The 50,992-nt window shown below is 44.9% G+C and carries 49 protein-coding genes, 12 tRNA genes, 1 riboswitch and 1 other annotated feature (1 of these 63 only partly in view); of the genes, 41 read left to right on the top strand and 20 right to left on the bottom strand.

What is annotated here, in order from left to right; genetic code table 11:
* The first annotated feature begins 25 nt into the window (after positions 1 to 25).
* The 10 genes from DCM90_RS02745 to DCM90_RS02700 all read left to right on the top strand — a co-directional run bounded on the left by DCM90_RS02745 (position 26) and on the right by DCM90_RS02700 (position 1,031).
* Positions 26 to 117 (top strand) — tRNA-Ser (locus DCM90_RS02745).
* Between the two features lie 34 nt (positions 118 to 151).
* A tRNA-Glu gene (locus DCM90_RS02740) sits at positions 152 to 223 on the top strand.
* 4 nt (positions 224 to 227) lie between these two features.
* Positions 228 to 300 (top strand) — tRNA-Val (locus DCM90_RS02735).
* A gap of 28 nt (positions 301 to 328) precedes the next feature.
* Positions 329 to 403 (top strand) — tRNA-Asp (locus DCM90_RS02730).
* 50 nt (positions 404 to 453) lie between these two features.
* Positions 454 to 526, top strand: a tRNA-Phe gene (locus DCM90_RS02725).
* A 5-nt stretch (positions 527 to 531) separates the two neighbouring features.
* Positions 532 to 617: transfer RNA gene (locus tag DCM90_RS02720), tRNA-Tyr, on the top strand.
* A gap of 1 nt (position 618) precedes the next feature.
* Positions 619 to 689, top strand: a tRNA-Trp gene (locus tag DCM90_RS02715).
* 14 nt (positions 690 to 703) lie between these two features.
* A tRNA-His gene (locus DCM90_RS02710) sits at positions 704 to 776 on the top strand.
* Between the two features lie 41 nt (positions 777 to 817).
* Positions 818 to 902, top strand: a tRNA-Leu gene (locus DCM90_RS02705).
* 58 nt (positions 903 to 960) lie between these two features.
* A tRNA-Cys gene (locus DCM90_RS02700) sits at positions 961 to 1,031 on the top strand.
* Between the two features lie 237 nt (positions 1,032 to 1,268).
* Here the strand turns inward: DCM90_RS02700 and DCM90_RS02695 are convergent.
* The 5 genes from DCM90_RS02695 to DCM90_RS02675 form a co-directional block, all read right to left on the bottom strand.
* Positions 1,269 to 1,553: a hypothetical protein gene (locus DCM90_RS02695; protein WP_109249814.1), complete on the bottom strand. Its 285-nt coding sequence runs from the start codon at positions 1,551 to 1,553 to the stop codon at positions 1,269 to 1,271.
* Between the two features lie 94 nt (positions 1,554 to 1,647).
* A complete protein-coding gene (locus DCM90_RS02690; protein WP_109249813.1) occupies positions 1,648 to 1,860 on the bottom strand; it encodes a hypothetical protein in 213 nt (70 codons plus the stop codon).
* 121 nt (positions 1,861 to 1,981) lie between these two features.
* The gene (locus tag DCM90_RS02685; protein ID WP_109249812.1) at positions 1,982 to 2,212 is read right to left on the bottom strand and encodes a hypothetical protein; all 231 of its coding nucleotides are present in this window, start codon (positions 2,210 to 2,212) and stop codon (positions 1,982 to 1,984) included.
* Between the two features lie 28 nt (positions 2,213 to 2,240).
* The gene (locus DCM90_RS09885; RefSeq protein ID WP_133244315.1) at positions 2,241 to 2,918 is read right to left on the bottom strand and encodes a hypothetical protein; all 678 of its coding nucleotides are present in this window, start codon (positions 2,916 to 2,918) and stop codon (positions 2,241 to 2,243) included.
* A 193-nt stretch (positions 2,919 to 3,111) separates the two neighbouring features.
* Positions 3,112 to 3,909, bottom strand: a complete 798-nt coding sequence (locus DCM90_RS02675; protein WP_109249810.1) for a hypothetical protein — start codon at positions 3,907 to 3,909, stop codon at positions 3,112 to 3,114.
* Between the two features lie 366 nt (positions 3,910 to 4,275).
* Here DCM90_RS02675 and DCM90_RS02670 point away from each other — a divergent pair, with 366 nt between their 5' ends.
* Positions 4,276 to 4,743: a hypothetical protein gene (locus DCM90_RS02670; RefSeq protein WP_109249809.1), complete on the top strand. Its 468-nt coding sequence runs from the start codon at positions 4,276 to 4,278 to the stop codon at positions 4,741 to 4,743.
* 44 nt (positions 4,744 to 4,787) lie between these two features.
* Here DCM90_RS02670 and DCM90_RS02665 read toward each other — a convergent pair whose 3' ends face one another.
* A complete protein-coding gene (locus DCM90_RS02665) occupies positions 4,788 to 5,126 on the bottom strand; it encodes a hypothetical protein (RefSeq protein WP_109249808.1) in 339 nt (112 codons plus the stop codon).
* Between the two features lie 162 nt (positions 5,127 to 5,288).
* Positions 5,289 to 5,993, bottom strand: coding sequence for a hypothetical protein (locus DCM90_RS02660; protein WP_109249807.1), 705 nt, complete (start codon positions 5,991 to 5,993; stop codon positions 5,289 to 5,291).
* A 108-nt stretch (positions 5,994 to 6,101) separates the two neighbouring features.
* Positions 6,102 to 6,220: riboswitch (SMK box riboswitch) on the top strand.
* On the opposite strand from DCM90_RS02660, the gene metK reads away from it, so the two are divergent.
* The 3 genes from metK to DCM90_RS02645 all read left to right on the top strand — a co-directional run bounded on the left by metK (position 6,218) and on the right by DCM90_RS02645 (position 9,440).
* Positions 6,218 to 7,414 (top strand): methionine adenosyltransferase, encoded by a 1,197-nt coding sequence (gene metK, locus DCM90_RS02655; protein ID WP_109249806.1) that lies wholly within the window; start codon positions 6,218 to 6,220, stop codon positions 7,412 to 7,414. (Overlaps the previous riboswitch by 3 nt.)
* Before the next feature lie 148 nt (positions 7,415 to 7,562).
* Complete coding sequence (locus tag DCM90_RS02650) at positions 7,563 to 9,032, top strand: MDR family MFS transporter (RefSeq protein WP_109249805.1); 1,470 nt, start codon at positions 7,563 to 7,565, stop codon at positions 9,030 to 9,032.
* A gap of 72 nt (positions 9,033 to 9,104) precedes the next feature.
* Positions 9,105 to 9,440 (top strand): DUF960 domain-containing protein, encoded by a 336-nt coding sequence (locus tag DCM90_RS02645; RefSeq protein ID WP_109249804.1) that lies wholly within the window; start codon positions 9,105 to 9,107, stop codon positions 9,438 to 9,440.
* Positions 9,441 to 9,479: 39 nt separating this feature from the next.
* On the opposite strand, the gene DCM90_RS02640 is transcribed toward DCM90_RS02645, so the two are convergent.
* Complete coding sequence (locus DCM90_RS02640; protein ID WP_109249803.1) at positions 9,480 to 10,127, bottom strand: phosphatase PAP2 family protein; 648 nt, start codon at positions 10,125 to 10,127, stop codon at positions 9,480 to 9,482.
* Between the two features lie 107 nt (positions 10,128 to 10,234).
* Positions 10,235 to 10,438 (top strand) — a binding site (T-box leader).
* A gap of 61 nt (positions 10,439 to 10,499) precedes the next feature.
* Here DCM90_RS02640 and leuS point away from each other — a divergent pair.
* The gene (gene leuS, locus DCM90_RS02635) at positions 10,500 to 12,929 is read left to right on the top strand and encodes a leucine--tRNA ligase (RefSeq protein WP_109249802.1); all 2,430 of its coding nucleotides are present in this window, start codon (positions 10,500 to 10,502) and stop codon (positions 12,927 to 12,929) included.
* 49 nt (positions 12,930 to 12,978) lie between these two features.
* Here leuS and DCM90_RS02630 read toward each other — a convergent pair whose 3' ends face one another.
* On the bottom strand, positions 12,979 to 13,305 hold the full coding sequence (locus DCM90_RS02630) for a hypothetical protein (RefSeq protein WP_109249801.1): 327 nt from the start codon (positions 13,303 to 13,305) through the stop codon (positions 12,979 to 12,981).
* Positions 13,306 to 13,555: 250 nt separating this feature from the next.
* Here DCM90_RS02630 and DCM90_RS02625 point away from each other — a divergent pair, with 250 nt between their 5' ends.
* Entirely contained in the window at positions 13,556 to 15,208 is a 1,653-nt protein-coding gene (locus DCM90_RS02625; protein ID WP_109249800.1) for a putative polysaccharide biosynthesis protein, read from the top strand.
* 8 nt (positions 15,209 to 15,216) lie between these two features.
* Entirely contained in the window at positions 15,217 to 15,894 is a 678-nt protein-coding gene (locus DCM90_RS02620; protein ID WP_109249799.1) for a hypothetical protein, read from the top strand.
* Between the two features lie 113 nt (positions 15,895 to 16,007).
* On the opposite strand, the gene DCM90_RS02615 is transcribed toward DCM90_RS02620, so the two are convergent.
* Positions 16,008 to 16,835 (bottom strand): NAD(P)H-hydrate dehydratase, encoded by an 828-nt coding sequence (locus DCM90_RS02615; protein ID WP_109249798.1) that lies wholly within the window; start codon positions 16,833 to 16,835, stop codon positions 16,008 to 16,010.
* 145 nt (positions 16,836 to 16,980) lie between these two features.
* Between DCM90_RS02615 and pepV the strand changes: the two genes are divergently transcribed.
* Together pepV and DCM90_RS02605 are read left to right on the top strand one after the other, a co-directional pair.
* Entirely contained in the window at positions 16,981 to 18,381 is a 1,401-nt protein-coding gene (gene pepV / locus DCM90_RS02610; RefSeq protein ID WP_109249797.1) for a dipeptidase PepV, read from the top strand.
* Positions 18,382 to 18,414: 33 nt separating this feature from the next.
* Positions 18,415 to 18,918, top strand: coding sequence for a universal stress protein (locus DCM90_RS02605; RefSeq protein ID WP_109249796.1), 504 nt, complete (start codon positions 18,415 to 18,417; stop codon positions 18,916 to 18,918).
* Between the two features lie 163 nt (positions 18,919 to 19,081).
* On the opposite strand, the gene DCM90_RS02600 is transcribed toward DCM90_RS02605, so the two are convergent.
* A complete protein-coding gene (locus DCM90_RS02600) occupies positions 19,082 to 19,852 on the bottom strand; it encodes a Cof-type HAD-IIB family hydrolase (protein WP_109249795.1) in 771 nt (256 codons plus the stop codon).
* Positions 19,853 to 20,049: 197 nt separating this feature from the next.
* Here DCM90_RS02600 and DCM90_RS02595 point away from each other — a divergent pair, with 197 nt between their 5' ends.
* Entirely contained in the window at positions 20,050 to 20,682 is a 633-nt protein-coding gene (locus DCM90_RS02595) for a deoxynucleoside kinase (protein WP_109249794.1), read from the top strand.
* A gap of 188 nt (positions 20,683 to 20,870) precedes the next feature.
* Here the strand turns inward: DCM90_RS02595 and pgmB are convergent, their stop codons facing one another.
* Together pgmB and DCM90_RS02585 are read right to left on the bottom strand one after the other, a co-directional pair.
* Positions 20,871 to 21,542, bottom strand: a complete 672-nt coding sequence (gene pgmB, locus DCM90_RS02590; RefSeq protein ID WP_109249793.1) for a beta-phosphoglucomutase — start codon at positions 21,540 to 21,542, stop codon at positions 20,871 to 20,873.
* A 14-nt stretch (positions 21,543 to 21,556) separates the two neighbouring features.
* Positions 21,557 to 24,274 carry a glycoside hydrolase family 65 protein gene (locus tag DCM90_RS02585; RefSeq protein WP_109249792.1) on the bottom strand — a complete coding sequence of 906 codons (2,718 nt, stop codon included), beginning with the start codon at positions 24,272 to 24,274 and terminating at the stop codon, positions 21,557 to 21,559.
* 287 nt (positions 24,275 to 24,561) lie between these two features.
* On the opposite strand from DCM90_RS02585, the gene mscL reads away from it, so the two are divergent.
* Positions 24,562 to 24,933 carry a large-conductance mechanosensitive channel protein MscL gene (mscL, locus tag DCM90_RS02580; RefSeq protein ID WP_109249791.1) on the top strand — a complete coding sequence of 124 codons (372 nt, stop codon included), beginning with the start codon at positions 24,562 to 24,564 and terminating at the stop codon, positions 24,931 to 24,933.
* A gap of 44 nt (positions 24,934 to 24,977) precedes the next feature.
* Here the strand turns inward: mscL and DCM90_RS02575 are convergent, their stop codons facing one another.
* Positions 24,978 to 25,343 carry a hypothetical protein gene (locus tag DCM90_RS02575; protein ID WP_109249790.1) on the bottom strand — a complete coding sequence of 122 codons (366 nt, stop codon included), beginning with the start codon at positions 25,341 to 25,343 and terminating at the stop codon, positions 24,978 to 24,980.
* 88 nt (positions 25,344 to 25,431) lie between these two features.
* On the opposite strand from DCM90_RS02575, the gene DCM90_RS02570 reads away from it, so the two are divergent.
* Together DCM90_RS02570 and DCM90_RS02565 are read left to right on the top strand one after the other, a co-directional pair.
* Entirely contained in the window at positions 25,432 to 25,623 is a 192-nt protein-coding gene (locus DCM90_RS02570; RefSeq protein WP_109249789.1) for a hypothetical protein, read from the top strand.
* Positions 25,624 to 25,846: 223 nt separating this feature from the next.
* Positions 25,847 to 26,545 carry a CPBP family intramembrane glutamic endopeptidase gene (locus DCM90_RS02565; protein WP_109249788.1) on the top strand — a complete coding sequence of 233 codons (699 nt, stop codon included), beginning with the start codon at positions 25,847 to 25,849 and terminating at the stop codon, positions 26,543 to 26,545.
* Positions 26,546 to 26,551: 6 nt separating this feature from the next.
* Here the strand turns inward: DCM90_RS02565 and DCM90_RS02560 are convergent, their stop codons facing one another.
* Entirely contained in the window at positions 26,552 to 26,941 is a 390-nt protein-coding gene (locus DCM90_RS02560) for an iron-sulfur cluster biosynthesis family protein (protein ID WP_109249787.1), read from the bottom strand.
* 22 nt (positions 26,942 to 26,963) lie between these two features.
* Positions 26,964 to 27,434 carry a MarR family winged helix-turn-helix transcriptional regulator gene (locus DCM90_RS02555; protein WP_109249786.1) on the bottom strand — a complete coding sequence of 157 codons (471 nt, stop codon included), beginning with the start codon at positions 27,432 to 27,434 and terminating at the stop codon, positions 26,964 to 26,966.
* A 193-nt stretch (positions 27,435 to 27,627) separates the two neighbouring features.
* Here DCM90_RS02555 and DCM90_RS02550 point away from each other — a divergent pair, with 193 nt between their 5' ends.
* Positions 27,628 to 27,846: a hypothetical protein gene (locus DCM90_RS02550; protein ID WP_109249785.1), complete on the top strand. Its 219-nt coding sequence runs from the start codon at positions 27,628 to 27,630 to the stop codon at positions 27,844 to 27,846.
* A 201-nt stretch (positions 27,847 to 28,047) separates the two neighbouring features.
* Here the strand turns inward: DCM90_RS02550 and DCM90_RS02545 are convergent.
* From DCM90_RS02545 to DCM90_RS02535, 3 genes are all read right to left on the bottom strand, one after another.
* Positions 28,048 to 28,131, bottom strand: a tRNA-Leu gene (locus DCM90_RS02545).
* A 102-nt stretch (positions 28,132 to 28,233) separates the two neighbouring features.
* Entirely contained in the window at positions 28,234 to 29,190 is a 957-nt protein-coding gene (locus DCM90_RS10070) for an Ltp family lipoprotein (RefSeq protein WP_109249784.1), read from the bottom strand.
* Positions 29,191 to 29,389: 199 nt separating this feature from the next.
* A complete protein-coding gene (locus DCM90_RS02535; RefSeq protein WP_109249783.1) occupies positions 29,390 to 29,644 on the bottom strand; it encodes a hypothetical protein in 255 nt (84 codons plus the stop codon).
* Positions 29,645 to 29,938: 294 nt separating this feature from the next.
* On the opposite strand from DCM90_RS02535, the gene asnB reads away from it, so the two are divergent.
* From asnB to DCM90_RS02490, 9 genes are all read left to right on the top strand, one after another.
* On the top strand, positions 29,939 to 31,828 hold the full coding sequence (gene asnB / locus DCM90_RS02530) for an asparagine synthase (glutamine-hydrolyzing) (RefSeq protein ID WP_109249782.1): 1,890 nt from the start codon (positions 29,939 to 29,941) through the stop codon (positions 31,826 to 31,828).
* Positions 31,829 to 31,978: 150 nt separating this feature from the next.
* Entirely contained in the window at positions 31,979 to 33,514 is a 1,536-nt protein-coding gene (locus tag DCM90_RS02525; RefSeq protein WP_109249781.1) for a UDP-N-acetylmuramoyl-L-alanyl-D-glutamate--2,6-diaminopimelate ligase, read from the top strand.
* 6 nt (positions 33,515 to 33,520) lie between these two features.
* Entirely contained in the window at positions 33,521 to 34,771 is a 1,251-nt protein-coding gene (locus DCM90_RS02520) for a carboxylate--amine ligase (protein ID WP_109249780.1), read from the top strand.
* A 6-nt stretch (positions 34,772 to 34,777) separates the two neighbouring features.
* Entirely contained in the window at positions 34,778 to 35,506 is a 729-nt protein-coding gene (locus tag DCM90_RS02515) for an aspartate/glutamate racemase family protein (RefSeq protein ID WP_109249779.1), read from the top strand.
* A gap of 403 nt (positions 35,507 to 35,909) precedes the next feature.
* A complete protein-coding gene (arcA, locus tag DCM90_RS02510) occupies positions 35,910 to 37,148 on the top strand; it encodes an arginine deiminase (RefSeq protein ID WP_109249778.1) in 1,239 nt (412 codons plus the stop codon).
* Between the two features lie 34 nt (positions 37,149 to 37,182).
* Positions 37,183 to 38,220, top strand: coding sequence for an ornithine carbamoyltransferase (gene argF / locus DCM90_RS02505; RefSeq protein WP_109249777.1), 1,038 nt, complete (start codon positions 37,183 to 37,185; stop codon positions 38,218 to 38,220).
* 81 nt (positions 38,221 to 38,301) lie between these two features.
* A complete protein-coding gene (gene arcC, locus DCM90_RS02500) occupies positions 38,302 to 39,243 on the top strand; it encodes a carbamate kinase (RefSeq protein WP_109249776.1) in 942 nt (313 codons plus the stop codon).
* A 24-nt stretch (positions 39,244 to 39,267) separates the two neighbouring features.
* Positions 39,268 to 40,698, top strand: coding sequence for an arginine-ornithine antiporter (gene arcD, locus DCM90_RS02495; RefSeq protein WP_109249775.1), 1,431 nt, complete (start codon positions 39,268 to 39,270; stop codon positions 40,696 to 40,698).
* A 60-nt stretch (positions 40,699 to 40,758) separates the two neighbouring features.
* Complete coding sequence (locus tag DCM90_RS02490; RefSeq protein WP_165815182.1) at positions 40,759 to 41,439, top strand: Crp/Fnr family transcriptional regulator; 681 nt, start codon at positions 40,759 to 40,761, stop codon at positions 41,437 to 41,439.
* Between the two features lie 97 nt (positions 41,440 to 41,536).
* Here the strand turns inward: DCM90_RS02490 and DCM90_RS02485 are convergent, their stop codons facing one another.
* Positions 41,537 to 41,884 (bottom strand): DUF1516 family protein, encoded by a 348-nt coding sequence (locus tag DCM90_RS02485; RefSeq protein WP_109249773.1) that lies wholly within the window; start codon positions 41,882 to 41,884, stop codon positions 41,537 to 41,539.
* Between the two features lie 180 nt (positions 41,885 to 42,064).
* Here DCM90_RS02485 and DCM90_RS10065 point away from each other — a divergent pair, with 180 nt between their 5' ends.
* The 8 genes from DCM90_RS10065 to DCM90_RS02445 form a co-directional block, all read left to right on the top strand.
* Complete coding sequence (locus DCM90_RS10065) at positions 42,065 to 42,469, top strand: hypothetical protein (RefSeq protein ID WP_225365942.1); 405 nt, start codon at positions 42,065 to 42,067, stop codon at positions 42,467 to 42,469.
* Positions 42,470 to 42,554: 85 nt separating this feature from the next.
* Positions 42,555 to 42,625: transfer RNA gene (locus DCM90_RS02475), tRNA-Gly, on the top strand.
* A 276-nt stretch (positions 42,626 to 42,901) separates the two neighbouring features.
* On the top strand, positions 42,902 to 44,593 hold the full coding sequence (gene argS, locus DCM90_RS02470; protein WP_109249772.1) for an arginine--tRNA ligase: 1,692 nt from the start codon (positions 42,902 to 42,904) through the stop codon (positions 44,591 to 44,593).
* Positions 44,594 to 44,761: 168 nt separating this feature from the next.
* Positions 44,762 to 46,273, top strand: a complete 1,512-nt coding sequence (locus DCM90_RS02465; protein ID WP_109249771.1) for a YfcC family protein — start codon at positions 44,762 to 44,764, stop codon at positions 46,271 to 46,273.
* Between the two features lie 20 nt (positions 46,274 to 46,293).
* On the top strand, positions 46,294 to 47,631 hold the full coding sequence (locus tag DCM90_RS02460; protein ID WP_109249770.1) for a M20 family metallopeptidase: 1,338 nt from the start codon (positions 46,294 to 46,296) through the stop codon (positions 47,629 to 47,631).
* A gap of 158 nt (positions 47,632 to 47,789) precedes the next feature.
* Entirely contained in the window at positions 47,790 to 48,257 is a 468-nt protein-coding gene (argR, locus tag DCM90_RS02455) for an arginine repressor (RefSeq protein WP_109249769.1), read from the top strand.
* A 218-nt stretch (positions 48,258 to 48,475) separates the two neighbouring features.
* Positions 48,476 to 50,575 (top strand): PBP1A family penicillin-binding protein, encoded by a 2,100-nt coding sequence (locus tag DCM90_RS02450; protein WP_109249768.1) that lies wholly within the window; start codon positions 48,476 to 48,478, stop codon positions 50,573 to 50,575.
* A 78-nt stretch (positions 50,576 to 50,653) separates the two neighbouring features.
* Positions 50,654 to 50,992: the 5' portion of a YlbF/YmcA family competence regulator gene (locus DCM90_RS02445; RefSeq protein ID WP_109249767.1), read on the top strand. The gene runs 12 nt beyond the window's last position; 339 of the gene's 351 nt are visible here — the first part of the coding sequence; it begins with the start codon at positions 50,654 to 50,656; its stop codon lies beyond the right edge, outside the window.

Genomic DNA, 50,992 nt, shown 5'->3' with positions numbered 1-50,992 from the left:
TCGAGTCCGCCTGTCGGAGTTAAATGGAGAGTTGTCCGAGCTGGCCGAAGGAGCACCACTGGAAATGGTGTAAACGGGTAAAAGCCTGTTTCAAGGGTTCGAATCCCTTACTCTCCGTTGTATATTAAAGTTATATACTTAGTCTGTATATGACCCGTTGGTCAAGTGGTTAAGACACCGCCCTTTCACGGCGGTAACATGGGTTCAAATCCCGTACGGGTCATTTTGGAGGATTAGCTCAGTTGGGAGAGCATCTGCCTTACAAGCAGAGGGTCACAGGTTCGAGCCCTGTATCCTCCATTGATAACATAACAGCACCAAATTATTTGGTCCGTTGGTCTAGTTGGTTTAGGACGCCTGCCTGTCACGCAGGAGATCACGAGTTCGAGTCTCGTACGGACCGTGGTTATGTTATCTTAATTTAATAGCATAGCATTCACTTCATGGTGAAATGGCTCGGTAGCTCAGTCGGTAGAGCAACGGATTGAAGCTCCGTGTGTCGGCGGTTCGATTCCGTCCCGTGCCATTTATGGAGGGGTAGCGAAGTCTGGCTAAACGCGGCGGACTGTAAATCCGCTCCTTCGGGTTCGGTGGTTCGAATCCACTCCCCTCCACCATAGGGATATAGTTTAAAGGTAGAACTACGGTCTCCAAAACCGTCGGTGTGGGTTCAATTCCTACTATCCCTGTTTGTAATGTTATGGCGGTAGTGGTGAAGTGGTTAACACACCGGATTGTGGTTCCGGCACGCGTGGGTTCGATTCCCATCTACCGCCCTTGAATGGGTAGTTAACATTCACAATTTAATAAGTGTTATGCCGGAGTGGCGGAATTGGCAGACGCGCTGGACTCAAAATCCAGTGAGTGTTGAGCTCGTGTGGGTTCGAACCCCACCTCCGGTACTTTGAGAAAAGGGTCTGCTAATTCGTTACTGGATTGGCAAACCCTTTTATTGTTTATGGCGGTATAGCCAAGTGGTAAGGCAGAGGTCTGCAAAACCTTTATCGTCGGTTCGAATCCGATTACCGCCTCTTGAATACGTAAAAGCCGATTTGGTTTAGAGATGGATTGTTAAAACAATCTATCTCTTTTTTGTCCATTAACAGAAAACGATGATCAAATTTTGGATAAGACGGCGTTTCGAACCTTATTATCTACATGTTTACTTTGCATTAGGATAGGGCATAGGCGTTCGCCTGCGTACCAGCTCTTTGCTAAACAAAAAAGGTGTTGCTGAATTTCTTCATCAACACCAAGTATTGTAATGTCTAACTAATTGCAAAGTGCTCAGGCATTAGTTTAACGCTTGTGATATTAGTTTCTGGTTCATATCCATTAGTCGGGACAAAAATATATCCGGCCTTGGATAGCGTTTTAATGGCATCTAACAGCTGAGATTTACCGTCCAACATTTGACTCATCTCATCAAATAACTGGGGGGTTATGTAGACATTCTGGGCTTCAACGGGCCGCAAACCATTTTGAATTTGTGACCGGTAAACGTCAGTGAAAAATTCAATGAGGGTGTTTTCGTTATTTCCAATTTGACACATCAAACGTCACCTCCTTATACCTAATATTATAACAATTCTAGTTAAAATACGAAATAGTGGATGATAGGGGCTTTAAGCCCCATCATCCACTAAATTACTTGATTTCTACGAAGTACTTTCCGTTAGCATGACCAATCTCAAATTTACGGTCGGGTGCAACTTCTTGGGCAATTGCCATAGCCTTTTCAGCATCTTCATGGGTTTCAAAGCGGCGATTGCCAACTTCTTGTGCATCATCAATTTGGCGGGATGCCACTTTCTTAACTGCATCAATAAATTGTTTTCTATCTTCGCTATTTAATTCCATCTTGATCGCTCCTTTAGTTTACTATAGTTATTATATCGCTTGCTAACCTAGAAGGGATAAAATTAGCTTAGTACTAAAAAATGGTCCAGGTAGTTAATCTGCCTGAACCATTTTAATTAAGTTAATTTTGATGCTTAATAACCGTTAAGTTGAAAAGGTTAGCGGAAATAAAGCGTATGGCTTGAAGTTTCTCACCCATAACCGTTAACTTGATAAATTCCCCAAAGGCTTGGGCATTTAACACTGTATTGCCGCGTTCATCCTTGATATCGAACCGGACATCGGGTTCCTGGTCACGAATTGCTTGAACTTCCTGTTTAAATTGATCGAGCATTTCTTTGGTTTGAGACATTGTTAAGACCTCCTAGAATAAGTTATTCTTAAAAGCGTTGAACGTAGAAACTCCCATTGCTTAAATCAACGTATTTTTTGGACTGCATGGTTTGGTTGGAATCATACGTAAAGAAGGTTGCGTAGTAATCTCCAGTGTTTACAGAGCCTTCTGTACTTTGGGCGCCAACCCCACCATTGTGGACGTCAGTCCCTTTAACGAGCCCCATGTATTGGTTATGGTGCAGTAGGTTAGTAGCGGTTTGATGGGTCGTGTAGTCGGGTAAGTTATACTTCTGCCGCATTTCATCTATAGAATAGAGACTTGGAAAGGCGCCTCCCTTCCAATTAATCGTTGTTTGGTTACTTGAAGCGGAAGTAGCTGGAGTGGAACTGGATGATGACGTAGCGGAGGAACTAGATGTTGCTATAGCCTGACTATCACTTGTAGCCGTTGCAGTTGAGTCGCTGCTTTCACTCGAATTTTTAGATGCTGATGATGAAGACGTGGCTGATGAAGTGTCCTGAGAGGACTGAGAACTTGAAGAGCTGCTGGCTTTGCTGGATGAAGTTGAATGACTGTTTTTGCTGGAAGACGAAGCCTGGGTTGTTTTTTCACTCTTTGAAGAGGATTGGTTAGTAGATGAAGATTGGTTGCCACATGCGGCAAGCGTTAGCGGTAAAACGGCTAGCAGGACAATGCTGCCCATCTTTTTTTTAAGTGTCATAGTGTAAGTACCCCCGAATTTAAATTATGTATGTCACCAGTTAATAAAAAATGTTCTTCACCGTTAGTATAGCAAAACTTAGTGGGGCAATTCGAAAAAAATCGGAATATGTTTAAAATTTAATCTTATTGAAAAAAAGACTAATCAACATCGGTCTATATCGAGAGGTTGATTAGTTCCATTAAAGTTATGATTAGAATTGGTTGAAAAAGTCGGCATGTTGGCTATCCGACTTGACGGTTGTAATCAAGCGTTCTGCATTTGCGCTTGGCCACTGGCCGTTTTCCTTCCAAAGGATTGCCTTTTGGTTAGTAGAGTTGGGGTACGTGACCCAGAAAATTTGAGCCTTCTGATCAGTAGGTTCTGGCTGTGCCTTAAGGGCGGGGAGGACGTTACCAAAGAAATCGTCGCGGCCCGAACTTACGAAAGTGATGTCTGGTTGTAATAATTCCAGAAACTGAACAAATAGTTGATTACCCGGCTTAATAAACTGGTTTTTTAGTTGGATTTGTTCCGGTGATTTTAAGGCCGACCAGTTAGGGTGGGTTGCTAAGGCAGTTCGACAGTCTAAGTGGATCAATTGATTCTTAGGTTGTGACTCCGATTTGAAACCATAGCCATATTGAGATCCTAAAATTGGCTGGACAATGTCATGCTCATAGTCGGTAAAGAAGTGGCCATAGGGGTTAAGACCAAAGTACGTGTTGAAATTTTCTTTATACTCCTGATAATCATTATCAGTGGATGGAGACGTATACTTAAACCTTAAATAGGCATCTGAATTATCGGGCTGTGGATCAAATTCGTGATCGGATGGACTTATGCCAACGGTCACAACTTTATGGTCCGACTTTTCGTAAGCATTCAGATCACCAAACCACATAATGGGAAAGTTCCCGTCAATAATTGTGGATGCCTCAGTCTTCATTTCATCGTTGTAGTTGGCAAGGTAACCCGTCATGATATCCTCAAGTGTTACAGAATGTGCCATAAAAAAACCTCCTTAACATTGACCATGGTATACGTTAAATGTAACCGTATTCTAGCATGAATAAAAGTAAAATGAATCAAAAACGTATTTTTTTTGGTGGGAATTCTGAAAAACTGCGGACTTTAAATATAGACACATAGAAGTTAAGTGTCAGTTTTAAAATTCATAATGGATACTGCCCATTGTTCGTGACAATTATAATTTTATTAATTAATTTAGACGATTTATTCGCTCTATTAATGAATATTGGAACGAAATTAATTTTTAACGTGTAATTGTTCGCCGTTGGTGGTATCCTTCAATTATCCATTGGAATATACCATTGGATAAAGGAGTACCGGTAATTATAGGTGGGGAGGAATAAATATGAGTCTACGTAAGACAACTGATGGAAATGGGGAGTTTTCAAATGCCCATCTGAGTCATGATCGCAGTTTTTATCCAGCTTTACTTTCGCTTGTAGATTTTCGCGAACGCTTTTACCAAACCTATCAACCCTTGTTACAACCGGATGTGCGGTTGGACATTGTGATTGAGGTTTTGGACGCAGTCAGTCATTCAAAAACCAGTTTTGCGAATGATCAACTAAAGCAACTTGAGGGTCTTTCGATTCAAGAAGGTACCGCCATAGAGATTATTCGCTATGACAACGCCTATCAGGTTCGCCGTTGGTTCCATATTCGCACGGGACAGTTTAATCTGTCCCACCGAACTAATGAAATTAGAAACGAACTGTTTGACCAGTACGACTTTCTTGCCTTGTTGCAACGCCATTTGGAAGATCGATCGAGTCGGATTAAAAATGGCATTTGTTTCATTGAGGAACTGACTTAAATCCAATAAAAAAGACTGAATCAAGTGAATGACACAGTCCGTGGTTAGTTAGTGGGGGAGCTTAATTCTGTTCCATCAAGCAATCGATTGATGGTCGGTTGAACCACACCATGCAAAAGCTCATTGTGGGGAATGGGAATAACTGTCAGTTGGTGGGGGTGATTTTCGGTCCATTGGTTTAGAATTTGATCGTCAATGATAAAAATATCCGGTGATGAAGCCGTAGGGTCAAAATCATGTGAGACCACCACTGGCACAGAAACTTGTTTGGCTAATTTCTGACAAAAGTGCCGGAGCAGCCCTTCATCAACAATCGGATTTCCCGTTAATGACGGTTGAAACGGTCCCTGGCGAATATCGCCAACAACTTTAATTTGTAACATTTTAGTTCCTCCCTGGTAAATGAACTCATTGAGTTAGTTTAGCACCGTTTGAATTTTAACGGGGTAGTCTCTTAAAGTTTTAGGAAACTTTTAAATGGGAGATTAACTGGAACGTCAAAAGCTAACATGCCATAGGTTGGGATGTTAGCCTTTTATTTAAGCTTAGTAGAGAATTAGGGTGAAGGCAAGCTGTAACAACGTCGTCATTATAAAGTGATAGCGGTTGGCGACAAAGGGTCGGCCAAACCAAGTGACAATCACTAAAATAATGGCTGTTATACTGCGCCAACTCAGGGGAAGCGAGAGAAGCAAAATTGCAAGAATCAGTGGCGTAATTAGGGTCCACAGCCAGTTCTTGGGACGGGTAATAAATTCCGGCTCGTAAAAGAACCAGTAGCTGGCCATTAATGGCATTAACTCCCAAAGAAACTGAATACTTAAAAACCGATGGGTGGCATAAAAGAAAATGATTGGAAAGGATAGGGCAAAACCCATTCCTAAGATGATAAGCCCGAATTCAGTCTGAAGATCTAGCTTGGGAATGCACATGAGAATTAGAGTGACGCACGGAAAAAGCCCGATTAGTAGTAGAAGGTTCTGATGATGTAGACTAAGCACAATTAGGGCACCTGCGGCCGCAGCTAAAATAGGGCCCACCCGGGAGAGAAAGTGGCGTTTTACCACTAAGTAAGCCGCCGCACCTAGGAAAAGGGAGGCCAAAATAAGTTGACCATTAGTCCCAATGGTGACCGTGGCTGTCCCAACGTGCTGGTGACCAACAATCCACCAAATCAGCGCTTGAACAACGGCACTGATGCTAACCTCTTGAACTAATGGATTTGAAGATAATCGTTTGATGGTGTCCATGTCATTAACTCCAATCTTTGACTTATAACTCATCATTTTAGTTGCTTTTTTTAGTCAGGTCAATGGGGGAAGTTACTTTGCCGAAATCGGCTAGATATGGTATCATTTTAGAGTTATAAGTCAAAATTCCCGATAGGCTCCATGTAGATGGAGGTGCCTTGTAACCGAGGAACGGAAGATTATCGGTCAACTCCGTTCGTTTAATTTTTAGGGGGAATATTCTCGTGCAAGAAAGACATTTATTTACGTCCGAATCTGTCTCAGAGGGACATCCGGATAAGATTGCTGATCAAATCAGTGACGCCATTCTCGACGCTATTTTAACTCAGGATCCTGATGCGCGGGTAGCGTGTGAAACATCCGTAACTACGGGGTTAGTGCTCGTTTTCGGTGAAATTTCGACTTCTGCTTACGTTGATATCCAACGAATTGTTCGTGATACGATCAAGGAAATCGGGTATACTGACGGCCAATACGGTTTTGATGGTGATAACTGTGCCGTCTTAGTTGCAGTTGATGAACAATCGCCTGATATCGCCCAAGGGGTTGATGATTCGTTAGAAACCCGTGATGGCGATACGGATCCGTTAGATCAAATTGGAGCCGGTGACCAAGGGTTAATGTTTGGGTATGCCATTGACGAAACGCCTGAATATATGCCATTACCGATCATGTTATCCCATAAGTTGATGAAACGGATTGCTACCCTTCGGAAGGACGGTTCGATTCCATACTTGCGTCCCGATGCTAAGGCCGAAGTTACCGTTGAATATGATGACGATGGTAAGCCAATGGGGGTTGATACCGTTGTCCTCAGTACACAGCATGATCCAGACGTAACGTTGGATCAAATTCGAAAGGATATTATTGAACAGGTTATTAAGCCAGTTATTCCGGCAGGCCTCTTATCAGATAAGACAACCTACTTAATTAACCCAACCGGTCGATTTGTTATTGGTGGTCCCCAAGGGGATGCTGGATTAACGGGTCGGAAAATTATTGTCGATACCTACGGCGGATTTGCCCACCATGGTGGGGGTGCATTTTCTGGTAAGGATGCAACGAAAGTTGACCGAAGTGCTAGTTATGCGGCCCGCTACATTGCAAAGAATGTGGTGGCTGCCGGGTTAGCTAGCCAGGCTGAGGTTCAAATTGCTTATGCAATCGGGGTGGCAGAACCGGTTTCCGTTTCAGTAAATACGTTTGGAACGAATAAGGTCTCTGAACAAAAATTAGTTGAAGTGATTCGAAACCTGTTTGACCTTCGCCCAGCCGGAATCATTGAAATGCTTGATTTGAAACGACCAATTTATAAACAAACGGCTGCTTACGGTCACTTTGGTCGGACCGACATTGATTTACCGTGGGAACATTTAGATAAAGTGGATGCTTTAAAAGCCGCATTTGCGGACGAGCTTTAACGTTTAAAAGATCGACAAGGGTTGTGCCAGTGAAACTAACCTGGTACAACCCTTGTCTTAGCTAAAAATGAAGTTGGCGGACAATGATGCAATTGATTGTCTAATTACACTAGGATGGCGGGGCCGGTGCACTTTTTCGGAGGAGAAAATGAAGCAGCGACAGACTAACGTTTTGGTGGTTACGATTGCCCTTTTTATTGGTACCTTTATGTGTGCCGTTGAGGGGACCGTGGTAACGACCGCAATGCCAACCATTGTCGGGGATTTACACGGGGTTTCCCTCATGAACTGGGTTTCATCCATTTACTTGCTAGCAAGTGCCGTGGCTACACCTATTTACGGGAAGTTAGCGGATACCTGGGGGCGTAAACCCATTATGATGGCCGGATTAATTATCTTTACCATTGGATCCCTGCTAAGCGGAATTTCGACTAATATGGAGGAACTAATTCTTTGGCGGGCTGTTCAAGGAATTGGGGCGGGGGCCATTATGCCCCTGGCTTACACCATTATTGCGGATATCTATCCCTTTGAAAAACGGGCGCAGGTTATGGGCCTAAATGGGAGTGCCTGGGGAATTGCATCCATAGTTGCCCCCTTAATTGGGGGATTTATTGTGGATCGATTAACTTGGCACTGGGTTTTCTTCATTAACTTACCAATCGGGTTAATAACGTTGTTTATGATTTGGGCCTACTTAAACGATGAGTGGGAACGGCAATCAAAACCGTTAGATTGGCAGGGCTCCCTGTGGTTATCCGTATCTCTTTTAGCTTTAATGTTGGGTTTTCAGTGGCTGGGCGATGTCGTCATTAACTGGTGGTTATTCAGTTGCATGGGAATGATTTTTATACTAGCAGGGGTTTGCTTCATTCGGCGTGAACAACGCGCCCTTGATCCTCTAATTCCGTTAGCCATGTTTTCAAACCGAACCTTTGTATCGCAAAATTTAGTGGCTGCTCTAGTGAGCGGATTTTTAATGGGCTTTGAGTTTTACCTGCCCACTTGGACCCAGGGGCTTTTGGGGTACCCCGCAACCGTTGCTGGATTTGCGATTACCCCGAGCTCATTGATGTGGATTGTCGGTTCGTTCATTGCGGGACGGCTAATTTTAAAGTGGACGCCAAAGCGAATTGTCTATTTTTCATTGACATTTGTACTGACGGGGAGTTTAATAATGGCATTCATTCCACAATCAACGCCATTTGGATGGTTTTTCTTAATTGCGGCAATTTGTGGAACGGGTTTTGGGATCACCATTACGACCACAACCGTGACGGTCCAGGGACAGGTTGCACCAGAACATCTTGGGGTAGCAACCTCCTTTAATACGTTGTCGCGGACACTCGGGCAAACGCTAATGATTTCTGTTTTTGGAATTATTATGAACGTTTCCTTAAACCAAGGGGTTTCCGCACACCATAATATTAATATGGGGATGCTGAACCGATTAATTAACCCGCAAACGGCGGTGACACTGCCCAAACACTTACTCAAGACGTTACACCGGATTTTATATTTGGGACTTCACCATGTCTTTTTGGTTGCGGTACTCCTTGTTGTGGCGGCCTTCGTTGTTAATTCATTTGATAGAAGTCAACCATCAAGTGAACGTTAAACGGATTATTTACGGTCGTGGTCAAAAACGGTTATACTGAATGTAATCTTTACGAGAGTGAGGCGAGTGGTATTGTTTGATAATCACCACGCAAGATATGCAAGCTATGGGACAGTAGCCGTACTTCCTGGCGAAATGATTGATACAGTGTGGTATTTAATTGATCAGGACTTGCAGGGCATGTTTCCGTTAGAAAACGTGCTTACCTTTCACCTAGAGGCAAAGGATGGTAAGGTTGCTTATCGATTCCAGCCAACCGATTTAGACGATGGGATAGAACTCTCGGCAACTTTCGATACGGATTTTCCGTACTCGGGAGATTTACCGGATACGATCTTAGCTTATGATGATGGAGAAAGCCAAATAATTTTATTACCTGCGGAAGCCCGCAACGCCAGTTTCTTTTAAAAAATAAAGTCCCGCCGCAATCATTAATGCGGTGGGACTTTATTTTTGGTATGATAGTTCGGCAAGGTGACCGAAGATGAGCTGAGAAAGGGTCAAACAGACAAATCCAAGGCACCATCCAGCCAGAACGTCACTCGGGTAATGGACGCCAACAAAGACACGGCTGATTCCAACTAATAGAATCCAGCTAGCGCAGAGAATCTGCACGGTGTGCCGGAGCCATGCAGTGGTGATTAGCCAGCCTAATACTAATGCGAGCGATCCCCACAGGAGCATGGCCGTAATGGCATGGCCACTTGGAAAGCTATAGGTTGATTCTTGCAGAAGGCGATCGACGGTTGGCCGAGGCCGCCTAACCAAGTGTTTGATCAGGCTATTAAGGCTACCTGCCCACACAACAACGTTAAAGATAATCATCGCCCCAGACCACGGGTGGTGAAGGACCGCTAAAATAATGGCAATGAGGATGCTGATGACTAAGGTGGGAACGGTATTCCCAGACAGGCTAGTGTCAATCATCCCCTTAGTTATCATGGGATTCTGGGGTTGCCGGATTAAACGAATCCCCATCTCGTCAAATTGGTGAACCCAGGGCTGCTGCAGACTCACCCCGATGAGTAAGGCTAAAAAAACAGCGGCAGCAAGCCCGGTTAACCAAAAGCGCCGGCGAGTAATTGGATGCGGCATGGCGAAACCTCCTAGTAATATTTGAAGTTGATGATACTAATTATAGCGCAAATCTTTGGAGGAGCCTTGCTTTTAGGGTGTGCCTCTGATAAGATAAAACCATTCAAAATGAAACGATGACGAGAAATAGTAGGAAGTTATGATGGATCAGAAACCGAGTGGGGATGCGAACTCGGCCTCATCACTTCCGAACTCATCTCCGAGTTTTTTGACTGAATAAATTAGGTCAAGACGTTTAGCCTCGTTACCGGCCCTTTAAGCGTCCCGTTATGGGAAATTGTAGGTGGTACCGCGGTTAACTCGTCCTGCAGAATGACAACTGTCGTTCTGGAGGCTTTTTTTATTTAGTTCTATAGAAAGGATGACAAAGGCATGGCATATAATCACACAGCCATTGAGAAAAAATGGCAGCATTATTGGGATGAACATGACACGTTTAAGACGGGTGATGATGAGACCAAGAAGAAGTACTATGTTTTAGATATGTTCCCTTACCCATCTGGACAGGGACTACACGTTGGACACCCTGAGGGGTATACCGCAACCGACATTATGGCCCGGATCAAACGGATGCAGGGCTACAATGTTCTTCATCCAATGGGTTGGGATGCCTTTGGACTCCCGGCGGAACAGTACGCCTTAAAAACGGGGCATAACCCAAAGGACTTTACGGACGAAAATATTAAAAACTTCAAGCGGCAGATAAAATCCCTTGGGTTTTCGTATGACTGGAACCGGGAGATTAACACGACAGATCCCAGCTTTTATAAGTGGACGCAGTGGATCTTTGAACAGTTATATAAAAAAGGGTTAGCCTATGAAGACGAAATCATGGTCAACTGGGCGCCGGACTTCATGGGCGGAACGGTTGTCGCAAATGAAGAAGTTATCGACGGAAAAACCGAACGGGGCGGTTACCCCGTTTACCGGGTCCCGATGCGCCAATGGGTCCTCCGGATTACGGAATACGCCGATAAGTTGCTGGAAGATTTAGATACCCTAGACTGGCCCGAAAACATTAAGGAACAACAGCGTAATTGGATTGGCCGTTCAGAGGGGGCCAGTGTGTTCTTTGATATCGACGGGCATGCCGATACCCAAGTTGAGGTTTATACGACTCGTCCAGATACGCTGTTTGGGGCAACCTATTTAACGCTAGCTCCTGAGCATGACCTAGTTAATGCAATTACAACGCCAGCTCAAGCCGACAAAGTGAAGGCGTATCAAGAAGCCATTGAATCGAAATCCGACCTTGAACGAACTGATCTTAATAAGGATAAGACGGGGGTCTTCACGGGGGCATACGCCATTAACCCGGTTAACGGCAAAAAACTGCCCATCTGGATCGGCGACTACGTGCTTTCTTCGTACGGAACGGGGGCAATTATGGCCGTTCCAGGCCACGATGAACGCGACCATGAATTTGCCAAGAAGTTTGACCTGCCAATTGTTGAAGTGATTTCTGGTGGTGAAGATGAGGATGTCCAGGCTCAGGCTTATACGGGCGACGGAATTCTGGTTAATTCTGGCTTCTTAGATGGATTTGATAAGACAACGGCCATCAAAAAGGCCATTGATTGGTTAGAAGAGCATGATGCCGGTCATAAAAAGGTTAACTACCGGCTCCGAGACTGGATCTTTAGCCGGCAGCGTTATTGGGGTGAACCCATTCCAGTGATTCACTGGGACGATGGTGAAACCACGTTGGTGCCTGAAGATGAGTTACCGTTAACGTTACCAGAAACGGATAATTTGGAACCGTCGGGTACGGGTGAAAGTCCACTCGCTAACCTAGACGACTGGATTAACGTTACGGATGAAAATGGGCGTCACGGCAAACGGGAAACGAACACCATGCCACAATGGGCCGGGAGTTCGTGGTACTTCTTACGCTATGTTGACCCAGAAAACGGGGAAATGATTGCCGATCCCGAAAAATTAAAGTACTGGCTTCCCGTTGACTTATACGTTGGTGGTGCCGAACATGCCGTCTTGCACTTGCTTTATGCCCGGTTCTGGCATTTGTTCCTGCATGATATTGGGGTGGTGCCAACGAAGGAACCGTTTGCTAAGCTGGTTAACCAGGGGATGATCTTAGGTTCCAACCACGAAAAGATGTCCAAATCTAAGGGGAATGTTGTTAACCCTGATGATATCGTAGAAGAGTATGGTGCTGATACCTTACGGGTTTACGAAATGTTCATGGGGCCATTAGAGTCGTCTAAGCCATGGACCACCGAAGGAATTGCCGGAGCCTACCGGTGGATTGAACGGGTTTGGCGTCTCATTATTAATGACGAAGACCAGCTGCGGGCATCGGTGGTTGATGAAAACGATGGGTCATTAGATAAGGCCTATAACAAGATGGTCAAGGCCGTCGAAGATGACGACGAGAAGATGCACTTTAACGTCGCAATTTCTGCGATGATGGTCTTTGTTAATGAAGCGTTCAAGGCTAAAACGTTATACAAACCGTACATTGAAGGGTTTGTTCAACTGTTGGCGCCAATTGCGCCCCACATTGCCGAGGAACTTTGGAGTAAGTTAGGGCATCAGGAATCCGTTACCTACGTTCCGTGGCCAACATATGATGAAAGCCAATTGGTTGAATCCCAAGTTGAACTGGCCTTGCAGGTCAACGGTAAGGTTCGGTCACACTTAACGGTCGATAAGTCACTTTCAAAGGCTGAAATTGAAGAATTAGCCCTTGCTGACGCCCACATTCAAGAACAGATTGCGGGTAAGGACGTTAAAAAAGTAATCGTGGTTCCAGAAAAATTAGTTAATATTGTAGCTAAATAAGTCACCACTAAAAAACGCGATTCCCAAAAGTGGGATCGCGTTTTTATATTTATGAAATTAATGTTTGCGATAGGGACATAAAGAAACGTTTAGTCATTTCTTCTTCGAAGCCTTCGGCCGTCCAATCGCTGTGTCCTAGGTCGGTATTAAACCGATTGTAGAAGATGCGGCTCATGGTTTGCAGGTCACTGTCGACTGAGGTGTCGACGTCTTTAAAACTAAGGTAGGTTTCGTATATTAAATCATCGTTTGAAAATGGTTTGAATTCCGGAAAGTTTTGCCGAATGTGGTTAACCATTCGAACAACTTCGGCAGCCCGTTCCTCTGACATTCGCATTTCAGCCGGACGGTTTGGTTCATTGACCGCTTTATCCATGAAAATTCCTCCTTTATCTGACACTTGAAATCTTATGTCCATCGTAGCACGTTTTTAGCGAAGTTCACAGGATAGGGGCTTAAAATAAGACACATGTGTAAATTTGGTCAAAAAGATAATGTTTCGCAAAGCCGGCCCTATAAGCGGTTTTTCTCGTTGCTTACGGGTGTAAATCAGTATAAAATGGATATTATTGAGCTTTAAATGAATTCCTAAATGAAATTTGAGATTGTGAAGGTAGGGTTTTAATATGTCAGAAAGATCCGAGCAGGAAGCCTCGGCAAACATTCAGGATCGGTCATCAAAGGACCAAATGGTTATTGGGTCGGCATGGATGACCGCTGGAAGTATTTTTTCGAGAATTTTAGGTGCCATTTACGTTATTCCGTGGAGTATTTGGTTTGGCAGCTATTTTCTTCAGGGAAATGCCTTATACGGTAAGGGTTACAATATTTACAGCTTTTTCCTCTTAGCAGCCATTGCGGGGGTTCCATCAGCCATTGCCAAGCAGGTGGCTCACTACAATGCCTTAAATGAATACGGGATTGGGGTTCGACTTTATAAGCGGGGATTGGTGCTCGCTGTTATCACGGGGGTCCTGTCCGCTGTAATTCTATATTTTGGGGCGCCGTTGCTAACTGGAGGCGATCCAAACGTCATTCCCGTGCTCCATTCGTTAGCCTGGGCCATCTTAGTCATTCCGGCCATGAGTTTAACGCGGGGGTACTTTCAGGGGTACCAACAGATGGCACCGTCAGCGATTTCTCAGTTCGTGGAACAGGTAGCTCGGGTAATTTATATGCTAGTGACCGCCTTTTTAATTATGCGGGTTTGGCACGGCAGCTGGGTAACCGCGGTTTCGCAGTCAACGTTCGCAGCCTTTATTGGTGCCATAGCCGGCTTCCTGATTTTGGGGGTTTACTACGTTAAACGGCGCTCGGTATTTACGGGTTACATAGAAAATAGTAATAATGACTTAGTGGTTAGTGGTAAAGAACTTTACCGTGAAATTATTTCTCAAGCAGTACCTTTCATTATCTTGGGCGCGGGAATTACCATTTTTCAATTAATTGATCAGTACACGTTCTTCCCGGTCATGAAAATGGCGGGGAGTTATACGATGGCCCGACTAAACGATTTTTATGCGTTATTTGCGGCAAACTCCAATAAGCTGATCATGATTACGGTTTCGTTATCCTCGGCGTTAGCCATTGCTGCGGTTCCGCTACTGTCAGAGGCTTTTACTAGGGGAGACAAACAGGACGTTCGGCGCCAAATTTCTGATGCGCTGTTACTGTTTATGTTTGTGATGCTGCCTAGTGCCTTAGGAATGGCAGCGGTCGCGCGGCCATTAAATATTCTATTTTATGGTCAGGCTGAGGAAGCCCTTGGCTCATCCGTTCTGGCCTTCTCATCTTACGTTTCTATCCTGCTAGGCTTATTCACCGTCATGTCTGCGGTCATGCAGGGTATTTCGCAAAATAAATTAGCGGTTCGCTATTTTGCCATTGGGACGGGAGTGAAACTGCTATTGCAGTGGCCCGCTATTTATTTCCTGGGAACGTTTGGGCCCTTAGCTGCAACCTTAGTGGGACTGGGTGTCACCTGCCTTCTCATTTTACGCTCCCTGCATTTGCAATTTGGGCTATCGTTTAATCCCATTGCCAATAAGGCAAACCAAATTTTGGGGCTGTCGATCGCAACGTTTGTCATTGCCCGATTATTGGTTCTGCTGGTTGGGATTTTTGGTCGCTACGGGCGGATTGCCAGTATGGTGGCGTTAATCATTGCCGTTGCTGGAGCCGCGGGATTCTATATCTATATGGTGCTTAGGACTCGCTTAGCGGATGAGATTATGGGACCTCGGGTTGGTGCATTCCGGCGAATTTTACACATTAAGTAGGTGGTTAAATGAACCTTGAAAGCTATTTATTTATGCACCATCAGGGCACACACTTGCAAATTTTGCGATTATTAATTGAGGGCAACGTTATGGTTAACGGTACCGTCGTTACTTCACCCCGGACCCCAGTCAAAGAGACGGATCAGGTGTTGGTTGAAGGGGTAGATGTGACGCATCGCCAAGCGGTGACATACCTCGTTAATAAGCCGGTGGGGATGGCAAGTTCATTGAGCCGGGACGGTAGTAAAACGGTTGGAAGTGTTTTTAATGAGGTTGATTTACGTCCCGACCTCCAACTCATCCAACCGCTTCCCCGCGAAGCTGCGGGCATCGTTTTAGTGACCTCTAGTCAGGCGTTTGCTCATCACGTTACCGATCAGGAGTGGTCAACAAGTTATGAATTACGGTTTGTTAACCCCTTATCAACTCAATTAGAGCAGCGGTTAAGGGGACAGCTCAATCAACTGACTCCAGAAGTTGAAAGGATTAGGCCGGCGGTAACCTATCAAATCAAGGTTCGAAATCACCAGGAAAGCGCTCTTTATCAGGTGGCTCTTGAATTAGGGCAGCCTGCTACGCTAGCCAGGCGTGAAATTGGGCCGCTTAAGTTGAATTCGGCGCTATCAACGGGACAGTACCGGGCACTAAACGAACGTGAAATTGACCTCTTAGAGGGGAATAACTAATCGGGCTAGATTGACTAACTCGACCGATACGAAAAGTGAGCGCATAACTAATTCGATCAGAGAGATCGAGATTGGTTACGCGCTCTATTTAGTAGACCATCGATTAATCTGAGTTACTTTGCTTCGTGAACCTTCATGAAGGCTGGCAGGTTCTGAATAATTTGGTGGGGGAGCACGACGTATTGATTCTCGGCTAGTTGATCAGCAATTGCGCTGTGAGTATAGACCGCGGCCAAGACGGCGTTTGAATGGTTAGAAAACTGGGCAACAAATCCTCCGACAATCCCCGCTAAGGTATCACCCATGCCACCAGTCGCCTGAGCTGGGGTCCCCGTGGTGTTTTGATAGACGCCGGTTGACGTGTAGACCTCAGTCCGGTGTGACTTGAGCACAACGGTTGCCTTCAAGCGGGAAACCGCAGCTTGATTAGCGGACTCCGTTTGATCTGGAATGGAGATTCCGGAAAGGCGCTGCCACTCCATTTGATGGGGGGTCAAAATAATTTCGGCATCGGGAAATTGGAGCTTTTGTTGAGCGACTAGGGTAATGGCTGATCCGTCAACCACTAGGACCTGACGCGGCTTAACCGTTGTAAATACGGTCTGTACGATTTGTTGGGCTAACGCGTCCGTTCCCAGTCCCGGGCCAAGGACAACCACGTCAGCCGATTCGGTGAGGCGAACAACCTCAGTTTGGTCATGGAAATCAGCAAACATTGCTTCAGGGCACCAGCTATGTAGACTGGATCGGTTAACGGGATCGGTTAAGGTAGAAACTAGGCCAGCCCCACTGTAGACGGCGGCGCTGCTTGCCATAATAATGGCTCCCCCATAATTGACGTTCCCGCCGATTAAAGTGACATGGCCGTAGGTTCCCTTAAAACTATCGGCTGGCCGTTTACGAATGGTATGCAGTAAAATATTTTCACGGATTGGTGTCATTAAAATTCCTCCTAAACCCACACTTTTTCTTTAGTATAGCAGTTCTCTTTAAGAATCAGTAAGGGAACGTTTTTGAAACGCGAGCCACGATGCGCTAGCTATGCTAAAATAAGGGTAATCATTTAACATCAAAGGAGACCTTTACATGACCCTGGATTGGCAAAAACTAGCGGGAAATTACCGCGATCAATATATTGAAGATTTAACAGCACTGGTAGCAATTGATAGTGCGCGCGATGACAGTTTAGCGACACAGGCCGAACCACTTGGGCCAGGCCCCGCAGCGGCGTTGAAAAAGTTCCTGGAAATTGGGCAGCGAGATGGATTTACCGTTAAAAACTTGGACAATTTGGCGGGGTACATTGAGTTTGGAGACGGCGATGAAACACTAGCCGTTTTATCACACGTTGACCAAATGCCAGCGGGTGAAGGTTGGGAGACCGATCCCTATACCCTGACGGAGAAGGATGGCAATCTGTACGGCCGGGGAACTTCCGATGACAAGGGCCCGGGGTTAGCTGCTTACTACGGGTTACGAATGTTAAAGGATAACGGGATTTCACTGGGACGAAAGGTCCGCCTAATTTTAGGAACGGATGAAGAAAGCAATTGGACCGGGATGACCCACTATATGGAAGTGGAACCAGCTCCGACGCTGGGCTTCTCACCGGATGCTGAATTTCCGTTAATTAACGGTGAAAAAGGCAACGTGACGTTTGAGGTTGAATTCAAGGGCGAGAACGCTGGCAATTTAACGTTGGTTAGTTTTCACTCGGGCTTACGCGAAAACATGGTTCCACGGGATGCGGTGGCGGACGTTAAAACAACCGAGGTTAGCCAAATGCAGGCCGAATTTGAAACCTTCTTAGCCGAAGAACCGGTCACCGGCGAGGTGGAGACCAACGCGGATGGATTGCATTTCCACATCATTGGGAAGGCAGCTCATGGAATGGAACCCAAACTCGGGGTGAATGCGGGAACTTACCTAGCGAAGTTCTTGAACCAGTACCCATTTGGTGGCGATGCGGAAGATTTCTTGTCCCTCATTGCGACTAAATTGCATGATGATTCACGGGCTAACCAATTAGAAATTGCCTATACGGATGATGTCATGGGTGATCTCACTATGAACGTTGGGATTATGAACTTTGACGCCAATGCAGGTGGAAAAGTGAACACCAACTTCCGGTATCCTAAGGGAGTGGGGCCAGCGGAAATTCGTGAAGGGTTATCGGCTGCTACCCGTCAGATGGCTGTCACAATTGAAAAGGGCCGGGAAATGAAACCCCACTACGTTGATCCGAGCGATCCCATTGTTTCGACGCTAATGGCGATCTATAAGCGACAGACGGGTGAAACGGATGCTCAACCCGAAGTTGTCGGTGGTGGCACCTACGGACGGTTAATGGAACGGGGGGTGGCCTTTGGGGCACTATTCCCTTGGACGCCAAGTACGATGCATCAAGCCAATGAATATCAGCCAGTGAGTGATCTGTTAAGAGCCATGGCCATTTATGGCGAATCCATTTATGAATTAGCCAAGTAAAGAGAAAGAGGTAAATTAATAGGAGGGATTCCAATGAGCGCAAAACGGTACCAAACAATTTTAGTGGGGGTTGATGGCTCCCGCCAAGCACACAGGGCCTTGCAAAAGGCCGTTGCAATTGCAGTTCGGAATCAGGCCCGGCTCTGCATTGCTACCGTTATGAACGGGGGGCAATTCGTGGGGTTAGGGGCCACCGAAATTGGGTTTGGCTACGTTGACCAAAAGGCAATGGATGAAGTCCGGGCCAACATGGCTACCTTAGTGAGTCGCTACGCTGATCAAGCTCGGGAAGCTGGGGTAACGAAGGTGGAGACATCCGTCCTGTACGGGAGCCCTAAAACAATTTTGGCCCATGATCTACCGGAGGAAAAACAGGCTGACCTCATCATTGTTGGAGCTACCGGTGCTAACGTCGTTGAGCGGATGTTTTTAGGGTCAACGGCAAGTTATATTACGACTCACGCCGTTTCAGACGTTTTAATTGTGCGGACCGGATTGGATAATCGTCCCCTCCACCGGCAACCGGTAACGGATTAGCCGATTCACCCCTTAGTCGCTATTGATGCCAGTTGACACTCTGAGCCGTAGGGTGGTTAATGAAAGATCCATCAGAATAAAATAAGGGGCTCTCCATGGCTGGATTTTAATCCAGCCATGGAGAGCCCCTTTAAAATGTCATTAGACAAGGCCATGATTCTGGTTAACGAATTAAGCCAAAGTGGCGTAGTCCGTTGGCAATTCCGTCATTCTCGTTACTTGTGGTGACGTAAGCTGCTTTTTTCTTGGCCTCTGGATTCCCGTTTTCCATGACGATGGGGACATCTACTTGGTCAAACATTTGGAGGTCATTCAGTTGATCGCCAAAGGCATACGTTTTAATCCCTTCGAGTCCGGCATACTTAATCATTTGTTGAATTCCGGTTTGTTTGGAGACCCCATACTTCATGGTATCTAAACACCGGGGATTATTCCGAACCAGTGAGAATTTGCCCTTGAAGTGGGCGTTATATTGTTCTTCCTTATTGCTGTTGAAGATGTTCAGGAAGTTTACTTCGTGGGTTTTATACCAGTCATCGTCCACGATTGGATTGAGGCGCAGTAACTTATAGTTTTCCTTGGTGACGTCCGTTTGCTGGCTTAATCTAAATTCGTGACTGTTAAAGTAAGCAACGGGATCACCCTGGGCGTTGGCATAGTCGGTAATTTCAGCTAAGTCGGTCTTACTTAATTCCTCGGCGAATAGTTTACTGCCGGCGTAGACCACGTAGCTGCCGTTCGCACTAATAATGGAGTCAATTCCCGTCTCGTTTAAAACATACTGGACCTCAAAAATATTGCGGCCGGTCGAAATAACTGGCAGGATGTTGGTTTCCCGTAATTCATCAATGGCACTCAAACTAGATGGCAATAATTCCTTTTGATTATCAAACAGTGTGCCATCAAGGTCGAAAAAGACAATGGCTTGGTACATATCAAATTCCCCCTATATTTACGATTGTATGTTCAATATTATTATACCGCATTTAATGAAAACCTTACCATTATCCGCATTCCTCCTCATTTTTAAATGTGGGCAAATGTTTTCGCCTTCATTTTCGGTTTCACATGTGGGGGTTTTTATTTTATGGTACACTATATCTTGTTATATTTTGAAAAAGAGGGGCTATTATGGTGATAATCACGGCAGGAATGATTGGCGTTGGTAAGACAACGCTCACTGGCAAAATTGCCGAACATTTAAATACAAAGGCGTTCTTTGAACCAGTTGGTGAAAACCCAGTTTTACCACTGTACTATGAAGATCCCAAACAATACGGTTTCTTACTTCAAATCTACTTTTTAAATAAACGGTTTGGAATGATGAAGCAGGCGCTTGAGGATGATAATAACGTCCTTGACCGGTCGATTTACGAAGATGCTCTTTTTACGCGGGAAAATAATGCGGAGGGGAACATTACGGACACCGAGTTAGGTGTCTATCTCCAGCTTTTAGATAACATGATGAATGAGCTAACGGAATTGCCAAAGAAGGCACCCGATCTGTTAGTTTATGCTGATAGTGACTTTGACACCATCCTCTACCGAATCAAAAAACGGGGCCGGCCCTACGAACAATTTGAAGATAATCCGGGACTAGAATCCTATTACAAACGGATTTGGACGGCTTATCAAGCGTGGTACCGGGAATATGACGCCAGTCCAAAAATTAAAATTGATTTACAACAGTATGATTTATCAGTTCCTGGCAACACTGAATCCGTCCTCAACATGATTGATGAAGCCCTAGTGGATATTCGTTAATATCCTGCTTAAGGGGTTGGGACAGAAGCTGTTTTAACCATACTAAATAGGGATGATAACCGAGTTCGATTTTTTTGATCGAATTTGGTTATCATCCCTATTTTGTTGTAGGTTGGCTCTAGTTAAGCCGCGATGCAACGGTCCTATATTTTGAGCGAAACGGACCGATGATCCCAGTTACTTTAAAGTTATTCCATGTTATCTGCAATGTGGCCCAGTGTTAATTCACGGGAGGTTGCAAAAACCATGTCGGCATCCTTCAAGATGGCTTTATCACCGAGTCCAACGGATGTTTCACCCGCAGCATTGATGGAGTCAATGCCCGCTTCTGCATCTTCAATGCCAATGCAAGCCTCGGGTGGTAATTTTAAAAGTTCAGCGCCCTTAGTGTAAATTTCTGGATCGGGTTTGCCCTTCGTTAAGTCGGCTGGATTAACAATTTTCTTGAAGTAATCCGACAGACCTAACTTATCAAGAACCCGAGGAGCATTCTTGGACGCAGAGGCCAGTGAAATCTGGTAGTGGTTTTCAACGAGGCTGTCTAAGAAGGACTGAATCCCGGGAAGAATATCAGCAGCGGTCATTGCGTCAACGAGTTGAATGTAATAATCGTTTTTTTCGTCCGCCAGTTTTTCTTTTTCCGCCTGAGTGTAATCGTTTTCCTTGTTCCCAGCCGCTAAAATCATGTTTAAGGAATCCATCCGACTAATGCCTTTAAGGCCGTTATCAAGTTCGGTGGTCCAAGTGACCCCAACTTCGTCCGCCGTTTTGTGCCAGGCCTTGCTGTGCAAAGCCGAAGTATCTGTAATCACACCATCTAAATCGAATACAAATCCCTTAATATCAGAAAATTGAACCATGTTTGTCACACTCCTTAGTTATTGTAGGTAATAATCTGTGGTTTGTTTGCGAGGAGGTCGTAGGTTTCGCCGTTTGAAACAACGGAGGTATCCTGATCCGCCGTGACGGAAATTTCGGTGTGAGAAACGATGACCTTATAGTTAATGCCCCGTACTAATTGTTGGAAACTAATCTTCTGCCATTGATCCGGCATGTGGGGGTTAATGGTAATGGTTTGGCCAAACGCATCAAACCCGGCGTAATTCCGAGTTTCCATAAGGGTAACTGCGCCCATGACGCCCAGATGGATTCCTTCGGCCGTTGTACCACCTTGAATATCGTAGTAGTCCGATAGGAGAGCCTGACTGAAGAAGTTCCAGGAAGCATCCATGCTATTATCCATTTCGTCAAGAACCGAGTAAACGATCCGGGATAGGGTGGATCCGTGGGTCGTGCGGGCCAAATAGAACTGCAAGTTTTTGCTGAACGAATTAGCCGGTAAGTCATAACCCATGTCCTTAATAATTTGGCGGACCTCAGGTTCAGTCAGGTTATAGATTGGCATTAAGGTATCAGCCTGTTTGGCCACTTGATAGGCATCTGGCGTCTTTCCCTGGGCCTTTAAAATCCGGTCGATCCGGGATATATCGCCGTATTTACGCCGGTAGTTCTCGAAGTTAAGGGTTTCGAGGTTAAAGTAACCGGCAAACTGGGCAATAATGCCGTTCCGGTTGATTTCAAGGTTAAGGTGATGGGCAACGTCATCCATCGCTTTAACGTCGTTCGATGTAAACCCGCTTTGTTCGTCAGCCTGTTTTAGGGTTTCGGGTTTAGTGTTCTTACGAATCAACGCTAGCTTACGGAAGAGCCAGGCTACCATAATGTTGGTATAGGCGTTGTCCTGGAGTCCCTGACTGTCACTATTGGGGTAGTTTTCGTGAAATTCATCCGGTCCCATAACCCCAGAGATACTGTAACGTCCGGTTTGTTCGTTCTTTTTAGCAATACTGAGCCAGAAACGTGCGATTGATTCCAACATGTCTAACCCGTACTGATTCATGAACTCCTTGTCACCGGAAATGTTGGTGTACATAATCACGTTATAGGCAACCGATAAGGAAACGTGACGTTGGAGATGAGAATTGTCTGGATCCCAAGTATTTGTGAGCGGATTTAAGTGAACCACCTGGGATTGTTCATCACCATCGAGGCCAGACTGCCAGGGGAACATGGCGCCGCTGTATCCCGCAGACTTAGCGTTTTCACGAGCGGCATCTAACCGGCGGTACCGGTACATTAACAGTTGCCGGGCTAGCTTTGGCGCATGCAGGGTGTAGAAGGGAATATCAAACATTTCATCCCAGAAAATATGGCCCCGGTATGCTTCACCGTGTAAACCACGGGAGCCCACTGAAACGTCTAGCTCGCCAGATTCAGCCGCCGCTGCTGTTACGTACATGTGAAAAATGTTGACCCGAGTCAGTTTTTGACTGGTCAGGTCCTGATCAATCACAATGTCGGATCCCGACCAGGTTTTCTTCCAGTAGCTCTTACTGTGATCAGAGACGGTATTAAAGGTTGCCGACCGAAGGTGTTTTTCAACCGCTGGCTCGAGGTCACCCGTCGTTTCCCGGCTGGTGGCCATGGAAACGGCCTTTTCAAACGTATAACAATTGCCCGTCTCCACGTTGACGGTGACCGTTTGTTGGATTTTATCGTCACTCGGAATGATATGGTAGTCAGCATTCTGAGGAATTCCCGATCCCGCCAACTTAGCGGCGACGGCGTACTGAATGTTTGAAGTTAAGGTATGCCCCGTCAGAACAATTTCGTTATCGTGGTTTGACATGCCATCCGTGTGCAAATGATGTTCATTTAGACTGCGGTAACGTTCCACGTTGCTGTTTACTACGCCACCGTCAATGGTAGAGTAAATCTGAATGGCCCCCGAAAAGTTAAGGGGGGTGATTTCATATTTAATGGCGTAGTTATGCCAATCAATCATATCGGCCACCTTAGTGGTAACAACCCGAAGCATTTGACCGGTTGCTAGTTGAATCATCATGTGAATGGTGAGGATTCCCGTACGAAGGTCCAAACTCCGGTAAATATCCTGAATGTTTTCAGGTTTGATTTCAAACCGGTTTTGCCCGTCGATTCCAAATGATAGGGCTTGGGCATTGGGCATGTTAACTAAGTCTTCGTTTTCAACGTCCCGGCCATTAACGTTGGTGATGTTTTTATCGTATACCCCGGCAATGTAGGTCCCGGGATAGTTATCGGTATCCGCGTGAGCTTCCACGTAGGCTCCGCGTAAACCAAAGTAACCATTACCAATGGTTAGCATGGCTTCTTGGCCGTAGTTCCGTTTGGCAGTATACTCGCCGTAGTAGTCGAGGTGCCACTGTAAGTAGTTCCGTTTATCGTTTACGGCCTTTTCAAGCCCGTTTTCTTCCAATGAACGGCGACTGACAGAAGGAATGTTTAGCATGTTGGCAAGCGCCAGCCCAATATCAATCCGTTGATGATTAATCCCCACAATGGTATCAGAAAACTCATAGTCTAATGAGTCTTCAATGATTGCAGCATCAACTGGTAAACCAACCAGTTTTACCCGGATGTTTTCCAAGTTCTCCCCGATTTCTTGCTCGGGGTTATAGGCAATTACAAAGCGGCGCTCTGAATTTTGCGTATCGGTTCTATAGACAATATCCATAGCATCGTCTGTGACTTTGATGTCAATTGTTTTCAAGCTAAACCGCATCCTTTCGTCTTTTTTGAGGCATGAGGCTTCATAATTTCGCTGCTTTCGCCTCTTTCAACTTTTATGGTATGCCATTGATAGCGATTACGCAAACGAGACGCCGTGTAAATTTTGGTACAATGGTCGTTCACCAGCGAGGGAGCTGTAAAATGGGCACGGTGCCTGCTTTTATGAATAACGTCTTAAAAAAGCGGGGGTTTATGAATTCAACTTGCAAATCGTATCTGCCATTGCTTAAAATAGAGGTAAGCTTTATGTCTACAGGAGGGTATCGAATGCTAAAAGAGTTCAAAGAATTTATTGCACGTGGGAACGTGATTGATCTAGCCGTTGGGGTTATCATTGGGGCTGCGTTTACCTCAATTGTTAAATCCCTAACCACCAATCTGATTAATCCGTTAATTGGGTTGTTCATTGGGAAAATTGACCTATCCGGGCTTCAGTTCACGGTGGGTAGTGCACACTTTAAGTACGGTTCATTTTTAGATGCTTGCATTAATTTTATAATTATTGCGTTTGTGGTTTTTCTCTTAACGAAGAGTCTGAACCGATTTATGAAGAAGGATCCGGACGCAGAACCGGCACCAACCAACGAAGAAGTTTACCTAGAACAAATTCGCGATTTACTCAAAGACCAACAAAAATAAAAGGGGAGCTGGACCAAGACTGGTCCAGCTCCTTCGCTATTGGTTTATTCAATTAACCGTTGGGCTTCAGAAAGCGATACGGGATGGGCGTCAAACATCATACCCGTGTCTAAATAGCCTTGTTGATCAGTCGGCGACAGTTTAGTCCAATGTGCCATATCAAGGGGATAATCTAAGAAGGTTCCGTCATGGTTGATATTCCCCACAAAAACAAATTGGCGCCGCCGAAAGTCTAATTCGTCCATAATTAAAATGCGGTAAATTTTTGCAAGGGAGTCATCTTGGTCCGGAAGATGATCCAACTGCGTTAAAATATCACCAGCCTCCTTATCGGATAGGGGCGCCATTAGAAGACTTTCAGTTGTTGCTTGATAAAGTTGTTGGAAGGGTAAGACAGCTTCTTGATTCATGATGAGGACATCCTTTCTGTTGCTTTACCCCGTATTATACTGCTGCTAAATTTAAAACCCACGTGGAATGCTTACAAGGAGGAATGTCATGAGGGCGTTATCGTACTTAATTATCGCGGTTGTTCCGGCACTTATTATTATTGGACTATTTTGGTTAACGAGTGCCATTCACTTTAGTTTTATTGTAGAAATTATTATTTGGGTTGTGGGGTGGGTAGCGGCCACGATTGCGGCCACGTTCTTGTTTTTACTGTTGGTGGGTAATCGGCACCAAAAATGAGACTAAAAAAGCCATCACGGTAAACGTAATGGCCAAAGAGTAAGGTTGTAACACAATTGGGGGTTGTGTTACGAAAATTTCATTTACTTTGGGGGAGTAAAATGAAATTTATCTGTTGATGGGGTATGACATAAATGTAATACCCGCAACCATATGGTAACGCAACCGTTCGCAATTGTCATCATGATTTTTAAATTTTATTAGTGAATTATGGAGGTTAACCATGCAAACATTTCATTCAAAACGACCCTCAACGAAACAGTTTGTCGGTCGGCTGTTCGTTTTATTGGGTATGATTATTTTAATCGAACTGGTTCAGCTACCGTTGGCTTTAATTCGTAAGCTTCAACCGGATCCGACCCAAAGTTTATTATGGGTTGGCCTATACTTTGGGCTATTTGCCGCCCTCGTCTGGTTAGCCGAAAAAGTGTATCACTGGGTTCACCCAGAAAAAACGTCTCGGTTATCCCCGGCGACTTGGAAGCTAATGGGGAAGGCCCTCGTTGTTTTTTACCTAACGGAGTTTCTCTTAAACTTCATTAACGTCCTGGTGTTTGGTCAGACCCAAACGGCAAATAACGAAGCCATTTTAAAGCTAATGAGTTCTAATCATTTTATCCTCGGTGCCATGGCCGTTAGTTCGGTTGTTTTCTCACCGGTGGTGGAGGAATTGATCTTCCGGGGGTTCCTGATGGATGGCTTATTTGGCTCTTCGCAGTTTTGGACGCCGATCATCACGAGTGGAATTCTGTTTTCACTTGCTCATAGTAGTACAACCATTGCCAGCTTCTTACTATATGCCGTTATGGGCGGGATTTTTGCTTACGTTTACCGTCGAACGGAAACCATTACGAGTACCATTTATATGCATGCCTTTAACAACTTTATTGCCATGCTCATGATGGTCATCACCCTACTTTAAAGTTGGCTAACAGCCGCCTGTCTTTTCGATGTGAACAGGCGATGGTTGGGGATGGTAAATGAGACTAACGTTAGAGTCCAAAAGTCCAGATCGGTCGCTTAGCTGAAGGTTATAGTCGGAAGAGACACTAATTTTAGGGTCCTCAGAGAAGAAACTATGCGCGTACCCCTTGACGGACACGGGACCTAACGGAGATTGAAGAACCTGATTATAAATGGTTGAATCGACATGCTCTGTTATCAGAAGTTGATAGTTTGTCTCCAAAGAACAGGTTGCAAACTCCGAGTAGGGGCCAACGCCATCGTCTAAATCCAAGATCAATTGGTTTGACCGATCCATTCCCATTCGTGCGAGAATTTTCTCCTGAGCAAATTCGGTTATTTGAAGGGTCATCATTGCTGTCCACTCCTTTTTAAGGTTAATCTGGAACCGTTGCAATTAAGTGATCGGCATCTACTAAATCAAGTTGGTCACTGATTTTATCGACTGCAACTACTAAGGCTTGGTATTGATCGGTCGTTAACCCCAGTAATTTCTGACAGGAGGTTACCCGATTATAGAGGTCAGCTTGATTTTGCTGAGCCATTTTTGTCAGATCAATGATCATTTGCCGTTCGTCTTCCGTACTTCTAGTTCGGGTTACCCAACCCTGTTTTTCTAGTCGCTTAAGGAGGGGCGTTAATGTCCCACTATCAAGGTTCAGATGGTTGCCCAGTTCCTTTACCGTCATCGGAGCCTGTTCATAAAGCGAGAGCAACGCAATGTATTGGGAGTACGTGAGATTAAAGGGGGCCAAGGCTTCCTGATAGAAATGGTTATACTTTTTATTTGCGGTATACAAGGCAAAGCAAAGTTGTGAATCCAAGGTGATTTGATTTAACTGCGTCATTTTAATCTCTCCAATCATAAGTTTTAATCAGCTAAATTGTACGCAATTTATTCTAAAAAAACAACCGATTGCGCTAGTAAAATTAATTAGAAGGCTTTCATTCGATTCAGTCGGGTGGGGGTCTTTTTTTAGTTTTGGGAGTCCATACTGGTGCTTCAAAATAGTCAATGCCCGAGAAGGGAGGTGAATGACAATGGATCTTAGTCGTTTGACAACTCGAAAATTAAAGGGTCTAGAATGGATGGTCTTCTCGGTACGGTGTGACTCCGAAACCGTATCAGCTTACATTCAGTGGCAAGTCTTTATTCATTCGGATGGTCTAGACGCCTACCTCATTGAAGCCGTCCATGAGGCGCACAATATTGACTATATTAAGGCACTATCCGATGAACTGAAAAAACGTCAGCACTAGGTAGTTTAATGAGTCAAAATCCTCAATTAGTTATTAATTTAAGCAAGATTTAATCATCAGAAGTTTTAACGGTGTGCAAAAAGTGTGCAAACACTTTTGAAAAACTCACCTAATCTTACCCAAACTCAAAAATAGGAACCTCGCTAAACGTTGATTTAGCAAGGTTCCTATTTTTTAAAAACTTTCTATTCCAAACTAATATGCCCCGAGCAGGATTCGAACCTGTACTTGGTTGCCCAAACAGCGACCTGAACGCTGCGCGTCTGCCAATTCCGCCATCGGGGCATCATTGCATTGCAACAGGAACAATTATACACGAATTTGGGCAACTTGCAAATACATTTTAAAAAAATTGCAACACTAGTTAACGGAATTGTGTAGATTAACTTAATCGTCTAAATGGCTAATGGCGTAGTCAGCTTGGGCGTCAGTGAAGTTTTCCCCGTAGGATGAGGTGAGTTGATCCCGAATCTCGTTAACGGACATATCTTGATCTTCCTGGTAGGACTTAGCGGAATTAAGTGCGTTTTGGTTCCAGTCAACCCCGGTTAAGTGCGACATAGCGTAATCGGCTGCTGATTCTGAGAAGTCTTCTCCGTAAGATGAGGTGAGTTGATCACGGACGGCTTGTTCGGACATATCCATGTCAGCATAGTCCTGAGCTGCGTGGAGTGCTGCAGTATTCTGGTTCGGTGACGGTTCAGAATTTGTACCTGATTCATCCGCACTTTCATCTGATTTCTCGGTGTCGAGACTATCTTTTTCGGCATCGTCCTCAATACTGTCAGCGTCGCTCTCAGAGTCAACGTCATTAGCATCAGAGGACGATGAGCTTTCGGAACTATCTTCTTCTGTGGCGTCATCATCCTCGCTTGATGTTTCTGATGATGACTCTGAACTGTCAGATTCATCCGTGGCACTCGTTACCGTAACGGTCTCACGATGACTGGTTTGACCATCTTTGGTTGCCATTACGGTATATGTTGTGTCAGGTTGTAGATTGGCTTCACTAAAGTTACCGTCAAGGTCAGCTTTGACCTTCTCAGTTGCTTCGGAATCTGAAACAAATTTAACGGTTGCTTGGGGAACCGTGGTGCCGGTTAACGATTCAGTATCGTTGACCGTGTGCTTATCTAGGTGCAGCTTTGGCACGGCAGTCGTTTGAGTCACGCTGGACTTTGACTGGGTGTCACTACGGACTTTCCCAGATTGAGAAAAGCCAATCCCAACTATAAGTAAGAGGATGGTTAAGCCCATCCAAAAAGCCCAATTTTTATACCATGGACGCTTTTCTTGGACCACGTAAGTTTTTCCGTCGTCGCCTTTTATGGTCTTCTTGGCCACAAAAATTCCTCCAATATTGTTCTGCCCCTACAGCGAAACAAAGTTAATTTCCCGATACCAGCTTTTTTGTCGTCAGGGTTTGGACGGGGTAAAACGTTTAAAAAGGCTTACATATTATACAATTTTCTTTTAAAAGGACACAAGTCTATTTTAGGGAAATAAAAATACCGTCCTCAACTTGAGTAGGACGGCATCTTAACTAGAAACGTTTTGAAATTTTATATGAGGCTTCGTTATCTTGGCCGGTTGGCAGCTGCTCATTCTTATGGGTTATCTGATCATCCGCTAAAAAAATATCAAACGAAGTGGGGTTTGCCTCAGTTTTTTGAACCACAAGTACGTGGCCGTCATCCTGATTTTTCTCCCGATAGATCTGAGCTGTTTGGACAGCGTCATTGTAATCGTGAAAGTTGCCGATTGAATCACCTGGGTTGAAGAAAATGAGTTCATCCATTGTAAAACCCCCTTGAGTATTAATTGAATTGATTATACCGCAATTTGCTGTAAGCGGATACTCTGGGGCACTGAAAATGATTTGGCTGTTCCCGGATAAATTCTCAAGCTAGGTGAAAAGGTAAAGAAAAATGAAAATTTCAAAAAACTTGATCTGGCGCCTACTGTGACTGGTATTACGGCTAAAAATTTGCTAAGATGTTTATGTTATGTTTGTAGAATTAGGTTTGATAGTTTTGCATAACGTTGAACGATAGAGTTGTTAATCAATGTAAATTAAAAAGGGGAATTTAACATGTGTGGATTTGTTGGTTTTGTTAACCAAAAAGATGTCTCAACTGACACCATCAACACTATGGCCGATCGGATTAAGCACCGTGGGCCAGATGATGAGGCCTACTTTAGCGATGAAAGTGTCACTTTAGGCTTCCGTCGTTTATCAATTATCGATCTTGCGCATGGTAGACAACCGATGGAAAACGACGCCAAGACAAAGGTCCTAACCTTTAATGGTGAAATTTATAACTATCAGGATATTCGGAAAGAATTAGAAGACTTAGGTTACCAGTTCCGTACGGACGTCGACTCAGAAGTCTTGTTACACGGATATGATGCATGGGGTCCTAAGTTACTAGATAAACTGCGGGGAATGTTTGCCTTCATTATCTACGATAAGGAAAACCAACAGGTATTTGGTGCCCGAGATCACTTTGGAATTAAGCCGCTGTATTACTATGATGACGGTCAGACCTTCCTTTGGGCGTCAGAAATTAAGGCCTTCTTAGATCACCCCAATTTTAAAAAAGAATTTAATGAAGCATTACTGCCAGTTCACTTAAGCTTTGAATTTATTCCATCCCGGGATACGATGTTCAAAAACGTCTACAAAGTTTTGCCTGGTCAGTACTTCCTGCACGATATTAAGGGTGGCCAGACCGAAACTCACCACTACTTCAAGTTTAGCTATGATCATATTGATAACAGTCAGACGGTTGAGGAAGATGCTAAGAAGATTCGGAAAATTGTTGACGAATCCGTTAAGGCTCATATGATTGCTGACGTTGAGGTCGGTAGTTTCTTATCCAGCGGAATTGATTCGAGTTACGTCCTAAACGAAGCCGCTAAACTAAAACCAATCCAATCCTTCTCACTTGGGTTTAAGAACTCAAAGTTTTCAGAATTGAGCTGGTCCACGCAGTTTGCGGAAGAAATTCACCAGAAGAACACACCATTGTACATGTCATCCGCTGACTACTTTGATATCCTGCCAACGGTCATGTATTACATGGATGAACCACTCTCCAACCCATCGGCCATGCAGTTGTACTACTTGTCCAAGGGGACCCGGAAGGACGTTAAGGTTGCGCTCTCCGGTGAAGGGGCCGATGAATTCTTTGGTGGTTACAACACCTACCTCGAAGCCTACCCATTTGAACGCTACCAAAAGTGGGTACCTAAGCCAATTCGTAAGGCACTCGGAAAAACCGCCGAGAAGTTCCCTCGGTTCCACGGCCGGCGCTTCCTTGTTCGGGGAGCCCAACCACTTTCGGAACGTTATTACCGGGTTAACTACGTTTACGATTATGAAGACCGGAACAAGATTTTAAAGAACCCTAAGTTAAACGTTGATACGGGAGCTTATACGAAGCATATCTTTGACGATGTTTCAAATCTGGATGAAATGACCCAGATGCAGTACTTCGATATCAATACCTGGTTACCTTACGATATTTTGCATAAGGCGGACCGGATGAGTATGGCAAACTCACTGGAAGTTCGGACGCCATTAGTGGACAAAGAAGTTGCTAAATTTGCGGCAACCATGCCCGTTAAGACGCGGATTAACCAGGAGGAGACCAAAATTTCCTTACGGGCAGCCGCTGAAGCTGAATTACCAGAGCGGGTTGCCAAGAAGGAAAAACTTGGCTTTCCGTCACCCGTTGCTCAGGGAATGACTGAAGAACCATATAAGACTCGGATTATTAATGCATTCCATTCTGATATTGCCCAGAAGTTCTTCAACCCAGATGAATTGATGAAGATTTTTGACGCCCACGTAAACGGCCAATCAAGTATGCAAAAAATCTTTACGGTTTACACGTTTATTATCTGGTATGCGGTTTACTTCCCAGAAGATACGAACGTTGATATGCGCCAGTACGTTCATCGGACCGCAATTGATTAATTAAATAGTAAAAAGTCAATGACGTGAAGTCATGATTAACACAAGGTTGTTAGTGGATGAATCCGTAACAACCTTGTTGTCGTTTTATGAGAAAAAAATAGTGGGGAAGCTAACGGCGCCTCCCACACCAAGTGAAGGGGAGATGACTCGATGATAATTGGGATAGATGAGATCAAAACGGTTTTGGCTGAACACCGGTTATTAGCGCAAGTTATTGATAACGGTTCTGAAAAATTTAGGGCCGTCACGTTTGATTCAAGACGGGTATCTAACGAAACGCTGTTCTTCTGTAAGGGTAATTTTCGGCCTGAATACCTAGCGAGTGCTAAAGCTGCGGGGGCAACCGGATACGTCTCCGAACGAGAATACGAAGAAGGCTCAGAATTAACAGCCATTATTGTAACGGATATCCAAAAGGCAATGGCGTTAATTGGAGCCGCATTTTACGGGTACCCCCAGAATGACTTATTTATCGTTGCCGTGACGGGAACTAAGGGGAAAACAACCACGGCTTACTTCACCCACGGCATCTTTGCGGAAACGACGGATGATAAAACGGCCCTGTTTTCGACGGTGGATCGGATCCTGGGTCCTGCTCCTGAACAACAATTTAAATCGGATTTAACGACTCCGGAATCACTGGATCTTTTTCACGATATGCGAGAAGCAGTGGATAGTGGAATGACCCACTTAGTGATGGAAGTTTCCTCTCAGGCGTATAAACGTAACCGGGTTTATGGGTTAACCTACGATGTGGGAATTTTTCTGAATATTACGCCAGATCACATTGGCCCAAATGAACACCCAACGTTTGAAGACTACTTGCTCTGTAAGGAGCAGGTCCTCGTAAACTCAACCTGTTGCATTATTAACGCTGAAACGGATCATCTAGCGGACGTTTACTACGCAGCCAAAACTTCGAGTCAACCTGAAAATGTGTATCTCTTTGCCCGAAAGGGAGCGGAGATTGCCCTCGACGTTCCCGTTGATTTTTGGTACAACAACGACTCGGAAACGTTACACAAAAGTGAGTTTGACTTAAGAGCGGCCACTAATAAGGCGGCTAAGCTAGATCAAATTAGTGGTCACTATGAAGTTGGCATTGCTGGGAACTATAATGAGGGGAATGCGGTAGCGGCATTAATTGCAAGTGCCCTTGATGGGGTTGACCATGAGAGTGCTTATGATAAGCTAGAGGCGGTTCGAGTACCCGGTCGGATGGAAACGGTCGTGTCCGATAATCATGGAACCATCTATATTGATTACGCGCATAATTACGCTAGCGTCCATGCACTACTAGAATTTCTTAAGGGTCAAACTCATGCTGGCCGCGTTATTATTGTTGTGGGGTCGCCCGGTAATAAGGGTGAATCACGACGAGCTGGTTTTGGCCAAGCCATTAGCGAGGAAGCCGATGTTGCCGTTTTAACAACGGATGACCCGGGTTATGAAGATCCAATGGCCATTGCTAAACAAATTGATGATCATATCGACCATGGGAAAGTGGACGTTATTTTCGAATTAGATCGACCAACCGCCATTAAAAAGGCGATTGAAATGAGCACGGGTGATGACATCGTCGTCTTAGCAGGTAAAGGAGAGGATCCCTACCAGAAGGTTAAAGGGGTCGATACCCCATACCCGACGGATGTCATCATTGCTAAAGAAGTTGTGAAGGGGCTTTAATTAATAATGGAAAATGTACCAGCATTTACCCCGGTACTCCTGGGGAGTGACTTTAACGTTTATGGAATGGCACGGGGGTTTTACGATTTATATCAGAAGCCAGTGAGGGCTTACGCTCAGACCGAGCTAGCTCCAACGCGGTTTTCAAAGATCGTGGATCTAAAAGTGATTGATGGTTTTTCTGAAGATCCCGTTTGGATTGATTCAATGATGACCATTAAAGAGGAGTACGCCCATCACCCGGAACCCGTTATTTTAATCGGCTGTGGGGACGGGTATGCCGAGTTGATTTCAAAGCATAAAGCGGAACTGGACGATGTGTTTATCTGTCCCTATATTGATTATGATTTACTGCGGCAGCTTAATCAGAAGGAAAACTTCTATAAGATGTGCGATAAATATGGGCTTCCATACCCTAAGACTGAAATTATCACACAGGCTGACGCAGAGACTGATCAGTTTAGCAACCCCTTTGGGTACCCGGTAGCGTTAAAACCAGCAAACAGTGTTGAATGGTTAGACGTCCACTTTGAGGGCCGTAAGAAGGCCTTTCGGATTCAGTCCGAAGCTGAATTAAACGATATTGTTCATAAGATTTATGATAATGGGTACACCTCAGAATTGATTTTACAGGATTTCATTCCTGGGGATGATAGCAATATGAGGACCCTGAACGTTTATACGGATCAGTATCACCATGTCAAATTAATGTGTATGGGACATCCGCTGTTAGAGGATCCAGCCCCATCAGCGATCGGTAATTACGTCGCAATTTTACCCGAGTATAATGCAGCCCTCTACCAGCAAATTAAAACGTTCTTGGAAAAGATTGAGTTTACGGGGTATTGTAACTTTGATATGAAGTATGATTCACGTGACGGAAGTTTTAAGTTGTTTGAGATTAATCTGCGGCAGGGTCGTTCCAGCTTCTTCGTGACACTAAATGGTTATAACTTGGCGGATATGGTCGTGCAGGATTACGTAACGGGGACGTTAAGGGATCAGCCAACGATTTATGCGAATAAAGATCGGTCGCACGAAAAGCTATGGCTAGGGGTGCCAGTAAAGGTCTTTAAGAAGTATGCCAGAGAAAACGAAGACAAAGAACGGGCCCTAGCCCTAATCGAGGCCGGACAGTATGGAACGACCTTTAATTATCACCCCGATATGAACCTTCGCCGGCTAGCTTTACAGACCTGGATTAATCATAACTATACGGTTAACTTTGATAAGTATTTTGCCATTAACAAGGAGTAATTATAAATGGAACACTTTTTTACCATTATCGGTGGAATGGGCACCATGGCAACTGAAAGCTATGTTCATCAGCTAAACCTGCGAACACCAGCGCACAAAGACCAGGATTACTTTAACTACATTTTGGTGAACCATGCGACGGTTCCAGACCGAACATCGTACATCTTGGATCACAGTCAGCCAAGCCCATTTCCTGCGTTACTCAGTGACATTAAGCAGCAAAGCCAATTCGGGCCGGATTTTTTTGCCTTACCATGTAATACAGCCCATTACTTCTACGAAGAGTTGCAGGCGGCAACCGAAATTCCAATTTTGCATATGCCAAGGGAAACGGTTAAGGATATCCAGGCTCGTTATCCGGATGCTAAACGAATTGGGATAACGGGGACCCGTGGGACAATTGCAGATCGAATTTACGAGGATGAAATCAACCGGGTTGGCCTAACGCCAGTCTTACCCACTGAAAAGATTGAGGCGGAGACAATGACGTTGATCTACGATGACATCAAGGAACAAAACATGGTTGACCCCGTTCTCTTTCATCAAATTGTGGCTGAAATGATTAACGAACAAAACTGTGACGTGGTGATTTTAGGCTGTACCGAATTATCCTTGGCCCAGGAACGGGAACCAGTGACAGATTTGCCAATTGCGGATGGCCAATCAATTTTAGTGGATCGGTCAATTGAATTGGCAACTAAAACTCAACGTTCTCATTCAGATGTTACTGATTAATGAAGTTAATTAATGTCGAATATATGCCCAATTTAAGAACTTTTATGGAAGTTCTTAAATCTTGGACGTATATTCGACTTTTTTAATGGCAAATTTTTGAATATCACTAGTTAACAAACGTGCTATAATGGGCAGCTAATTTATTGAAATCGTTTTCTTTGCATAAAAACCGCAAATGCCCGACAAAAACGAATATTTGTTGTAACATATTTGTAATATTACACAGATATTCACCGGTAATAGCCATACTATTCGATAAATGTGTCATAATTCACATTTTTATAAGTGATTTTTTATACAATGCGAAATGATTCGCATTTTCAGTGAGAAATGAGCAGCATATAGAAAACGCTTTCAATTATATACTTTGTCCGTAATCAAAATTACTTAGGAGGTAATTATTATGACAGCTCCAATTCATGTAGGTTCCGAAATCGGTAAGTTGAAGACCGTTATGCTAAAGCGTCCGGGCGAGGAAATTGAAAACTTCACACCTGAAATGATGCCACGGCTTCTATTCGATGATATTCCATTCTTACCCCAAGCTCAAAAGGAACACGATGCCTTTGCGGATATTTTACGGGATAACGGAACAGAAGTTCTCTACCTTGAAAAATTATCAGCAGAAGCCATTGATGCTGGTAACGTAAAGGATGCCTTTCTGGAAGAAATGTTAACTGAATCCGGATATGCGGCAGGTACCACTCACGATGCCCTAAAAGAATACTTGATGAGCATGTCAACTCCTGAGATGGTAGATAAGATTATGTCAGGGATCCGTAAGAATGAAATTGACTTTGTTCCAAGTGACCTGGTGAGTGCAGCTGAAGATAAGGACTACCCATTCTTTATGGATCCAATGCCAAACCTTTACTTTACTCGTGATCCCGCAGCTTCAATCGGTGATGGCTTAACCATTAACCATATGACTTTTGAAGCCCGTCGGCGTGAATCACTCTTTATGGAAACCATCATTAAGTATCACCCACGGTTTGCTAATAAGGGCTTACACGTATGGCGCGGCCGGGACCACAAGACTCGGATTGAAGGTGGGGATGAATTAGTTCTTTCCGACCACGTCTTAGCAATTGGGGTATCCCAACGGACATCAGCAGATGCCATTCAAGACGTTGCCCGGAGCCTGTTTGATCCAGCAAATGACAGCGGTTACGACACCATTATTGCCATTCGGATCCCTCATAACCACGCCATGATGCATTTAGATACTGTGTTCACCATGATTAACCGGGATCAATTTACGGTTCACCCAGGAATTTTAGGTGAGGGTGGCAAGATTGATACTTGGACGCTTCACCCAGCTAATAATGAAGATGGCTTCTCCATCGAACACGACCAAAATCTGGAAGAAGTTCTTAAGAAGGCGCTCAACTTAGACGAACTTGATCTGATTCCAACTGGTGATGGTGATCCAATCGTTGCCGGCCGTGAACAATGGAATGATGGCTCTAATACGTTAGCCATCGCCCCAGGGGTCGTTGTCACTTATAACCGGAACTATGTTTCAAATGAACTCTTACGGAAGCATGGTTTAAAGGTGATTGATACCCTCTCTAGTGAACTATCACGGGGACGTGGGGGCCCACGTTGCATGAGTATGCCATTAGTTCGTGAAGACCTCTAAAAGACTAAATTACAGAAAAGGGAGTTAGTGAATTATGATTGATATTAACAAATTTAACGTCTCAGAATTGCAAGGTCGTAGCTTCTTAGCTTGCAAGGATTTCACTCCAGCACAGGTTAGCTACGTTGTTGACTTTGCCCTTCACCTTAAGAGCATGAAGAAGATGGGAATTCCTCACCACTACTTGGAAGGCAAGAGTATTGCGTTACTCTTTGCTAAGAGTTCGACTCGGACTCGTTCCGCCTTTACGGTCGCTTCCATTGACTTAGGCGCCCACCCAGAATTCTTAGGGGCCAATGATATCCAATTAGGTAAGAAGGAAACGATTGAAGATACCGCTAAGGTTCTTGGCAGCATGTTCGATGGGATTGAATACCGTGGATTTGCCCACAAGGACGTTGAAGAATTAGCTAAGTATGCCGGGGTACCCGTATGGAACGGGTTAACTAACGAATGGCACCCAACCCAAATGATTGCCGACTTCATGACCATGAAGGAAAACTTCGGCTACTTGAAGGGCTTAAACTTGACCTTCGTTGGTGACGGCCGGAATAACATGGCTAACAGCCTCTTGGTTGCCGGAGCAATGCTAGGCGTTAACGTTACAATCTTAGCACCTGACAGTCTTCACCCTGGTAAGGACGTTGTTGATATCGCTCAGAAGTTTGCTGACGAAACTGGCGCTCACTTAAACGTCACTGCTGATATTGATGAAGGTGTCAAAGGCGCCAACGTTATTTACACTGACGTCTGGGTATCCATGGGTGAAGATAACTGGGAAGAACGCGTTAAGGAATTAACGCCATACCAAGTTAACATGGATATGATGAAGAAGACCGGTACCCCAGATGATGAATTAATCTTCATGCACTGTTTACCAGCTTTCCACAACACGGACACCACTTACGGCGAAGAAGTATTTGAAAAGTACGGCATTAAAGAAATGGAAGTTACTGACGAAGTCTTTAACTCGAAGTATGCACGTCAATTTGTTGAAGCCGAAAACCGGATGCATTCTATTAAAGCCATGATGGCCGTTACCCTTGGGGACCTTTACATTCCAAAAATGTAATCCGTGAGTGACAACGTCTTAATCGACAGGTGTATAGCGGAGCCTATACACCTGTTTTTGTTTGAGAAAGGAATGAATTTAATGGATAAAAAAATTGTCGTTGCGCTCGGAGGAAACGCCATCTTAACGGATGATGCATCAGCTGAAGCACAACAAGAAGCGTTACGAAAAACTGCTAAGTACCTGGTTCAATTTGTCAAGAACGGTGATAACCTGGTTATCTCCCACGGGAATGGGCCACAAGTCGGCAACTTACTGCTGCAAATGGCTAACGGATCAACCCCGAAGAATCCACCAATGCCGTTAGATACGGATGTTGCGATGACTCAGGGCAGCATCGGTTACTGGATGCAAAATGCGATGGATGAGGTCCTGGCTGAAAACGATCTGGATAAAGATGTTGCTACGATTGTGACCCAAGTTGAGGTCAGCAAAGACGATCCTGCCTTTGCCGACCCAACAAAACCCATTGGTCCGTTCTATTCTAAGGAAGATGCTGACGCCCAAAAGGCTGAACACCCAGACTTTACGTTCGTTGAGGATGCTGGCCGCGGTTACCGGCGGGTTGTTCCATCACCAAAACCAATCTCCGTTAAGGAATACCGGGTGGTTAACCACATGGTAAATGATGGGATCATTCCTATCTCAGTAGGTGGGGGCGGTGTCCCGGTCGTGAAGGATGGAAACCGGTTAGTTGGCCGCGAAGCCGTTATTGATAAGGACTTTGCTTCCGAAAAACTGGCTGAATTGGTTGGGGCCGACTCCCTGATTATCTTAACGGCGGTGGATAACATTTACGTTAACTTTAACAAGCCGGACCAAAAGAAATTAGAGCACGTTACCATTGCAGAACTGAAGAAGTATATGGATGAAGGCCAATTTGCCAAGGGATCCATGTTGCCGAAGGTTCAAGCAGCAATTGAGTTTGTTGAAAATAGTGATCATGGACAAGCAGTTGTCACCTCACTCGAAAACGTCGGCAACTTCCTGTCGAACGGATCTGGAACAATCATTACTAAGTAATGTCAATGTTAGGAGGGTCTCACTATGGATGAAGCAAAAGGTAAATTAGGCCTATGGGAACTGGTAGCGTTAGTTGTCGGTTCTATCATCGGGGGCGGGGTCTTTAACTTAATGCATGATATGGCGGTTCCAGCGGGGGCTGGCGCCATCATGATTGGTTGGGCAATTACCGCCGTCGGGATGATTTGTTTAGCCTTTACGTTCCAAAACCTGACGATGAAACGGCCAGATTTGGACGCCGGGGTTTATAGTTACGCAGAAGCGGGATTTGGTAAGTATATGGGCTTTAACTCCGCGTGGGGTTACTGGGCCTCAGCTTGGTTAGGTAACGTGGGATATGCCACGTTACTGATGAGTGCCGTCGCTTACTTCTTGCCAGTCTTTGGGGACGGACAAAATATTTGGTCCATTCTTGCCGCCTCCGTTATTTTATGGGCTTGCCACTTCATGATTCTTCGTGGAATTGAATCGGCATCCTTTGTTAATACGATTATTACCGTTGCTAAGTTAATTCCGATTTTCGTCTTTTTGGTCATTATGGTGATTTCATTCAAGTTGGGAATCTTTACTCAAGGTTTCTGGTTCACCCCATCGGGTCACTTCCAGTTTGCTGACGTCATGAATCAAGTACGTGGAACGATGTTAGTTACCGTTTGGGTATTTATTGGGATCGAAGGGGCTGTTGTCTTCTCCGGTCGAGCTAAAAAACGGTCTGACGTTGGTAAGGCCACCGTTTTAGGAATTATTACCGTGATCCTGATTTATATGTTAGTCACACTGCTCTCATTTGGGGTTATGCGGCGTTATGGTTTGGCTCACCTCAGTCAGCCAGCAATGGCTGCCCTCTTAAAGAGTGTTGTTGGGGAATGGGGAGCCGTTCTCGTTAATGCCGGATTAATTATTTCCGTCGTTGGGGCTTGGCTTTCTTGGACCATGTTTGCGGGCCAGCTGCCATACGAGGCCGCTAAACAGGGAACCTTCCCAAAGTGGTTTGCTAAGGAAAACAAAAACGGCGCACCCGTTAACTCACTAACATTCACAAATATCTGTGTTGAAATCTTTATGTTCTCATACTTGATTACAGCTTCGGCTTACAATTTCTTCTACTCAATTGCCAGTGCTGCAATCTTAGTCCCATACGCTTTCTCCGCTTTCTATCAATTTAAGTATACGTTAGGCGAAGATTCCAGTGTTCCAGGCCGGACACGCAACCTCATTATTGGGATAATTTCCAGCGTTTACGCCGTTTGGTTGTTATACGCCACCGGTTCAAGTTTCCTCTTGCTTATGATGCTATTATTTGCCGCAGGAATTCCAGTATACTGGTACCTGCAAAAGAAGGATAATCACGCCGCTAAAGTATTTGGCCCCGTTGAAAGATGGGTCGCCCTTGCGATTCTTCTTCTTGCCATTGTCGCAATTTGGCAATTAGCTACTGGTCAAATCACAATCTGATGGTTATGATAAAGGGAGAACAATTTTGTTCTCCCTTTATTTTTGTAGGAGCTGATGAAGATGATTGATCAGAGGGATTATTCGACCTATATAGAAAAGATGCGAACTGAGAGTGAATTTGCTCAGTTACCTTCAAATGAATTTGACCAATTATTAGCCCGGGTTAAGGTTCGCAGTTATCCGAAGGGGCAAATTTTATTCGATCAGGGGGATCGCCGGGATCGATTTTATTACCTGTTGGATGGGATTGTCCGGGTGGAACGGTTTGATATGACAGGGGAAGCCAGTTTTTACGAGTACGTTGCTCAGGACCATGCCTTTCCCTACCGGGGCTTCTTTATGGATGACGACTATGCCTACTCGGTTAGAGCCATGACTACGATTGTGGTAGCAAGCTTTGCTATGGGTCAGATTGAAGAACTGATTTCAAAAAATCCCGCAATGATGAAGGCCGTGTTAATTGAGATGGGAACCATCATTAGCGAGGATGAGGATCATTTACAGCATATGATTACGTCGTCCGCTTCGGATCGGGTGCAATACTCCATTCGATTGCTCGGACAGAAACTAGGTCAGGTTAACGAGGAGGGACATTTGTTTGTGGCCTATCCGGTTAACATTAATGAACTAGCTGAAATTAGTGCCACCACCAGGGAAACCGCCAGTTCGGTGATTGCTAAATTGCAAGACGACGGAGTTCTCAACTATTCGCACAAACGAATGACGTTCTACCACGTCTAAGATTCAGTCACCACAACAAAACAGCGTTCCAAACCGAATCCGATCAAAAGTTGATCGGATTCGGTTTGGAACGCTGTTTTTCGTTACTTGGATTTCCTTAATTAAAGATAGTGAAGAGGTAGGAGCTGATGCCAAAGCTACACACCCCAATGATGGCAAGTAAATTATAGGTAAGTAGATGAAAGCGCCAGGTTTCCTTTTTGTTAAAACTCATCTCAATGAGCAGCAGGGTGGTAATGGTTGCCAGCAAGTTTGCTGAAACGAGAACAGGATGGTGGCCGAAGGTTCGGTGAGTCAGAATAATACAGCTAACGAGCAGGATGAAATCAATTACCCTTACGGTAATTAACCATTGCTGGGTATGCTTTTCTTCGCGGGCGTGAAGTCCTAGTAAGACAAAAAGTGCCAGCAGTGGCCAGGCACATAAATTAATTAATAACCACATTCAGGTCATTCCTTCATTAACAACGTTTTAGGCTAAGTGTAACACGCTTAAATCGGCTGAACCCACTCAACCGTTAAGTTTTAGAAAAAGACAACGTTTGTAAGAAATTACAAGATAAGCGACAAGTGGCGGAATAAAGAGTAGAATAAGGGTCGGAATCTCGGCAAAGGAAGTGCAATTATGGCAAACAAAAAAGATAAAGATGCAGAAAAGGTAGAAATTAACGTTAACGTGGGGGACTATGTGACCGCGAAGAAGTTTGGTTCCTTTGCACACAACTTTAAGGGCGTCGTTGAGAAGGTCTATGAAAATTCGGTCTTAATCGTAATTGATTCATTTGACCCCGAAGATGCCGTTGTTGTCGATGATTTAAATCACCGGGCGGTTAGCCGGAAGACAGAAATTAAGGTGACAAAGGCCGCAGCAACCACGGGGACGCATGACTTAGCCGACTCAAAGAGGAACAATGAAGAGCGAAATAAGCGGGTCGAGCAAGAGCACCGTGCGGGTGAAGTTACGATTACCCATGTCGATCCGCAGACGTTAAAAGCCAACCCAACGGATTCTAAGAAATCAACCAAGTAAAACCGGACTCACAAAAAAGATGAAGGTTTATTTTTAAAAAGATGATGACAGAATAAATTTTCTGTGCTATACTTTTTTGTGTTGTGCGGGTGTAGTTTAGTGGTAAAATTCAAGCTTCCCAAGCTTGCGTCGCGGGTCCGATTCCCGTCACCCGCTTACTGATGGAAGAATGTCAGTAGGTCAATTAATCGTTGTTCAATGATAAAAGGGTAGTAACAGTGAAGTACCGTTAAGCGAGTCAGGGATGGTGAAAGCCTGATCGGTGCCATTGTGAAGGCGTACTTTTTAGAACTAGCAACTTTAATAGTAAAGTGGACATCAGTCAATTAGAGTGGTACCGCGGGTTAGCTCGTCTCTTACAGGTTATTTAACTTGTAAGAGTTTTTTTGTCTACTCGGACTAAAAATGGATCTAAATTAAGGAGGAAGATCGATGGATTATTCAACTAAAGTCACAGATGCCTTAGCAGGGGCACTAGATGGTGAGCTAAGTGCTGATGATATTTCAGCCAAGTTAGAAACACCAAAGACGGACGCACAGGGGGATTTAGCGTTTCCGGCGTTTACCTTAGCCAAACAATTACATCAGGCACCCCAACAAATTGCGGCTGATATCGTTGCAAAAATCGACCAAACTGGGTTTGAAAAGGTTGAGGCAATGGGGCCCTACGTTAACTTCTTCTTTGATAAATCACTTTTTAGTGCTGAAACGCTTGAAGCGGTTCTAACTGAAGGTGCGGACTACGGTCAAAATGATCGTGGGGACGGGGGTAACGTTCCAATTGATATGTCCTCACCAAATATTGCCAAGCCCATGTCAATGGGCCACTTACGTTCAACGGTGATCGGTAATTCATTAGCAAATATCTTAGCTAAAAATGGGTACCACCCCATTAAGGATAACCACTTAGGCGACTGGGGAACCCAGTTTGGAAAACTCATTGTTGGGTACAAGAAGTGGGGAAGCGAAGAGGACGTCAAGAAGGATCCCATCAATAAGCTGGTTGAGTACTACGTTCGCTTCCATAAAGAGGATGTTGAGCACCCCGAATTAGATGATGAAGCCCGGGAATGGTTCCGTAAGCTTGAGGCTGGTGATCAAGAGGCCCATGATCTTTGGGCTTGGTTCCGTGAAGAATCACTTAAGGAATTTGAGGGAGTTTACGATAAGCTGGGAGTCACATTCGATACTTACAACGGTGAAGCTTTTTATAACGACAAGCTGCAAGAAGTCGTTGATCTGCTAAAGAGCGACAACCTGTTGCAGGAGTCCCAGGGGGCCCAAGTTGTGGACCTAGAAAAGTACGATATGAACCCGGCAATGATTTTAAAGAGTGACGGGGCGACGCTGTACATGACGCGTGATATTGCTACCGCTCTTTACCGGGACCGGACGTACCATCCCGCAATGAACATGTACGTAGTGGGCTCCGAACAGAGTTATTACTTTAAGCAGGTGAAGGCCGTTCTTGAAGAAATGGGCATTCCATCCGCCGACAAGCTGGTGCACGTTCCGTTTGGGCTCATTACCGTCAACGGAAAGAAACTGTCCACCCGGTCTGGCCGGATTATTCTCTTGAACGACGTCTTGGATGATTCCGTGGCAATGGCTAAGAAACAAATTGCAGAAAAGAACCCTGACCTGCCTAATAAAGAAGAAGTTGCTAAGCAGGTTGGGGTTGGGGCCATTGTGTTTGGTGATTTGAAGAACGACCGGATGAATAACATTGACTTCAATCTGGAAGACCAACTCAAGTTTGAAGGGGAAACGGGGCCCTACGTTCAGTATGCCCACGCCCGGGCGGAAAGTATCCTGCGGAAGGCGGGGGATGTTGAAATCTCTGCCAACGACAACCAAATTTCCGATCCGGAAGCTTGGGACATCATTAAGGAACTTGCTGATTTTCCACGGGTAGTTGAGTTAGCCCTCGACGAATTTGAACCTTCCGATATTGCGAAGTTCTCGTTAAGACTGGCAAAGGCCTTCAACAAGTACTACGCCCACTCTAAGATTTTGGCAGATGACGCTGAACGTCCCGCTCGGCTTGCCCTAGTGAAGAGTGTATCGATTATGCTGAAGGAATCATTACGAATCTTGGGTGTTCAAGCCCCAGATGAGATGTAGTTATTATTGGTATTAACCTAAAGCGTTTAGCTCATCCCGTTAACAGTGGGTTAGCTAGGCGCTTTTTTATTAACTTGGCCGGCGGTTCACCAGTTTGTGACTCGTCAAGCCAATTAATAAGCACTATAATATAAGCGGTTACACATTTTAGGATAGGGAAGTGACGATATGGAACAAGTATCTAAAAAACGACGGAAATTTAAAATGCCTTCCGCCTACACAATTCTATTTTTTATTATTATCGCAGTAGCCATTTTAACGTGGATTATTCCGGCGGGCCAGTACCAAACCGATAAGGCCGGTAACATTATTGCCCATACTTACCGGCAGGTGGCAGCTAAACCACAGGGGATTTGGGACGTCTTCATGGCTCCAGTCATTGGAATGGTTGGGAACTCAAAAACGGACGGTGCCATTTCCGTTTCACTATTCATTCTGGTCATCGGGGGATTTCTGGGGGTAGTTAATAAAACCAAGGCCCTAGACGACGGAATTTCCTCGGTGGTCGTTAAGTTCAAGGGGAAGGAAAAGTGGCTAATTCCCATTCTAATGACCCTATTTGCCCTCGGTGGGTCAACCTTTGGGATGGGGGAAGAAACCATTGCGTTTTATCCGCTGCTGATTCCCGTCATGATGGCAGTCGGTTTTGATTCGTTGGTAGCGGTCTCGATTGCATTAATTGGGACGCAGGTTGGCTGTTTAGCATCAACGGTAAACCCGTTCGCAACGGGGGTTGCTTCCCAAACCCTAAACATTTCACCCGGTGATGGTTTAATGTCACGGTTGGTCCTATTAATTGTGACGGTGGCCTTTAGTATCTGGTACGTTTATCACTATGCTTCAAAGATTGAGAAGGATCCGAAGCAATCCCTCATTTATGATCAGCGTCAGGCTGATGAATCCCGCTTTTTAAGCGAGGATGATGGGGTGGACACACAAATGACGGGGCGGCAAAAGGCAGTCCTATGGTTATTCGTCTTGACGTTCGTCATTATGATTATGGGTCTTGTCCCGTGGGATAGTATCAATCCTCATTGGACAGTTTTTATTCAGCTTAATAAGTGGCTCACAAATTTACCGTTTCTGGGGGCGCTACTAGGGAAGGACATGGTACCGTTAGGAACTTGGTACTTTAATGAAATTACAATGCTATTCTTCTTCATGTCCGTCCTAATCATGTTCACGTTTAAGATGAGTGAAAGTGACTACATTGAAGCCTTTATGAACGGTATGAGTGATTTTATTAGTGTTGCGATCATCGTTGCCGTTGCCCGGGGGATTCAGGTGGTCATGAACGACGGAAACATCACGGCGACGGTTCTTCACTGGGGTGAGAGTGGCTTATCCAGTATGGGATCCATTGCCTTTATTATCCTGACCTATATTTTTTACATTCCAATGTCGTTTTTAATCCCATCGACCTCTGGATTAGCGGCCGCAACGATGGGGATTATTGGCCCACTTGGTAAGTTTGCTCACGTTGCCCCTAGCTTAGTGATTACGGCTTATCAGGCGGCCTCAGGGTGGGTAAATATTATTACACCAACTTCCGGAGTGGTCATGGGTGCGTTAGCAATTGCCCACGTCAACATTAACGTTTGGTGGAAGTTTACGCTGAAACTAATGATTGGTTTGTTTGTTATTATTTGTATCTTTTTAGCGGTATCGACCCTAATTTAACGTAGAAGGAGACTATAATCATGAGTGATGAAATTGTAACAGCAGTTGAACAACAGGGAGCCGTTGAAGCTGCAGAACGGTTAATTAGTCAAGCGTCCTATTTAGCCCCGGCAGAACCCAATGCGCCATTTGGGGCGGGGGTCCGCCATGCGTTGGATGAGGTCATTGCAATTGCGGCCGAACTAGGTTTTAAGACGTACGAAGATCCTGAGGGATACTATGGGTATGCTGAAACCGGCAGTGGATCTGAACTCTTTGGGATTATCGGGCACGTTGACGTCGTACCCGCTGGCGACCCAAAGGATTGGGATGCCGACCCATTTAAGGGCATTGTAAGGGATAACCACCTTTATGGCCGGGGAAGTCAGGATGATAAGGGACCAAGTATGGCAGCATTATTTGCGGTCAAGGCGTTAGAAAACCGGGGCTACCACTTTAATAAACGGATTCGGTTTATCTTCGGAACGGATGAAGAAAACTTATGGCGTGGGATTGCGAAGTACAACGAAAAGGAAGAATCCGTCACCATGGGGTTCGCACCGGATGCTGAATTCCCGCTGATTTACGCTGAGAAAGGCCTCCAGGATTCCTACCTCGTTGGGCCCGGATACGATGACTTAAACCTTAACCTCACTAACCCCTTTAATGCGGTTCCCGATAAGGCCCCATATAATGGTCCCCGCTTAGATGAGGTCAAGGAAGCTCTTGACGCCCATCACTTTGAATACCAACCGACTGACGACGGAATTATGGTCAAGGGGAAGGCAGTTCATGCCATGCAAGCCCCAAAGGGAACGAACGCTTTGCTACGGTTGGCTATCGCCCTTGACGATGTCTTTGGCGGCCGGCCGTTAGACTTTATCGGCAAACTGTTTAAAGAGGATGCCACTGGTACAAACGTTTTAGGGACCATTGAGGATCAAGAGTCTGGTCACCTAACGTTTAATATTTCAAGCCTCACCATCAACGAGAAGGAAACCCGGATGCAAATTGATATGCGGATTCCCGTGACGGTAGACCATGCCCAGCTCATGACCCAGCTTCGTGAAGCGGTTGCTCCCTATGACTTACAGGAAGAACATTTTGATTATCTGGCACCGTTGTACGTCCCAAAGGATAGTCCGTTAGTTGAAACCCTGATGACCGTGTACCGGGATGAAACGGGTGACGACTCACAACCAGAAGTCAGCGGAGGTGCCACATACGCCCGGACTATGACTAATACAGTGGCCTACGGTGCAATGTTGCCGGGAACCCCAGATTTTATGCATCAAGTCAACGAGAACTGGCCGCTTGATAAAATGTTTGATGCCATGGCCATTTACGCAGAAGCAGTTCGACGGTTGTGTACGGATTAAAGTTGAGTCTGGCAACAATTTCGGGCGGTTGGTGTTAGAAAACCAAAGAATCTAAAAACGAATAAGAATTGATATTTTCAATAAATATTCAGATAAAACTAGAATTGAAGGGCTTTCTTTGTTACACTGTAAACAGATTCCGTAGGGGGTTATTGTTTATGAAGAAAAACATTCGCCAGTCCCGGATTGAACAGCTCATTAATCAATATCCAATCTCGACTCAAGAAGAATTGATGCAACGGCTTCAGGACGTTGGCATTCAGGCAACCCAAGCAACAATTTCTCGGGATATTCGAGAAATGCAGATTGTTAAAGCGCAGGATGGTCATGGCCACCTTAGGTACACCATTTTTAAATCGGGGAACCGTAGTGTTGAAGAGCATCTGCGTGAAACGATTAATGAAGTTGTGGTGGACTTAAAGCGAGTTTCATTTATTAACATTGTCCGAACGTTGCCCAGCAACGGGAATTTATTAGCCGCGATTTTAGACGACTTGGACTTGCCAGAAGTGTCTGGAACGCTGGCGGGACACGATACGATCTTTATCATTAGCGAAAATGAAGAAATTGCTAAACGGTTGAACCATAAAATTTCAGATAACATGAATCCAGACATAGCGCACTAGCAAAATTTGACCACGGAGACAGATCGAGTCACTGGTTTGGCAACGTTGAATGGAGATCATAATCAGATCCGATTGTTTATTGATTGGATTTTGGTTATGATCTTTATTTTGTGGTGGGATAAAAGCTCAATTTTTATTAAATTTCTGGGCATTATTAGCGCCCCCAAATGAGTATGCTACAATTAATTTAATCATTACCAGTGAAAACGAGGTTAAACATGAAAAATCGTGGATCAAATCAATCGGAGTCACCCATTTTAGCGTGGCTTAAGAACGCGTGGCACGTCACGTGGGATTGGGTACGGCGTTACTGGCATCGATTCCAACTAACACGATGGCTAATAGTGATCGCCCTATCATTATTTTTAGTTTTAAGTATTGATATGACTTTTCAGGCTAAAACCGCTAAGGTGTCAGATTTAAAGAACCAGCTGGAAAATCCAACGGTGATTTATGATAAAGACAATCATAAGGCGGGGACGCTTTACTCACAAAAGGGGTCCTATGTTCCACTAAAGAAAATTTCGCCAAGTATTCAGAAGGCGGTTATCTCCACTGAAGATCGGCACTTTTATAGTGAACACGGGTTTAGTGTTCGGGGGATTGGCCGGGCTATGTGGCTGTTAGTTAAGAATAAAATTATGGGTCGGGATTATATTAGCGGCGGGGGATCGACTTTAACCCAGCAGCTGGTTAAGAACGCCTATTTAACGCAGGAACAAACTTTTTCGCGCAAAATCAAAGAAATATTCCTATCCATCGAAGTTGAAAATATTTACAGTAAAAAGGATATTTTGACGATGTATCTCAATAATGCGTACTTTGGAAATGGGGTTTGGGGGGTCCAAGATGCGTCAGAACGGTACTTTGGCAAGCCTGCATCAGAGTTGACGACTGCCGAAAGTGCGGTTATTGCAGGGATGTTGACATCGCCCAGTGCTTATAATCCGGTTGACCATCCCCAAGCGGCCTTAGAAAGACGGAATGTTGTATTAGGCTTAATGGCAGATACAAAGTCCATCACGACGTCCGAGGCTAAGCAGGCAGAAGCTACTCCGATTGAGACGGCAGATAATTATAGTTACAACGATAGTTATAAATATCCATACTACTTTGACGCAGTCATTAACGAAGCCGTCAATAAATACGGGTTATCTGAATCAGATATCATGAACCGGGGGTACAAAATCTATACGTCTCTGGACCAAAACCACCAGGAAAATATGCAGTCCACCTTTAAAAATGACGCTAACTTTCCGACGGATGCTGCCGACGGGACTAAGGTTCAAGCGGCCTCCATTGCTGTTGATCCAAGTACCGGGGGAGTAGAGGCGGTGGTTGGCGGCCGGGGCAAACATGTCTTTCGGGGGTATAACCGGGCAACCCAAATGAAACGGCAACCTGGCTCAACGATTAAACCGATTGCTGTTTATACTCCAGCCTTACAAAACGGCTACTTTTACGATTCAGAGTTGAGTAACGAACGCCGCTCCTATGGGTCTAACAAGTATCGGCCTAAAAATTGGAATAATCAGTATTCCGAAAAAATGACCATGTATGACGCCCTAGCCCAGTCCATGAACGCACCCGCAGTTTGGCTGCTGAATAAGATTGGGGTTCAAAAGGGTTACGACTCCGTTAAGAAATTTGGCTTACCCGTCACTAAGTCGGACGATAACCTTGCGTTGGCTCTAGGGGGCCTAAAGACGGGGGTGTCTCCGATGGAAATGGCATCGGCTTATACGGCCTATGCTAACCAGGGAAACCTTAATTCAGCCCACTTTATTACGAAGGTGGTTGATGCCTCTGGAAAGACCGTCGTTTCGTCCGGCGAAACTGCTAGTCAGCCTAAACAAGTGATGTCAGCGAAGGTAGCTAAACAAATGACCAGCATGATGTTAGGCGTCTTTAACTACGGAACGGGAACGGACGCAAAACCATACGGCTATTCCGTTGCAGGTAAAACGGGAAGTACGGAAGACGTCCAGAGTTCAGATTCTGAGGCTACCCGGGATAAATGGGTAATTGGCTATACGCCCGATGTCGTAGTAGCGACTTGGGAAGGTTATGACAGTAACGATAAATCTCACGTTCTAGAGGATACAGGTACGGTGGGCGTTGGAACCCTCTTCCGGACGGAAATGCAGGAAATTTTGCCGAACACCAAGGGGACCCAGTTTGACACAAAGGATGCCTCAGACCTTGCTAAAAGCGAAAGCAGTAGTGATAACGATCTATGGGGGCGGGTTCAGGACGGCGCTAAGAGCGCACAGAAGACGGTTGAGAGTTGGTGGGACAAAGCGAAATCCTTCTTCTAACTTAAGCGGCTTCTATCGAGAACTTAGCGGAGAAATGGTACAATACTTGTAGATTGATAACGTAGGAGGAATAGTCAAATGGCAGAAGTAGTAAATGTATACGATACCGCAAATCAACTTGAACAGGAATTACGGGAAACTCCAGAATACCAAGCACTTGCTGGTGCATACGGTAAAATGAAGGCCGATGCCGTTGCTTATGATGTCTTTAAGAATTTCCAAGACGTTCAAATGCAATTGCAAACTAAGCAGATGCAAGGGGTCGAAATTACGGAAGATGAAATGCAACAGGCCCGCGATTTAGCAGACAAAGTTTCGCAGTTTGACGTCGTTAAGGACTTGATGGCCAAGGAAAAGGCCGTAAATGATGTTTTGGCTCAACTAAACCAAATCATTACAAAACCCATTCAAGATTTA

Source organism: Levilactobacillus bambusae, assembly GCF_003124125.1.
Lineage (GTDB): Bacteria > Bacillota > Bacilli > Lactobacillales > Lactobacillaceae > Levilactobacillus > Levilactobacillus bambusae.
This window is presented reverse-complemented; position numbering and strand designations above follow the sequence as displayed.

Coding starts and splice junctions, on each gene's coding strand:
- DCM90_RS02695 (WP_109249814.1), bottom strand. CDS start 1,553: ATGTGTCAAATTGGAAATAACGAAAACACCCTCATTGAATTTTTCACT.
- DCM90_RS02690 (WP_109249813.1), bottom strand. CDS start 1,860: ATGGAATTAAATAGCGAAGATAGAAAACAATTTATTGATGCAGTTAAG.
- DCM90_RS02685 (WP_109249812.1), bottom strand. CDS start 2,212: ATGTCTCAAACCAAAGAAATGCTCGATCAATTTAAACAGGAAGTTCAA.
- DCM90_RS09885 (WP_133244315.1), bottom strand. CDS start 2,918: ATGACACTTAAAAAAAAGATGGGCAGCATTGTCCTGCTAGCCGTTTTA.
- DCM90_RS02675 (WP_109249810.1), bottom strand. CDS start 3,909: ATGGCACATTCTGTAACACTTGAGGATATCATGACGGGTTACCTTGCC.
- DCM90_RS02670 (WP_109249809.1), top strand. CDS start 4,276: ATGAGTCTACGTAAGACAACTGATGGAAATGGGGAGTTTTCAAATGCC.
- DCM90_RS02665 (WP_109249808.1), bottom strand. CDS start 5,126: ATGTTACAAATTAAAGTTGTTGGCGATATTCGCCAGGGACCGTTTCAA.
- DCM90_RS02660 (WP_109249807.1), bottom strand. CDS start 5,993: ATGGACACCATCAAACGATTATCTTCAAATCCATTAGTTCAAGAGGTT.
- DCM90_RS02650 (WP_109249805.1), top strand. CDS start 7,563: ATGAAGCAGCGACAGACTAACGTTTTGGTGGTTACGATTGCCCTTTTT.
- DCM90_RS02640 (WP_109249803.1), bottom strand. CDS start 10,127: ATGCCGCATCCAATTACTCGCCGGCGCTTTTGGTTAACCGGGCTTGCT.
- leuS (WP_109249802.1), top strand. CDS start 10,500: ATGGCATATAATCACACAGCCATTGAGAAAAAATGGCAGCATTATTGG.
- DCM90_RS02630 (WP_109249801.1), bottom strand. CDS start 13,305: ATGGATAAAGCGGTCAATGAACCAAACCGTCCGGCTGAAATGCGAATG.
- DCM90_RS02625 (WP_109249800.1), top strand. CDS start 13,556: ATGTCAGAAAGATCCGAGCAGGAAGCCTCGGCAAACATTCAGGATCGG.
- DCM90_RS02620 (WP_109249799.1), top strand. CDS start 15,217: ATGAACCTTGAAAGCTATTTATTTATGCACCATCAGGGCACACACTTG.
- DCM90_RS02615 (WP_109249798.1), bottom strand. CDS start 16,835: ATGACACCAATCCGTGAAAATATTTTACTGCATACCATTCGTAAACGG.
- pepV (WP_109249797.1), top strand. CDS start 16,981: ATGACCCTGGATTGGCAAAAACTAGCGGGAAATTACCGCGATCAATAT.
- DCM90_RS02605 (WP_109249796.1), top strand. CDS start 18,415: ATGAGCGCAAAACGGTACCAAACAATTTTAGTGGGGGTTGATGGCTCC.
- DCM90_RS02600 (WP_109249795.1), bottom strand. CDS start 19,852: ATGTACCAAGCCATTGTCTTTTTCGACCTTGATGGCACACTGTTTGAT.
- DCM90_RS02595 (WP_109249794.1), top strand. CDS start 20,050: ATGGTGATAATCACGGCAGGAATGATTGGCGTTGGTAAGACAACGCTC.
- pgmB (WP_109249793.1), bottom strand. CDS start 21,542: ATGGTTCAATTTTCTGATATTAAGGGATTTGTATTCGATTTAGATGGT.
- mscL (WP_109249791.1), top strand. CDS start 24,562: ATGCTAAAAGAGTTCAAAGAATTTATTGCACGTGGGAACGTGATTGAT.
- DCM90_RS02575 (WP_109249790.1), bottom strand. CDS start 25,343: ATGAATCAAGAAGCTGTCTTACCCTTCCAACAACTTTATCAAGCAACA.
- DCM90_RS02570 (WP_109249789.1), top strand. CDS start 25,432: ATGAGGGCGTTATCGTACTTAATTATCGCGGTTGTTCCGGCACTTATT.
- DCM90_RS02565 (WP_109249788.1), top strand. CDS start 25,847: ATGCAAACATTTCATTCAAAACGACCCTCAACGAAACAGTTTGTCGGT.
- DCM90_RS02560 (WP_109249787.1), bottom strand. CDS start 26,941: ATGATGACCCTTCAAATAACCGAATTTGCTCAGGAGAAAATTCTCGCA.
- DCM90_RS02555 (WP_109249786.1), bottom strand. CDS start 27,434: ATGACGCAGTTAAATCAAATCACCTTGGATTCACAACTTTGCTTTGCC.
- DCM90_RS02550 (WP_109249785.1), top strand. CDS start 27,628: ATGGATCTTAGTCGTTTGACAACTCGAAAATTAAAGGGTCTAGAATGG.
- DCM90_RS02535 (WP_109249783.1), bottom strand. CDS start 29,644: ATGGATGAACTCATTTTCTTCAACCCAGGTGATTCAATCGGCAACTTT.
- asnB (WP_109249782.1), top strand. CDS start 29,939: ATGTGTGGATTTGTTGGTTTTGTTAACCAAAAAGATGTCTCAACTGAC.
- DCM90_RS02525 (WP_109249781.1), top strand. CDS start 31,979: ATGATAATTGGGATAGATGAGATCAAAACGGTTTTGGCTGAACACCGG.
- DCM90_RS02520 (WP_109249780.1), top strand. CDS start 33,521: ATGGAAAATGTACCAGCATTTACCCCGGTACTCCTGGGGAGTGACTTT.
- DCM90_RS02515 (WP_109249779.1), top strand. CDS start 34,778: ATGGAACACTTTTTTACCATTATCGGTGGAATGGGCACCATGGCAACT.
- arcA (WP_109249778.1), top strand. CDS start 35,910: ATGACAGCTCCAATTCATGTAGGTTCCGAAATCGGTAAGTTGAAGACC.
- argF (WP_109249777.1), top strand. CDS start 37,183: ATGATTGATATTAACAAATTTAACGTCTCAGAATTGCAAGGTCGTAGC.
- arcC (WP_109249776.1), top strand. CDS start 38,302: ATGGATAAAAAAATTGTCGTTGCGCTCGGAGGAAACGCCATCTTAACG.
- arcD (WP_109249775.1), top strand. CDS start 39,268: ATGGATGAAGCAAAAGGTAAATTAGGCCTATGGGAACTGGTAGCGTTA.
- DCM90_RS02490 (WP_165815182.1), top strand. CDS start 40,759: ATGATTGATCAGAGGGATTATTCGACCTATATAGAAAAGATGCGAACT.
- DCM90_RS02485 (WP_109249773.1), bottom strand. CDS start 41,884: ATGTGGTTATTAATTAATTTATGTGCCTGGCCACTGCTGGCACTTTTT.
- DCM90_RS10065 (WP_225365942.1), top strand. CDS start 42,065: ATGGCAAACAAAAAAGATAAAGATGCAGAAAAGGTAGAAATTAACGTT.
- argS (WP_109249772.1), top strand. CDS start 42,902: ATGGATTATTCAACTAAAGTCACAGATGCCTTAGCAGGGGCACTAGAT.
- DCM90_RS02465 (WP_109249771.1), top strand. CDS start 44,762: ATGGAACAAGTATCTAAAAAACGACGGAAATTTAAAATGCCTTCCGCC.
- DCM90_RS02460 (WP_109249770.1), top strand. CDS start 46,294: ATGAGTGATGAAATTGTAACAGCAGTTGAACAACAGGGAGCCGTTGAA.
- argR (WP_109249769.1), top strand. CDS start 47,790: ATGAAGAAAAACATTCGCCAGTCCCGGATTGAACAGCTCATTAATCAA.
- DCM90_RS02450 (WP_109249768.1), top strand. CDS start 48,476: ATGAAAAATCGTGGATCAAATCAATCGGAGTCACCCATTTTAGCGTGG.